The organism is Nostoc sp. FACHB-152 (assembly GCF_014697475.1).
Classification (GTDB): Bacteria; Cyanobacteriota; Cyanobacteriia; order Cyanobacteriales; family Nostocaceae; genus Nostoc_B.
Genome location: NZ_JACJRV010000013.1, coordinates 57,672 through 115,342, shown reverse-complemented (window position 1 = coordinate 115,342; position 57,671 = coordinate 57,672). Strand labels below are relative to the sequence as shown.

Genomic DNA, 57,671 nt, shown 5'->3' with positions numbered 1-57,671 from the left:
CCTATCAAGCGGCGCAGGAATATGCCGCAGTGGGATTGTCTTTGTTGGGAGAACAAGCTTGGCAACAAAAGTATGAAATGACTCTCGCCTGGCATGAATTAGCGGCAGAAGTGGCAATGCTAAATGGCGACTTTCAGGTGATGGAACAGTTGATTGATATTGTTACCGAACAGGCACATTCGTTACTAGAACAGGTCAATGTTTACCGCATTAGGATTCAAGCCAAGACTTCCCAACGTCAACTTAGTGAAGTGCTGGAGATCGGCATTCAGATTCTGCAACAGTTGGGTGCAACTATAACCGCATCACCTACACCCGCAGATATTCAAAAGTCAATCCAAGAAATTAGCGAACTAATTGGCGATCGCCAAATTGCAGATTTTCTCCACCTACCTGTAATGACGGATGTCAACAAAATCGCCATTACCCAGATTGCCGGCAGCATCATGGCAGCCGCTTACACCTGTGGATCTCTTTTGTATCCATTACTAGCTACTTTGTTAGTCAAATTATTTTTGCAGCACGGTAATATATCTATTTCTGCTACTAACTATACTTGCTATAGCTTGGTTCTCTGTAATATGCAGAATATAGATTTAGCTGCTGAATTTGGGCAGTTGGCATTGAATTTGACTGCAAAATTCGATGATAAAGCAACTAAACTGGAAGTATTTTTCCTATTAGGAAGTTATATCCTCCACCGCAAATCTCACCTCAAAGAAATGTTACCCCTTTTGAGTGAGAGTTATACCCTTGGGCTAGAAGTTGGAAACCTAGAATACGCTGGATATGCCGTTCACAATTTCTGTTGGATTTCTTCTTGGGGTGGTCAACCCCTTGCTAACTTGGAGCAAGATACACACACTTACTACAATGCTTTAGTACAACTGAAGCAATTGGGAACAGCTAATTACTGTCTCATCTATCGGCAAGTGATTTTAAATTTACTAGGTTTTGCAGAGCATCCTACTATTTTATCTGGAGTAGCTCTCCAAGAAACAGAATTTCTCCCTCAGCTGCGGTCTACAAATGATATATGTGGACTATATATTTTTTACTCATATAAGTTGACACTTTGCTTTTTATTTGGAGAAATTGAGCCAGCTAATAATAATGCCCTTGAATGCAGAAACTATTTCATGGCAGGTGCAGGAACAGTTGCCGAACCTGCATTTTATTTTTATGATTCTTTAATAGCTCTAGCACAATTGACTCAACTATCAGGCGAAGTATCAACCGCATTAGAAAGGGTGGCAAAAAACCAAACTCAGTTGCAACACTGGGCGCATTATGCACCGATGAATCATCAGCATAAGTTCGATTTGGTAGCAGCAGAAAAATGTCGAGTCTTAGGAAACAAAGTCGAAGCCAGTGAACTATACGATCGGGCAATATCTGGAGCTAAAGCCAACGAATATATCCAAGAAGAAGCACTTGCTAACGAACTGGCAGCAAAGTTCTACCTAGATTGGGGTAAACAGCGTATTGCCGGGGAGTACATGATTGAAGCTTATTATGGTTATGCGCGTTGGGGAGCAAAAGCCAAAGTCACTGACTTAGAAAAATGCTATCCCCAATTACTCGCCCCCATATTACAGCAAAGCCGTTCTGTTATTTCAACTAACGAAACTATCTTCGCCTTGGGGACTGTCACAAAAAGCAGTTCTTCGGCTTCTAGCAGCAGTGTCTCAGAGACTCTAGATTTAAAAGCAATTCTCAAAGTATCTCAGACGATATCTGGTGAAATCGAACTAGAAAAACTACTTTCATCGTTACTTTTGATCGTCATCGAAAATGCTGGGGCTGATAAATGTGTCTTAATGCTGTTGCGAGACTCGCGCTTGCTAATTAAAGGCTCAATTACCCAGGGAACAAACCCAGTGCTATTGCAAAGAATTCCTGTTGAAGAGAGTCAAGAAATTCCCCACAAGCTCATTTACAAAGTCAAGCACAGTCAACAGACTGTTGTTTTATTAGATGCAACCGCAGATACCACCTTAGCCAACGACCCATACATTATCCATCAACAGCCTCAAAGTATTTTGTGCAGCCCGATTTTGCATCAAGGTAAGTTGTTGGGGATTTTATATTTAGAAAATAGTTTAATCACAGGGGCATTCACAAGCGATCGCATCGAAATACTGAATTTAATTTGCGCTCAAGCTGCCATTTCTTTAGAAAATGCCCGACTTTATGAATCTGCTCAGGAATATGCCCAAAAGTTAGAGCAATCTTTTGTCGAATTGAGTACCAGTAATTCTCGCTTTCATAACTTGGTAGATAATGTTCCTGGGGTTGTTTATCAATTTACTGTGTCTGCTGATGGTGAAATATCTCTATCGTATATCAGTGCAGATTGTTATAAATTATACGAAGTTACAGCCGAGCAAGCGATCGCCAATGTGCAGACTATTCTTGATTTAGTGCATCCAGAAGATGCAGCAGATAGCCAGCAGTCGATTGCCCACTCAATGCAAACTTTGACTCCTTGGCAATGGACAGGTCGAATTGTTACACCTTCGGGAATTGTTAAATGGATTCATGGCGAAGCGCGCATTCAAAAACTTGTTGATGGCACAATTTTGTGGGACGGCTTATTGTTAGATATTAGCGAACGCAAACGAGCAGAACAAGAACTACAACAAGCCCAGTTACAAATTATCCAAAGTGAAAAAATGTCAGCTTTGGGTAATTTAGTCGCTGGCGTTGCCCATGAAATGAATAATCCTCTTGGTTTTATTGCTGCTACTCTCAAACAAACTAAACCCAATTTAGCTGACCTGAGTGAACATCTCAAACTCTATCAAGCAGTTCTTGAAAATCCTGGTGATGAAATTCAAGACCATGCGGAGGAAATTGACTTAGAGTATCTTTTGGCAGACTTACCTAAAACAATCGATGCAATGGTCATGGCGTGCGACAGGTTGAAAAATATTAGCACTAGCTTGCGGACATTTTCTCGCGCTGACAAAGATTACAAAGTACAATTTAATCTCCATGAAGGAATTGATAGTACAATTTTAATTCTCAAGCATCGCCTCAAAGCCAACGAACAACACCCAGCAATTGAAGTAATTACTAACTATGGTGATTTACCTTTAGTCAATTGTTTTCCTGGGCAATTAAATCAGGTGTTTATGAATATTCTTGCCAATGCTATTGATGCGTTAGAAGAAGCAAATATTGGTAAGAGTTTTGCAGAGATTAAAGCTTATCCTAACTGCATCATAATCACAACATCAATCATAGAGCATCAATACGTAAAAATATCAATTGCTGATAACGGCAAAGGCATGAGTGCAGAAGTCCAAGAAAAAATATTTGACCATTTATTTACTACCAAGGGAGTCGGTAAAGGTACGGGATTAGGATTGGCGATCGCCCGTCAAATTGTCGAAGAAAAACACGGTGGTAAAATCACATTTAATTCTGTTCTGGGCGAAGGGACAGAGTTTATAATTTCTCTTCCCATATAGAGAGATTGTTCGTAAAGGCTCACAACAGTGCGCTTTTGAACCAATTAGTCATTATGGGGTTTAAAGGCTATGAAGCAATACGGTTCGGTTAAAGGGGAAAGGCGAAGAAAAAACCTTTAACTCTTACCCTTTAATCTTTTCCCCAGATCCCCGACTTCTTTAATAAGTCGGGGAGCTTGTAATTTTTTAACGAACCGCAAAGGGCGCGAAGGACGCGAAGGAGAGAAAGATTTTAACAGGACGGTTTGAGTTCTAAAGGTGTAGATGGAATGATATACATGAATTCTGCACTTTCAGGTTTTACTTCTGTTGAAGGTGTTAGTTTCAGCCATTCGTGGAAGCTAATCCCTAATTGAGATATTGCTTGTACTTCTGTTTGATACGCTTCAAATCTACGGCTGGTTTCAATCATTGATTCTATCTTTTCAAAAGTTTTGGGAAGACGTGCATAAATAGTTGGTTTAGGATCATCCCAAAATGCTTTACCAGCCCAATCTAAATTAGGCTCCCAAATTAAAGCTGGCAATGTTTCTACCCATTTATTTGGGTCTTGATTCCACTTAAATAAATTATCACGTTGCATTTCAAAGACTTTATTTTCATTCAATGTTGGGTCAATCCATTGGTAAATTTGAGTAAGTCTCTGTAAATCAATTTGACCTTGAAATTGAGGTTGTAAATATGCTGCTGGGTTTGAAGTCAGCATGATGTCAACATATTTTTGAATCCGAGTACGAATAACTTTTGTTCCTTCTTGAAAGCGACGAATTGCTGTGTCGTGTTCTTCTAATTCTAGATAGCAGCGAGCTTCAGATAGGTAAGCCAGTGTTAAAGTCAAAATATACTCCTCAGCAATTTGACTTTTTTTATCTATTTCAATATCTATAAATTCAGTATAAATATGTTCTGCTTCTAAAAATCGATTAATAGCTTGTAAGGCACTACTTCTACGATTTTCAGTTTTTGTCATTGTAAAAGCATTGATTGCTAGTTCAATGGCAGCACGAAAATTAGCATAAAAACTTATATCAATTTTACGGTTAATTTTGTTTAACAATTCTTGTGTTTGTTGCAAACGCTGTTCTATTTCTTTTAGGCGTTGTGCGATTACAACAAAGCCCATCACTGAAACACCAAGATTAAGTATGCTAGCAGCAGTAGTTACCTGCAAAATTCCCTGAGCTATTTCTAGGGTTTGCTCTATTCCTCCTAAATGATTTTCAACACTGTCTAAGCGTTGATTGACATCAGCAAAGCCTTTCCTTGTAATAGCCGCATTAGCAACTGTTGCAACTAAATTTACACCTGAAAGGGCAATATTTCCTAAACTGGCTTGGACAACTCCACCCAAAATTTGGTTAACATTAGCTAATCCCTGTTTTGTAACAACTGTATTGGTTCCTGAGGTTATAAGATTTGCCCCTGAAAAAATCAGGTTAAGTAAATTATTAGAAGTATTACCTTGAACAGACTGTCCAGCTATATCTTTTAAAGTATTAACTTGAGTAGTTTGTCCAGCTATTTCCCTTAACCAAGTGACAACCTGTTTTGTACCTACTTCCCGAATTACACCTCCAACCCTTTCCAAAGTTCCGTCTGCTAAACCTTTAATAATCCAATCAGCAAGCATAAAGGTTACGGTAACTGGTAAACTCACAATTTTCTCCTAGTTGTTCAACTAATAAGCACGCGCTTAACTCAGTATTCCCAATTACCAATCAGCATTTACACTCCTCTCTGCGTCTCTGCGCCTCTGCGCGAAAAAAAGACACCCTCGCCGCCTAACCGACAAAAGTGCCTTCATAAATTTATCTAAAACATCTAATCTAACTTACTCAAAATTGCACTCACATCAACAGCTAATTTCTGCCCCAACTTTAACAACTGCCGACATTGATTAGTATCTTCTTTGTTAATAAGGCTGGTCATACAATCAGGCACTATCTTACTGTTCAAACAGTTGAAATATAGTTCTTGAGAACGATACAAAGAAATACCCAAATTCAACTCATATCCGGCATCAATTAATCTTTCTAACAGTTGAATATCTTGAGCAAAATTACCATTGCTATCGTGTAATAATTGCCAGAGCGATCGCAAGATTATTTGCTCTAACATTTGCTTACCTTCAGGCACATTCAACCGACAACGCAGATGTTTAGCTTCTGTGGCGATCGCTTCTAATTCTACAATGTGATTCCAGCATAACTGCGGTTCGATAATATCTTGCTCTAGCGATCGCAATGTTGTCATACAGCGATATCCTAAAGCAATCTCGGCTGCTACTTGCAATTCTTGCGGTGCTGCTAATTCATCTCGATGGAACGCCATGAGTACGCCATAGTTTTCCCGGTAGGTTTGCGTATATAGTTGATCCAAGCGTGTCAAGGTTTCTTGACTTAGTAGCCGCATAATCCGGTGGCGTTCTTCTGCAAACAAATTCTGCAAGCTAAAGGTATTTTTGCCAAATAGCTGCGTCATCACCAAGATAGTTTGCGCCGCACTTGCTTGTTGCAATGTGCCAAGCAGCTTTTCTTTACATTGGCTATATTCCCGCCGCCCAGCAAACTGTTGAATGCAGCAATGGAAATCCCAACCACCTAGATGCAACACTGCAAATACTAAATGTTCGCTTTCCCAAGTAATTTCAGAGACTAACTTTAATTGTCCTACTACCAATGTCAGCGATCCCATGCGTTGCAACTGGTAATCTAGTTCATTGACGGTGTAGCAGTAAATTCTCTTCTGGCAAGGATTATGCAGTTTACTAGTAGTTTCTTGCCCAGGTAAATTGCAAGTTTCTGGCGGTTTGTGATGATTAAACAGCGAAGTAATCGCATAATGGGCTGCAACTTGTTTAAAACTGACTTGCGCTGTTGTTACCAACTGGCGATAAATTTCTCCGCCATGTTTGAATTGTTCGACATTGCTGGGTGCTAAACCCAGGCGTTTGATAAAACCTTTTTCTAATTGCACCCCTGCAACATCTCCCGCCAATTCTAAAGCACGGGCGGCGTAACGTAGAATCTGGGTTCCTTCTGGACGAGACAGTTCTTCAAAAAACCAGCCGCAACTGGTGAACATTAATAAGCCGTGACGCTGCATTTCTAACAGGCGCAAAGCGTCTACTTGTTCGGCGGCGGTGAGTTTGTGGCTTTGATGACGAGATAAGAAACGGCTGACATTAGCAGGAGAGCGATCGCGGACTACTTTGATATACTCATCTCTAGCCCGCCAGGGATCTTGGAAAAATTGCGGCCCATATTCCTCATACACTTCAACTAACTGATCCCGCAGCCAGTTTAAAGCATTGCGTAAAGGCCGCCGCCATTTTTGATGCCAAACGCCGCCTTCACCACCACAACCACAGTCATCTTGCCATCTATCTACACCGTGGGCGCAACTCCAAGCGGTGATTGGCTTGAGTTCTACTTCCCAAGTCGGAGGATTGATACTGAGGTAATGTGCATAGTTTGTCACTATCCAATCGTGGCGGGGAAATTCTTCTGTAAAGGCGTAGGCTAAAGTTTTTTCAGTGCCTTTTTTATGATGTCCGAAAGTTTCGCCATCGGTAGCTACAGAAATCAATTGGGCTGGACGATGATCCCCACGCACAGCTGAACCAATACGTCCAGCCAAATGATTGGCACTATAAGTAACATCTGTAAAACCCATATCCCGTGATATTGGGCCATCGTAGAAGAAGATATCAATATAAGGTAGTCCTTCTACAGCGTCATTACCATCTTTGACGGAGACGCTGCTCAGAGGGGAAGCCGCAGTATTCAGAGTTGGCTTTAAATAGCAGCGATAGGGACGAGTGGGATCAATCTGACTACCACCAACTTCGTACCATTCTGGCTGGGGATCATTTTTATTTGGTAATGGACGGCAACGTTGTGCTTGCGATGGTGCCAAGATAATGAAACGAATACCTTCGGCAATTAAAGCTTCTATGGTTGCGTAGTCTACACCTGTTTCTGCTAACCACATTCCTTCGGGATCGCGGCCAAAGCGGGATTTGAAGTCTTCTTTGCCCCAGCGAATTTGAGTGTATTTATCGCGTTCGTTAGCCAGAGGCATGATGATGTGATTATATACTTGCGCGATCGCATTACCGTGGCCTTGCAGACGTTGTGCGCTTTTCGCATCTGCTTCTAAAATCCGTTGATAAACCTCTACATCGTAGCGTTCTAGCCACGACATCAAAGTAGGGCCGATGTTAAAGCTGAGATACTCGTAATTATTGACGATCCCCACGACTTCGCCTTTGTCGTTCAATATCCTGGCAAAGGCGTTAGGGCGATAGCATTCAAAATGAATTCGCTCATTCCAATCATGGAAAGGAGCCGCACCTGACTGACGCTCAATTGCGTCCAGATAAGGGTTTTCGCGTGGTGGTTGGTAAAAATGTCCATGCATCGTGACATACACACCATTAGCCGTACTCAGGGGATCGGGTTGGTGAGTGTCTTTGATGATGGGATTACGTGAAAATGTTGAGCCAGAGCTAGCTGGCCGTTCAGCAGCAGAAGTCATGTATATTTATCCAAAACAAAAAACTTGCATTGACGCATAAGGCGTTGTATTCAAACCTTATCTACACAGGCTTGAATACTAAATCCGGTATAGAGTAAAACTATGGTCTACGATACAGTTTAATTTCTGAGAAAGCATTCTGACTAAAGTATTAACTCTGGGCGATCGCACAGATGTTTCTCAGGTAGTACTAAGTTTAGTTTTTTCGTTAGTAGTCCCAACAAAAATTTAATTGTCTTTTAATACATTAAACTCGATTTTTGGTGTATTAACTCAAAACAAAATGGATACTTTTGCTACGAAAGTTTGCGAAAACTGTGTAAAACGCAATATTAGTTAACATATTAACTTTTTAACCTCAAACTGATCACAGTAGATTTTCTCAATGGGTTATCAGACTGTTGAGAGTATCCTATTGGAGTGTTGAGTTATGAGTACTCAGGGGGATGAGGGAGATAAAGCGGATGCGGAAGAATAATTCTTGGTTTGCTCCCCTAAGTTCCTTGACTCCTTTATCTTTCCCATTCCTCACTCAACGTTTTTGTCGGATACATTCAACTTAAAGTAACCAAATGTCAGGTAAAAACATTATTTTTTTCGTGTTGTTGCTGTTTATTCCAGTTTCTTTAGCAGCTCACTTTCTCGAATGGGGAGACTTGATAGTATTTGCCACAGCAGGTTTAGCCATTCTGCCTTTAGCGGCTTGGATGGGGACGGCTACTGAAGAAATTGCAGTGGTAGTTGGCCCGACCTTAGGAGGTCTTCTAAACGCCACCTTTGGCAATGCCACAGAATTGATTATTGCTTTAGTTGCTTTGAAAGCAGGGCTGGTAGATGTAGTGAAAGCTAGTGTCACCGGCTCGATTATCAGCAACTTGTTATTGGTAATGGGTCTTTCGATGTTTCTGGGGGGAATTCGTTATAAAGAACAGACATTTCAACCTATTGTAGCGCGAGTTAATGCCTCTTCGATGAATTTGGCGGTAATTGCCATTTTGCTGCCAACAGCTATGAACTATACATCCCAAGGCATTGGGGAAGAAACTTTACAACATCTTTCGCTGGCTGTGGCAGTAGTGTTAATTTTGGTCTACGCTTTAACCTTGTTGTTTTCGATGAAAACGCACACATATCTTTATGATGTAGGCGTTGCAGAGGTAGAAGGAGAGGAAATTGCTCACAAAAAGCCAAATCTTTGGTTATGGAGTGGAGTTTTACTAGTATGTACTCTCCTGGTAGCACTAGAGTCAGAAATGCTAGTTGATTCTTTAGAAGTAGCTACATCTCAACTAGGTTTGACAGCACTATTTACAGGTGTAATTTTAGTTCCTATTGTTGGTAACGCCGCAGAACACGCCACAGCAGTGACGGTAGCCATGAAAGATAAGATGGATCTTTCTGTATCTGTGGCTGTGGGTTCTAGTATGCAAATTGCCTTATTTGTTGCACCCGTGCTGGTAATTGCTGGCTGGATATGGGGTCAGCCAATGGATTTAGATTTTAATCCGTTTGAATTAGTGGCTGTAGCTGTAGCTGTTTTGATTGCTAATAGCATTAGTTCGGATGGCAAGTCTAATTGGTTAGAAGGTACACTGTTACTAGCTGCTTACACAGTTTTGGGTTTGGCTTTTTACTTCTATCCAGTTACGAACACCGTTGGGTAGTGAAAAATCAGATCCCCGATTTTTGAAGATATTGGGGATCTGAGGGCTAATCATTAATATAAGAGTGCCTTGAATAAACTTAGGTTGATTATTGAAATCTATATCTTTTACTGTTTAATTCGATTTTAGTTAGTAGTATTTACTATTCCTGTCCTTAAACATTGCTGTTTAAAATTAATCGACTTCATGAATAAGCTCTGGGCTTCTCCCGTCATGTTTACTCTTGCGAGTTGTATATCTTACTAAATGTATTACTAAATTCATATAAACTATTGAGCATCTATCTAAGGAGATATTTGTTAGATATTTAAAATATATCTCTCGAAAGTAGTATTTAAAAACTTTATATGTGAATAGGCAAAAATATTTTCTTCAGATAGGTTTTGATATATTCCAGACCTAAGGTAGAACGGGTAAGCAGTGTTAAAATATAGCTGAATTTGATGTCTTAACCTTTAAATCTGCTACTATCAGAATTACTTATACTCGTTTAAGCGCGTATTGTATAAATTAAACCGGACAGATAAGCAATTATACTTGTCATCTGTCCCAAAATGGTTAACACCACTGTTTAATTTACCCTGTTTAAGCAAATAAAATAAAGGTTAGGATTGATTGAAAATAACTCAAGAATTTTGGCAAAAATAATTATAAGTTGATACAAACATAACCGTATTTTTTATAAAAATTTAATACATATTTTTTAACCATATTTGTTGCACAGATGATGCATTACTTATCAAAAACTCTATAATCAGAGCAGCAGTTCAAAAAAGTAATCAAATATACTGTTTATTAAAATATTATTAAGTTACTTTCATGTGCTGCAACAATATGTATATATCGCCACGATATTAAGCCTTAAGTTCAATCAGCCGGAGTTGGGATTAAGGAGGTAAAAATCAGTGAAAAGATGATAAAGTAAGCTAACCATAAAGAATGCTAAATAAGCACCATTAGTCACTATAGTTTGGTTTAGAGGATGTTTTAAAAGGTCATTTGCTATGAAAACACAGCAAAGCATCGAAATTTATAACAGCAAAAATACATCTTCCGATACTTTTAAAACGACCTCTCAGATCCATAAAATCTTTTAAGACACAAAACTACTTAGCATCAGGGAATTTAGACTCAATTTAAAAGCGCATTTGTATTAAAAAGAGGAAAAATTGCTCATACTCCAAACTTACTCATAGTTTCTAAATCTGCAAATATTTCAAAATAATGAGCGTTGGCTTTGCCTCAAGATAGGCTGATAAGTTGCTGGTGATAACTTCAGTAGTCAGCAATTGCTCAATCTATCCCACTACTAGATACCCAAATTCATCTAAGGCTAGAGGAAATTTTTAAAGATGATTTAGTTCTGGTGATGAGGCATTTGGTGAGCGCAAGCTTTAGTATGGGTACTTGCTCCGAATAAAAGCAATCATCCGTCAAAGCGCGCCCTTTGGGGTGAAAACGCTCAAACGTCTATTTATTTACCTACAATATCCCTGATCCGGTGAAGCAGTGCATTGGGGAGACGGAGTGCTGCGCTGGTTACCCACGTTGAAGCCAGTGTCGTCGGTTGTCCTGAGTTGAGGAGCCAGTTGCGGGGGTTCCCCCCGTTCTAGCAAGTGGCGTGCAATTGCTGAACCTGAAGGGCTGGGCATTTGATTTTTTGGAACACCCGCAAGGCAAAAGTTATTATGTCGTACTATTCCAGCCAAGACGAGAGTTTTGATAATGCTTCTACGCATGAAAGCAAGTTTTTGACACCTTTTCAACGAAAGGTTTTACTCAAGAATTTGCAAGCAGAGTTACAGCCAGAATATCGTCGTCGTATTGAAATTATGTTGCTGGCAGATAAGGGTATACCCCAATCTCATATTTGCAAAATATTAAGTTGTTCTCAAGAGATGGCACGATACTGGATTGCGGTAGCAGAGGCTGGTCTAGCGCACAAATGGAATGAGCGGCCTATTGGTAGACCCAAGACTGTGAATCATCAATATCTTGAAAGGTTAAAAGAATTGGTGAGCCGTAGTCCACGTGATTATGGTTATGCATTTAGTAGCTGGACATCTCAATGGTTGAGCAAACATTTGGCTCAGGAATTGGGAATTGAAATTAGCGATCGCCATATTAATCGGCTACTCAAACAAATGGGGCTATCTACTAAACAAAAATCCACAAAACAACAAGCAACTGAATCTTTAAAGGATGCTGGCATTAGAATTTGTGACTTGCAATCTAACAATGGCCAGTCTAATTTCCTTTGGTCATTCAATTTGGCACAGACCAATCACTAATTCAGTCTTGGAGATAAGGAAATGCCATCAGTATTTTCACAAGCACAGCTTGGTGAACAGTTAAGCGTTGTCTTGGGTGAAAAGCTAGAAGATAGAGAACTGCAAAGTTGCTTGGGGGCGATGGAAATTGTGGAACCGCCGACAGCACAACTGTTTTGGCAAGCAACAGCAGCAAAAGCGGGAATTTATTTAGTGTTAGCGGGTAAAGTCCGATTGTTGGATAGTGAGCAGAACTTAATTACTACCCTCTCGCCAGGTGCGTCATTTGGTGAACTAACGTTGTTTCCCGAAGCAAATTTGCAACCATACTCAGCCAGATCTTCTCTGAACTTAAAGCTGAGTTATCTCTCACAAGAAACGTTGCAAACTTTGATGGGCAAATATCCCAGCATTCGCGATCGCCTTTTCGCCCGTGCAGAACTTTGGGATTTACTCATGTTGTGTCGTCAGAACTCAATCGGCAAAGGCAATACATCTGTTGAAGATATGCTCAAAGCTTTGGCTTATTTCTCACGACAGCATCTAGACATTGGTTCCCTACCACCCCAACTAGCCGCAGAAAGTCGGCTATGGATAGTGCGTCAAGGAGAATTACAGCATTCTGATGGTAGCAAACTAACCCCTGGTGACATCTCTGCTATGAAACCGGGCAATTGGCAGGTGTCACAACCCACCATCGCTTACAGTCTCAAGCATAGTGATTGGCAAAAAGCACTGCTACATTGGGGACAGTTGGCAGAATTGGTTGATTCACAAGCAACTCAAGCCCCCATAGCAGAAAAACCTGTAGTAGTAGTTACCAAAACCAACAGCAACATTATTTCCTTTCCTTCTCAAATTCAGCTACCACAACCACAAAAAAAACGACGTGCTTACTTTCCCAGCCCGAAAGTCAGATTAGGGCATTGGTGGGGACACATCAGCAAACGCTACCCTTTTTACCAACAACAAAGTGCTTCTGACTGTGGGGCTGCTTGTTTGGTGATGATTAGTCGCTATTGGGGTAAGCGATTGAGTGTCAACCGCTTGCGGGAGTTAGCTAACGTTAACCGCGATGGCTCGTCACTACGAGGTTTAACACTAGCCGCAGAAAGCGTTGGTTTTACTACTCGTCCGGTGAAAGCAAGTCTTGATAAATTAGCACAACAACCATTGCCAGCGATCGCTCACTGGGAAGGCAAACATTACGTCGTAGTCTACGAAATTAATAAAAAACAAGTGATTGTCGGCGATCCCGCCATTGGGCAACGCAACCTGAAGATTGCAGAATTTAAAGCAGGCTGGACTGGTTATGCTTTATTGTTACAACCTACCAGCCTCTTAAAAGAAGCCGAAGAAGCAAGTTCAGGATTTTGGCAATTTTTTGATTTAGTCAAACCGCACACTACAGTACTGCTAGAAGTATTTATAGCTTCTGTGGTGATTCAGATATTGGGGCTAGTAACGCCGCTATTCACACAATTACTTTTAGATAGAGTGATTGTCCAGGGTAGTACTCTGACTTTGAATACCGTTGGTTTCGGATTGCTAATTTTTGGCTTGTTCAGCGTTGCTGTAAACGGGCTAAGGCAATATTTATTGGATCATACTGCCAATCGCATTGGGGTATCACTGATGGTGGGTTTTATTAAACACACCTTCCGCTTGCCCTTGTCTTACTTTGAATCGCGTTATGTTGGCGATATTATTTCCCGTGTCCAAGAAAATCAAAAAATTCAACGCTTCCTTACGGGAGAATCACTGTCTATTGGCTTGGATTTGCTGACAGTATTTGTTTATGTAGGATTGATGTTTTGGTACAGTTGGCAAATGGCACTGCTATCCTTAACAATTGTGCCACCATACTTGTTACTAGCACTGATTGCAACGCCTTTTTTACGCCGAATTTCCCAAGAAGTATTTAATGCCTTAGCCCAAGAAAATAGTTATTTGATTCAGAGTCTGACAGGGATTAGCTCAATTCGTTCAATGGCCATTGAACAGACAGTACGCTGGCGTTGGGAAGAACTCTTAAATAATTTGATTAAAAAAACTTTTAAAGCTGAGGTAATTAGTAACCAACTACAAGTTTTTAGCTCTACTATCCAAACTTTGATAACTACAGGGTTGCTGTGGTTTGGTGCGTCGTTGGTGATTCAAAATCAACTGACAATTGGGCAATTAGTCGCTTTCAATATGTTGTTAGGTAACATCATTAATCCTTTCCAGCGACTAATAGTATTGTGGAATCAATTACAGGAAGTAATAGTTTCTATAGAACGAATTAATGATGTTTTAGAAGCCGAACCAGAAGAAGATTTGGAACATCAACCCCGACAATCATTGCCAAGGTTACGCGGTCATATTCGCTTTGAGCAAGTTACTTTTCGCTATCATCCTGAAAGCGATATTAATGTCCTCGAAAATCTCAGCTTTGAAATTAAGCCTGAGCAAACAGTGGCCGTTGTTGGACGTAGTGGTTCCGGTAAAACCACCCTCTCTAAATTAGTATTAGGTTTATACCCAGCAACAGATGGCAAAGTCTTAATTGATGGTCAAGATGTTACTAGTATTTCGCTGCGATCGCTCCGTAGCCAAATTGGTGTGGTGGATCAAGATACTTTTTTGTTTGGCGGTACGATTCGGGAAAATATCAGCATTGCTCACCCAGAAGCCACTTTAGCCGAAATTATGGAAGTGGCAGAATTGGCAGGAGCAGACGAATTTATCAAACAATTACCAAAGGGTTACGAAACTGAAATCGGTGAAGGTGGCGGGATGTTATCTGGTGGACAACGCCAAAGATTAGCTATAGCTCGTGCTTTGTTGGGTAATCCTCGTTTATTACTTTTAGATGAAGCTACCAGTCACCTAGACTCGGAATCTGAACGTATTATTCAGCAAAACCTCAAAACCATACTTAAAGGGCGTACCAGCCTGATTATTGCTCACCGACTCTCTACTGTACGTAATGCTGATCTAATTTTGGTTTTGGATCGTGGTGTATTGGTTGAAAGCGGTACTCACGATCAATTAATTGCTAAAAAAGGTCATTACTTCTACCTCAATCAGCAACAATTGGCACAAGTTCAGTCTTAAATAGCTTTGCCAAGAGCCAAAAGCCAGTTTTTTTGCTACTTCCTAGTCGCCCTTCCCTCTCTCCTCAATACGGGTAAAAAGCTATGCCTGATCCTTCTTGGAATTCTTCAACAGCCTTAACTACATCTGATGAAGATGCACTTAAAAACTACTATCAACCTGAAGCTGTAAAAGGTACTATAGAGGTTAAAAATCTAGAAACAGCAAATGATACTAATGATTGGTCGCACAGTACAGAAGAACTATTAGATGCTTTACCGAAGCGTTGGGCGCACTCTTTACTGTATTTTTTGATCGGCTTTGCGGTACTCGTTTTACCTTGGACTATGCTTTCTAAAGTTGATGAAACTGGAAATGCAAGAGGGCGTATAGAACCCAAAGGGGCAGCCCAAAGAATAGACAGTGCAGTTAGTGGTAATGTGACTGCGGTGAAAGTCAAAGAAGGCCAAACTGTAGCAGCAGGTCAGGTTTTAGTTGAACTGGAAACTGGTGTTTTGAAAACAGAACTCCAACAGGTGCAAGCGAAGTTAGAAGGGCAACAAAATCGCCTCATGCAACTGAATTTACTCAAAAACCAATTAGAACTTTCAATTCGTGTTCAAGAGCAACAAAACCAATCCCAAGAGTTAGAAAAGCTTGCCCAACTTAACCAAGCACAGCAAAATCTTGATGCAAAACAGAGTACTTATAATTTACAAAAATTAGAAAAACAGGCATTAGTCAATCAGGCCCAGCAGCAGATTAATAGCGCTCAAAATGATCAAAATTCGGCTCAAAGTCGTTTAACTATAGATTCCCGACAAGTCGAACGCTTTAACCAAATTGTTAAAGCTGGTGCGGTTTCTGAAAACCAAGTTGATCAACTCAAAAAAGAACAACAAGAAAGCAAACGACTTTATGAACAAGCCACATCTGATATTAAACAAGCAAAATTGCGTTTAGCTGAAGAACAAAACCGCTATCAAACCACAATTACTCAGCTTGAGTCTGAGATTCAACAAGCAAAACTCCGACTACAAGAGGTACAAAATAGTTATAAGAGTTTACAGCAAGCTGGAAAATTAACTATTCTCAAATCTCAGGAACAACTCAAAGATTTACAAACACAAATTGCTGTACTGCGCTCGGAAATCATGCAAAGTCGCAGTCAGATAATATCCCTAAAGCTTCAGTTAGGTCAAAGAATATTGCGATCGCCTGTTGATGGCACTGTTTTTACATTACCTATCTCTAAACCTGGGTCAGTGGTGCAGCCAGGTCAAATGATTGCTCAAATTGCACCGAAGAATACTGCCTACGTACTCAAAGCACAGATGCCCAGTCAAGAAAGCGGTTTTTTAAAGAAAGGAATGCCCGTAAAAATCAAGTTTGATGCTTATCCATTCCAAGATTATGGAGTTGTGAAAGGTCATGTTAACTGGATTTCACCTGATTCCAAAATTCAGGAAACTAACCAAGGAAAAATAGAGATTTATGAGTTAGAAATTACTCTAAATCATCCATATATAGAATCAGGAAATAAACGTATTGACTTATTACCAGGACAGACAGCAACAGCAGAAGTAATTGTTCGTCAACGTCGAGTTATTGATTTTGTTTTAGACCCATTTAAGAAGTTGCAGAAAGGTGGTTTAGAACTGTAATTTGTTTATAATTATTTAATTGCATTTTATTGAAAATCTGCAATAATTATTGTAGTCATAAATATTTGTTTTTGCCAATAAATACAGATTAATTAACATGGCAAAATAATTACAGCAGATTGCGAGTGAATGATGTAAAAAATTTAATAACAAATCTATATACTAAGAGACATTCACAATTGTTCCCTATTTTCTGTTTCCTGCTGTAAGTTAGGACGCAATCATTAAGGGTGTATTTACAAAAAAAGAGTATAAAAAATTCACTTTGTAGGAATTAATCAGAGGAATGTCACTGTGGCTAAAATATTAACATTTTCCAACGAAGATATCTTGCATCACATCAAAATTACGTGTCAAATTCCTAATTTGTTGGAAGCGATCGCAACTCACAAAATTATTGCCGATAAAGCCTTAGAAGCTGGAATTAAAATTAACCCAGAAGAACTTCAACAAGCAGCAGATAGCTTGCGTTTAGCCAACCAACTTCTCAAAGCAGAAGATACTTGGGCATGGCTAGAAAAATATTATCTGTCGGTTGATGACTTTGAAGAATTAGCCCAAATTAATTTGATTTCAAATAAATTAGCAACTCATCTATTTGGAGAAAAAGTAGAGCCGTTTTTTTATGACAACCAAATTAACTATACTAGTGCAGTCATTTATGAAGTAATTTTAGATGATGAAGGATTAGCTTTAGAACTGTTTTATGCCTTGCAAGAAGGCGAAATTAATTTTCAAGAAATTGCCCGTCAATATATCCAAAATCCGGAGATTCGTCGCGCCGGAGGATACCAAGGTATTAAACGCCGTCATGACTTCCATCCAGAAATCGCAGCAGCAGTATTTGCTGCTAATCCGCCACAACTTCTCAAGCCTATAATTACTGCCAAAGGAGCGCATTTAATTTCGGTAGAAGAAATTATCAAACCTCAATTAGATGAACAACTGCGCGGTACGATTTTAGGAGATTTATTTACGGCTTGGTTAAAACAACAACTTGAACAATTTGAAATTGTGGTGCAACTTGATGTAAATAGCAATCATTCAACAGAAAAGCTCAAGTCTCAATCATCACAAGCAGCGTGAAATCAACAGGACTTAAGCTTGTGAACAGGTACGGGCGTAAATCTTGTGCGCCTATACAAACCTCTTGAGGTTAAATTAAAACCCTAAATCGATTCCCAATGATCCTAAATCGGGCAATGAAAAATTACCACTAGAACCAGACACTACATTGTTATTACCAGTCAATACAAGGTCACCAGAGGAGAACTGCCTCAGATTAGCAAGATTTGTTTGATTGGTTAAATTGCCAAGAACGCTGATTGTACCGCCGTCACTGAGATCTTGGGAAAAGACAACTCTGGCAAAGCCTAAAGTAGTGTTGAAATAGACAAATAAACCGCGATCGCTAGTAATTGCATTATTATTGGCGATCGCTCTAGCAGCCGCAGCAGCATTTGGAAATGGGTTGAGCAGCACCAGTACATTATTATTACCAGATAAATTACTGCTATTTCCTTTTTGGAAGCTGAATTTATCAATATCTAACTGCTGCTTTTGAAACTCTAACTTATCTGTACCAATTTGGTAGTCGGTCAGAATATCAGGCTTATTCAAAACTGAAATACCGTTAGCGGCTCGCGTTGGAGAACCCCCAGAGAAAGGATCATCAGAGAACTGGAAAGTATCTCTCCCTCCTCCGCCAGTGAGCGTATCTACGCCACGACCACCTGTAAACACATCATTGCCAGAACCAGCATTAATACGGTCATTACCATCATTACCATCGATAACGTCACTACCTTCTAGACCTCTAATGATGTCGTTACCACCTAAAGCTTCGATGACATCGCTATTATTTGTACCGTTAATGGTGTCGTTACCATTAGTAGCCACTAAAATTAAGCTCATGATTTTCCCCTGATAATCTATGTTGATTGTTTCAACTTGCTACCCGTAAAACAGCAAGCAAGATGCAAGGAGGAGAAATGCGGTGAGAGGTTGTTTGAAAAGTATTATTGTTAACATCAAAATCTGAAAAACCTAACCCCCTAGCCCCCTTCCCTACGAGGGAATGGGGGTTTCAAAGCCTCTCTCCGCTTCGGGGAGAGGTTTGGAGAGGGGTTCTTTATATCCGTCGAACTCACGTTGTATTCAGCCTATTAGTTAGAATTCTGCAAATTTTGCAACCACTGTTGGAACAATGAGTCCATAATTTGCTCTCTCACGGCTTGATTTAATTCTATAGGGAACCACTTTTCCACTCTCAGAACGTGATACCCTATTTTTGATTGCACAGGGCCAACAATTTCGCCTTCTTTAGCTTCGGTCAGAGGTTCAGCAATTTCTGGTATCAGTTCTACTAAATACTGAATTCCGACAAAGCCGCCATTTTCTTGAGACTGCTTACCCTTGGAATGTTCCAAAGCCAACGCGCAGAAAGAAGCTTGTCCTTCGCGTAGCAATTGTACGATTTTCCAAGCAGTTGCAAGGTCAGTCACCAGAATTTGCGACAGTGCCACCCGTCTGTAGTTGTCACGGTTAGATACATAAGCACCATCCACAAGCGCACCAAATAGATGTTCTTTGAGCTTTTTCTCTAACAGTGCTACTTTAATACCTTCCGACCACTCTTCAACACTAATGCGCTGTTCCTCCAACCATGCAAGAGTTTCTGCATTTCCCCATAATTTGCGTTCTAAGCGAAAAGCATCTCCAGCAGCTTGCCATTCATCCTCAGATATTTCAATTCCCAACTGTTTACAGTTCGCTATAACGAATGCCTCACGTTCAGCAGCCACAGCGATTTCCGCAAACTTAGCAGAACGACGCAAATATTCCAAAATTTCTGCATCGGTTGCAGACTGGACATTTACGGGTTCATTGGGTGAAACTTTTGGAGGTAGAGTTTGTTCTAATTGTTCTGTCATAAATTACTGATATTAAGATTGTTATTTCTATCTGTTGACAAGCAAACGTTCGGTGGGAATTTCGTGAGGTTTCACTCGGTTGCGATGTAAATCGCCGTATAGGTTGAGGTAGTCGATTTCTTCAGGAGTAAGTTTGCCCTTCTGCACACCTTGAATTGCAGCATCGACCTCTTCACGAGTTCGCCAACCTGCTAAAGCAACATCAACAGAATTTTGGCTTAAAGAATAGCGATATAAATCTGGGACTGAAGGTTGCCAGCATCCATCTGGTAGACTAACAGGCGGTTCCCAAAGAGCATTTAACATACCTGATGACTTAAAAGTAACAATACCAGGCCGATAAGGATCGTTAACATCCAAATAAGGGAAAACCTTTCTTTGAGCTGTACGGTGTGCCACATTGTGCCTTACCATAACAACATCCAATAAAGGGCTATTTAACCACTGTTTTGCTAGGTCGTGGTCGTGAAAAGAAGCACCTATGTAGCGCACCGCACCCATTTTTTTCAGTTTTTCTGAAACACCAAACATTCTTTCTATATAGCGTTGACACAGTGTATTAGGGCCACGGATATCATCAGAGGCGCTAATACACTTCTCGAATGCAGGATGATTATGCTCGTCAATCCAACCCCAGAAAAACACATCAACGTAATCAATACCTAGGTCAATAAACTGATCGTATAGATAGGTAAAGACTGTGTCTGGAGTTCTAATCATGTAACTGACAGTTGCCAGAACCACCTTCTCACGCACTGAAGAGCCGCTTCCGCATAATTGGCGCAGTGCAGGACGCATGGAACTATAAAAATATTGATGTAAATCGCTAGAGTAGAAAAAAAAGTTAATGCCTTGGTCAAAAGCGTAAAGAGTATCTTCACTGGATATAGGGCCACCACCGCCCAGCCCTAAACAACTAACAGTTAAGTTAGTCCGCCCAAATTTGCGGTAAAAAGGCAGATCTGATTGAGGAAATCTACTATTAGCAATGGCTAGTTCATCTGCGGTAGTTAACTGAGGCTGAATATCAGGATTCGGAATATCAGGGGTAAGATTAGTAATTTTCATAACTTTATCTTTTTATAAATATCTTCAGATTTGGCATTGAGGTAAGGACGTTGCAAATCAATTTCTCTCAAAGAGAATTGTTGCAGAATCGATGCCATCCTTCCTTCTGGTGAATTGTCTTCTTGCTCCCAAGCTTCTATCAATCCATTGGCAACAATTTGACAGCGATTTGTACCAAAACTTTCTTTTTCTCCAAATTTTTGGTCTGGTTCTTCAGCTATGGCCAACCCTGGTGCTATAAATTTAGTAAATAAAGGTACTTCTGCCTGAAAATGGTATTGGTGTTCTGTATACACCCTTTCTAGTATTGGGTGGACAACTTCATAGCTGTTTTTGCCAAAGTAAAGCACTGCTGAGTCATGACGCTCATAATCTGAGGGGTTGTATAACGCTTTAAAGTCGAAAGGAAGATTGATAGCATTCAGTTGAGTAGTTAAGCTTTCCATGACTGCAACTGCACCATCTGTAGTTAAGTTGAAATAGACTCGTACTATATCTTCACCACTGTAAGAACCCGCATTGCTAACAGCCATGTAAAAGCCATTTTGCACCAAATTTTTGGGTAGTTTGATGGCTACTGAGTTACCCACAGTCACAGATTGGTCATATGGTTGTAAATGTTTATTGCGCTCAATATGCAGAGTCAAACCGCCCTGATGTACTGCTAAAGCTCCATCTGGTTCTTCTCTAACCACTAGCCAATCGGGGCTAAAATAGCCTTCACCTTTGTTGCTTTCATGGAGACGATTGTAAAACACCAAATCTACCCCTAGAAAGGTGTTATTTTCTAGATTTTGGTTAACTGCTAAATTTGTTGTTTCCTCATCTAGCGCTAAAACACGTTTTAGCGAGCCATTGTAATAAATGCCGTAGAGAAAACTATATAGTTGGGTGTTTAAGTACTTATTTTGTATATCTGAAGGCAATTGCTGAAAGCGTGAAATTGCCTCAGAGGGTAATTCTATAGGTTTGTAGTCAGGGTGGCTTATACAAAATTTGGATTCAATCTGAATTTTATTAACAATATCTTGTAATGAATACTGCAATGGCTCTGGAATAGCTGTTAGTTGTATTGGCTGCGGATCTAGTATTTGCATAGGTGCTTGCCTTTAACGATAGGGAGAAGAAGAATTTGATAAATATAGGTTTTTCGTAACAAAGTCAAAAACAGTTTATTCATCTGGGTTTAAGCGTTGGTATTACCCCACCCTAACCCTCCCCTTGGAAAGGGGAGGGAACTAGATTTTATGGTGTCCCCCCTTTCCAAGGGGGAATTAAGGGGGGTAATTCTACTTGTGTGTACCCTGTGTGTAACTTCTAAACAGGAGATAAGCTGGCGGATGTGAGTTCTGATGCTTGCATACCAAAAACTGTGGGAATTGATGCTTCTGGACGGCATAATAAAGATTTAGCCACTTGAAGCATACAGATACCCGTATTACCAAAAGTTTTTTGGTATTGCAGGGTTGATTGAATAGCGTTAATCAAATCCCAACCAGCACATTGGATGACTCGCCGTAAAAAGTCAGGACGATGTTCTGAGATTTCTGGAAAATGATTTAAATATGCAATTACTAAATTAGCAATAGAAGGTTGCATTACCTCCAATGGATTCGTCGCCATCCGCAAGGATTCGTCGATACTCATCGTTTTGTTGGTAATCATACTACTCAACCAAATGCGTAGATAGTTACCAATGAGCGTACCTAAATCAAAAGCAGGATCTCCCCAACTACACCTTTCCCAATCAATCAATCTTATGGTGTTTTTGCCAATACCTTGTTCCCAATCATTAGCCAAAAGGATATTATTCAATTTCAGATCATTGTGTGTTAAACAACTTGGTTTTAAAGAATTTTCCAGTTCGGCTATGGCTTGACCTAAACTATCATATCGTTGATATAGGGCAAAGAATTTTAAACCTTCAGCGGGAACAGAAGCAAATATTTCTGGGCTGATTCGTCCTAAATTGTTACTTAAATAGGGAAAATTTTCCGAGGATTCACTCTCCTGCTCTTGAATAAAAAAAGCCTGATAATCTGTCTGATGGAAAGTTAAGCTATGAATACTAGCTATAACCTTGCCTATAGCAGATGCTATTTCTGTGGGAAAAATTTTTTCCTTGCCATAGAAAGCTATCACATCACGATAGTTATCTAGGTAATTAAAAATAATAATGGAATCATCTGGGTTAAAATGAATTGCTTCTGATATCCAATCGCGTATCTGACTTAATTGTGAGAATTTCTGTCCAAATTCTTGAATTTTCCATTCCCACAGAAATTCTCCAAATGTTTTTCCTTGTTGATTGAGAGCTTCTTGTTTGATTAGAAGTTTACGATCATTTGGGAAAGTCAGTAATAAGTTAAAGTTTTTAGCTAATTTCGGTTCAATTTTTATATCAGCTTCGTTGTCTAATCCAATAATCCCACATGATTTTAGATATTTTACTACATTTCCCGAACTTAAAATCATAGTCATATATTCAAACAGTAGGTAATAAAAAAATCAGTTTATTTAAATTAAATGTTATTTTTACTATGCTATTTTATTAGATACTTTTTTGTTTTTATTAGTTTGAGCAAGCTTATTATTAGCAAGCATTAAGATATATTTTCATTAAATATATTTTTTAAACTATTACTTCTAGATATATAGTTTTATAAAAAAATACAAAGGTATAATCCTACTAAAGATGTCCATCGGCAGTGAAATATTAAAGAATAAATAAGTGTTAAAAAATGCATTTTATCTATATTTATTTATCTAAGCAAGTATTCATTATTGTAAACAAATATTAATCTAAATAAAATATTTTACCCTCTGCCTCATCTCAACAACAAATATTAACAACCAATTGACTTTAAAAGGTTAGAAAGTTAATTTGTGAAGAATGCCATAATCTATGCTAACAAAACGTAGGTAGCAATTTGTCAACAAGACCTATCTTTTGTTAGCATTGTATTATGGCTTTAATGAAACTAAATAGTATTAGTTACGAAAGGTATTATCTTCTGTTGCGTCGGGTAAATTGGTTACCGAAACTGTTACCAGCGGAGTTAGCAATGGAGTTAGCAATCGTGTTACCAATGGTATTGTTGTCATTGTCACGTGTAACACCTATAGAAGCATTAACATTAATATTAGTAAAACCGCCCATAACTTGATCCATTTCGCGATTTTCAGAGAGTTCGTTGAGGAAGCTTTCAGAATCTTGGAATAGTTCAGAACCGGCTGGACGTAGTTCAGAGATTTTGATGGAAGCCATGATTGTTCTCCTGAAATAAAATTAATTTGAGCAACGTTAGTCAGAGAATTAAACTTTGTTTTGTTTAATCCTTAATTACATTCTTGGGTAACAAACCTTGAAAATCAAGCTGTTTTAGTCAATTTAATGGACACAACTAAAGGTTTTATGTCTTGAGCTTAAAAGATGACCTTGTTAGTATTAAATTCATGTATTTGAGATAGATATAGACTACGCCTTTCATCTTTTTGATAGTTGCCCCTTGCATTGAAAAACTGATTATTTTATAACCACTTTTACAGACATTAGTACAGGAGTTTTGTCTTTTAGAGTTAGTTTGTAACGGGACTTAGACAAAAATTAAGCCCAAATATAACCCAATACGGTTCAGTTCACTTTCAACAAACACTAGGCGAACTCATACGTGAACCTCTAACGGAGGCGCAGTTGAGGGAAGCACGGAAGCAACAAAACCAAGTCAGGAGGATATTATTATCTGTATCCTCGCTTAACGCTTGAGGATGTTTTTTAGAAGCAGACCACTGGCAGCATTGCCACCCCCTACAAATAGAATCAACAAGTCCTCTTGACTGTTTCTGGAAAGAGGGATTAGTTTGTATAGCTGCGATGTCTAACCGTTAGGGCTAGGTGCTGGAAGGGTTGCTTAGGTGATGGGAAGGATTTTTGCTGTGATTGTTATCCCTTCTAGCTATCGCCTCAATTTTGTGCAAAGTTCCCAGGCTCAAAAGCCAGACAACCACGATAACGTAGAATTCGTTTTGATTTTTTAAGACACCCATTCCGGAACCACAATATTTTCTCTGTCAAAGGAAATATGGGTGTTAATAACATCAAAACAAAATGAGTGATATTGTCCTGCTGATGACGGGCGTGTTGATGGCAAAACAACCATCTCCGTCTTATTTATCCCAGCAGCCTGTAATTCAGCTAGACAATGGCGTGCATATAACACCACAGGGGCAGATATCTCAATCAAATCTAGATGCAAGTAACACGCCGCCTGAATTCATGCAGCTTAAAGAAAATTCCCCAGCTACCCTAGTAGCTTTTAATTCTGAACCTCAAAAAACTCTAGTAAACAATACAGAAAAAAAACCTACTAAAGATTTATATAGTGTATCTGAATTTAATAATCTTCAGCCTGTAAAATTGAAGTTTCCACGCTCACAAAGCCTCATAGCTCAACAAGTTAATGATGACCCTCTTCTTGTAGCAAGTTATCAAATATCCACTGGTCGAACTTTGCCAAGTTTACGTTTTGGTAATTCAGGTCTAGCTGTCAGAGTCTTGCAAAGATTACTAATAGTTAAAGGCTATCCTATTCGATTAGATGGAGTTTATGGGGCGGTAACAGAAAGTGCTGTTAAAGCATTTCAAAGCCGCCAAAATTTAACAGCAGATGGTGTAGTCGGCCCAAGAACTTGGCTTTATTTAACTAGGTAGTTGATAGTCCAGAGTCAAGGGTCAATGGTTCTGAGAAGAAGACTTGTAGATCCCCCTAAATCCCCCTTAAAAAGGGGGACTTTGAGAGGCTCTTAGCCACCCTTAAAAAGGGGTGTTGGGGGGATCAGAGAATTGGGAAACAGTCACTAGGGGCGATATTGTTACAGTCTGGTACTTTACAAACATTCTTTTACTATTGACTCTTGACCATTGACTATTAACTAATTACCGATATTTATGTTGCTCTAATAGTTGTTGCGCTCTGGGTTTATAGATTAAATAGAACAAACTTTCTAGATAGCGCAATAAATCCTCGCGGTTTTCTTGGGATGTAAAGTTCCAGAAGCCATAAATTCGTGCCAAAGTTAACAACTTATTGGTATGAATTTTCCAGGTATATGTACTGTAAACTCGGTCAATACCTTTCTGTGATATTGTCTCCCAATAATCGGGATTTTGCTCACATTTAGTGATAAAGTCTAGAATTTTTGTGGCTGTTTCGTCTAAATTTGTGGGGTTAATATAAAAGCCATTCACCCTATCTTGAATGATTTCTAGAGGGCCACCAAATTGAGTCGCAAAAGTGGGTAATCCAGTAATCATTGATTCTAAAATTGTTAAACCAAAGGCTTCAAATAAAGCAGGTTGGACAAAGATACCTTTATGGTCGGCAATTACGCGGTAGATTTCGCCAGAATCACTTTTTGAGAGGCGCACACCTAGCCAGCGAATTTTGCCATGTAAATTGTATTCATCAATGATGTGATAAAGTTTGATGATTTCGTCGCGTTCTTCGTTATCAGTAGTTTCTTCTGTACGTAATTTACCTGCTACTAAAATCAAGTTACAATGCTCTTGCAATTCTTTGCTTTGACCAAAGCATTCGGCTAAACCAGTTAAGTTTTTAATCCTGTCAAGACGCGCCATTGAAAAGAGAGGGCGTTTGCTGGGGTCGTCGAGTTTGCCAAAAATTTGGCTAGGATCTTCTAGTGTAAACAGTGTTTCGTCCAGGCGATCGCGATCGCTTGCTACTCGTTCTTCAGTCCGCGTGTAGGGGAAGTAATAATTCTCATTCACCCCAGGCGGTACAACGTTAAATTTAGGACTAAATAATTCAATGCCATTCACCACATGATACAACTCTGGCATGGTGAAGCATTTATAAGACTCATATTGCCCAACGCTATCGGGTGTACCCACAATTTCTTGGTAGGTGCTGCTGACGACAAAGTTAGCAGCATTCATGGCAATTAAGTCAGCTGTAAATTGTAATGAAAAATGATATTTATCTTCTAAATCTTGCCAGTAAAGGTTACTAAACAAGTATTTAGATTTTTCTAAAGCATGGGCGATGTTGCACTGGGTAACTTTCATCCGTCGCGCTAGTAGAAAGGCGACTAAATTACCATCTGTATAGTTACCTACTATTAAGTCGGGTTTACCGTGGAATTCTGCTAGCAGTTCTCTTTCTGAGTCAATGGAGAAGGTTTCTAAATAAGGCCAAAACTCAAATCGAGAAATCCAGTTTTGCGTCATGTTGGGATTAAATTCCCGCAGAGGTACGCGCAAAATCCAAGCATTATCTGTAGCGTGGACTTTTTCTAGCCTTTGGTTACACAGCGTACCATCGCTATTTGGAATTAAGCGCGAGAGAATAATTACTTTTGGTTTAACGTTCAGTCCTTCTAAACCAGCTAGCAATACATCTTCTTGTAGCTGCTTTTCTAAATTCCTGGCTTGGTCAAGCACATAAACTACCTGTCCACCTGTGTCTGGTCGTCCTAAAACTCCTTCTTGGCCAAACCAACCATGTGCTGATACTAAGACGATTCTAAAAATCATCGGCACACGAGAAATAAATGCTTCTAGTGTTTGCGGGTCGGGGGAGTCAATTAATTCATCTAAAATATTGAGGGTTTCTTGTACCCGATACGCTGTGTTTCCCCAACCAGGTTCAAAACCCATTGTTTGTAATTGGTGGCGAAATTCGTCGTAGGATTCATCATTGGGGCGATCGTTAACAAATGCGATCGCTTTTTTGACTTGTTGAGACAGTTGTTGCTGTGATTGAATACGATTGTTAATTAGTAGTTGAACGCCGTTGTATTGATGTAGACGCAAGAAGTTAAATAAGCTTTCTAACCATTGTTTGGGGTCTTGAAATAGTTTGCTGGATAGATAGCGGTTGAGATACTCTACCCCTTTACCAATATTTTTCGGGTCGCGGATGACTGGAGTGTAATCATAAAACGGCCCAAAGTCTAATTCTAGCAAGTCGCCTTCGTTGGGGTGAAATTTGTTGACAAGGCGATCGCGCAGATCCAGCAATTCCTGGGTAGTCATTGATTCAACGCTTAAGTCTGCTGTCAGCCGATAAACTTCCTGGCTAGCAATCTGAGGGCGAATAATAAAACAAAAATTTGAGTCTTCTAGAATGATTTCTTGGGTGTAGTAGATAAGTTTGCTTAAGTAAGAAAAACTGTGAGATTTTTCCGGCTTCTCTTGTTTAGTGCAAAATTCACTATATGCCAGCTGTATGTCATTTCGTAGTAAGTAGTTTTTTTCTTGCTGACGTAATTGACTAATGAAGGAACGTAAATCATTCTTTTCTTCACTCTCCAGGACGGCTTGGATCAATTCAGACATACTCACCTCAACTAAAATAACTACAAACACGAATAAACACAGATAAACTATCTTCTATCTGTGTTTCGCCTGTCGCTCTTAATTCGTGTTCTTCTTTACTTAAAGTAGCGATAACTCAGTACTATTCCCTCTAGCTAGAGGCGTACAATGTTCCTTACTTTTGGAAGATTAAATATATATAATGCTTACCCTACATGGGTTGTAAATTATTCGGATTTTATATTCATTCCTTCCTAGATTATAAGACTCATATTTGATTTTTGAAAAAAATCAGTACATTGTTACCTGCCTTCTTTGCTATTGCCTATTGCCTATTGCCTATTGCCTGACTACACAAGTATGTTCAGTAATCAAACCAGATTCCTATAAACATAACTTGTATTTTTATTAAAAGAGGAATATTTCACTGTTAAAATTTACATAAAAGTTCATATTCTTGTTGGTAAGGTAGGAATTAATTTGAACTTCAATCAAATAAAATGAACTTTTAATATTAGCTGGAATAATCTAATTTAAGGCTGTATATAATTGCACCACAAGTGATTAACACCGGGAAGGTGCATATGCAAGACCATCCACATAAGCTAGCAACTTCTGACCACAGCGTAGGCAACATGATGATTATTTCGTCACTTCTGTTCTGTGGCTTGACTGTGATTTTTCTTTTAGGACTTTTCTAACCTTTTATGGCAGGTGATAGGTAACAGGTGATAGGGTTAGAAGCCTTTTAACTCTAGTTTTATCATCTGCTAAGTTTACGCATAGCAGATTATGGTCTGTGACTCAATCGCCATCAGCACACAGACCATCAAAATTACTGTATAGGATGCGATCGCCATATAATGAGTTTTGAAATGATCGCTTAACCAACCGAATAAAGTAACGCTACTTGCTGCTAACGACAGTCCTAAGCTAGGCATCATATACAATAAAATCCCCGATTACTTGGCGAAGTTGGGGATTTTAGGATATTTATAGTTTAAATTTGCCCACTAGCCACAAAACTATCAAGTCAAAGTTTTGTGGCTACTTCAATTCCAGACTTTACAATAGTGTTTAATATTGTTGACCAGGAAATATCTCTATTCCGGTTCACACCACTGCTTTGAGTAATTTATATTATCCAGGGCGAACGATGGGACTCGAACCCACGAGTGGTGGAACCACAATCCACTGCCTTAACCTCTTGGCTACGCTCGCCATTAACTCATCGATTACTGATTATAGCACCTACCTAATGAATGACGCAAGAATTTTTTCGGAGGAACGGACTTTGTTACTTCGTAGTCCTGGGACTCTAATAAGTATCTGAGAATCACGGTGGAACGATTATGAAACTCTTGACTATTATGGCAGTTGCGATCGCTGCCGGACTAGCTGTATTTGGGGTAGCCATGAGCAAGACTAATCCGACTCAGGGCGCCTACGAAGAGTATGCTGTAAACCAACTGTCACAATACTTGAAAACAGATGTTTGTAAAAAAACATCTAAGCTAATCGAGAATTTATTAAACTCCAGTTGTGACAAAATGGTTGATTCAGCCAATCCCCAGATACGAGAAGTGCTTGCTAAAACGACAGACAGGCAAGACTTTATTTTATTTAGTGTGTATCGTACAGATTTCACAATTAATTCATGGCTACCTGGCTACAAATTTGAAACTGTAGGAGCGTTTAATAACTTTTACACCTACAAAGCCGAAGAGCAATAACGCTAGACAACTTTGAACTCCTCCACAATAAACCCCTGCTGTGCTAGTCCAAACGGACAAAAATTAGTCAGTAAAAATAAAAATAATTATTTTACAAAACTTAAAAATCATTCAAACTTTGACCAATGACCAATGACAAATAATATTAAGCTTAGTTAGCAAGAGTTACACCTTTACCAATGCCATCTGCGTATCTGCTGGTATCTCACGGAAGCCGCGACCCACGTCCAGAAATTGCTTTGCAGCAATTGATCGATTTGATAGCTAAAAAACAGCACAACTCACTAGACAACAGTGAGAAGCAGAACAAGCTGCTAGGTTTAGCCTATCTAGAAACACGACCTGAACCTTTGCACATCCAAATTAAAGAATTTGCCCACAGTGCTGTGGTGGCTGGATGCGACAGTTTGAAAATTATCCCTTTATTTTTGCTACCGGGAGTCCATGTCATGCAGGAAATTCCCGAAGAAGTAGAACTTGCACAACAAGCTATAGGTGAAGATATCAGCATTGAATTACTACCATATTTAGGTAGTCAGCCTAATTTGCCAACTTTGTTATCTAAGCAAATGGCTGATATCACTACCCAGGCATGGATTTTATTAGCTCATGGTAGTCGTCGTCCAGGTTCTCAACAACCAGTCGAAAATATAGCCGCAAATTTAGGCGCGGTAGCTGCTTATTGGTCTGTACCACCTAATTTAGCAGCGCGGGTAGAAGAGTTGGTGACTGCTGGCAAGATGCAAATTGCGATTTTGCCATACTTTTTATTCGCTGGTGGCATAACCGATGCGATCGCACAGGTAACAGAAGAGCTAAAATTAAAATTTCCTGCGGTGACTTTCCAATTAGCTCAACCTTTGGGAGCAAGTGCAGAATTAGCTGATTTAATCTGGGATTTGATGAACGAATGAACTGCACAGAAAAACAGGGTCAAGAGAATTTAGGAAAAGTTTATTTAGTAGGTGCAGGGCCGGGAGACCCCGGACTGATGACTCTCAAAGGCAAAAGTTTGTTGGAATGTGCCGATGTGGTTATCTATGATGCTTTAGTGAGTCCGGCGATTTTAGCCATGATTAATCCCCAAGCAGAACAAATCAACGCTGGTAAGCGGATGGGGAGACACTCGTTATTACAAGATGAAACAACACAACTACTAATTGATAAAGCTCAAAGTCATACCATTGTAGTGCGGCTAAAAGGCGGCGACCCGTTTATTTTTGGTCGCGGTGGCGAAGAAATGGCAGAGTTAGTTAAAGCGGGCATCTCTGTAGAAGTTGTGCCGGGAATTACATCGGGAATTGCGGCTCCAGCCTATGCTGGTATACCTTTAACCCATCGCTTGCATAGCTCATCAGTCACATTTGTAACTGGTCATGAGTCGGCTGGTAAGTATAGACCGAAAGTAAATTGGCAAGCGATCGCTCACGGTTCCGAGACAATTGTAATTTACATGGGTGTTCACAATCTATCGCACATTATCGAAGAGTTAGCAACGGCGGGTTTGAGTTTAGAAACACCGATTGCTTTAGTGCGTTGGGGTACAAGACCAGAGCAAGAAGAACTGATCGGTCAGTTAAGGACAATTGTAGAACAGGTTGAGAAAACTGGATTTGATGCTCCAGCGATCGCGGTTATTGGTTCTGTGGTAAATATGCACGATATTTTATCTGGTTGTCGTCCAGTTTGATATTTGATGCAAACTCTGTCCCAACATCAAAAAAACAAGCCTAAATATATCTCACCTGACTTTGCATTTCATCTGCTGTAACGTGATTCAAAATCACCAATAAACGTTGTGCAATTTCTTGCGGTGATGGCATCAAACCCTCTAGCTTTAAGCAAGCCTGCCACTAAAACATTGACATCTTCATCTAAATACAAACGGATAAAATAGCTGTTCACAAATCTCTAACTAATGGGTCGATTAATTCATCGGAAATTCGGTTACGTTCTATATAATTGTTAATTTCATCTTGGCGATCGCTGTAATAAGTCAATGCAGCGAACACTTGCGCCAAAGTTAGATGAGGCATTCCTATAGGAATTTCTTCAGGTGCAACACCCATACGCCAAGTTTCCAAAATTGCTCTGACAGGTGTACGCGTTCCCTGAATAATTGGTTCGCCACTCAAAATCTGATCATCTCTAACAATGTAAAGATATTCTGTTGCTTGAAGCATTGTTGCTTTTAGAAATAGTTATTAACAATTATATTGTCTTTTTCATCATCAATATGGACAACTTGTTCAATATAAATCCAGCACTTTGTTAAGCATTTTAGTTATTAACTGAACTAGAAGTATTATTAATACACAGTAATCAGGTTTTCATTATTAATCAAGATTGTCATCTTTAGCAAAATTTTAGCTTCTCATCACTTTATATCGCCCTGTCACCAATAGTAAAACAGCTAAAATATTTGTAAGAAGCTCAAGCAAATTTGATGAAATACGACAGCATTGATGATCTGCTTAGAAATAATCAGATTTGGGTTGCCGAAAAGTTGGCTCTACAACCAAACTACTTTGAAGAATTATCAACAGGACAAACACCACAATTTCTCTACATCGGGTGTTCTGATAGTCGTCTGCCTTTAACAAACTTTACCCGCACTGAACCTGGAGATTTATTTGTACATCGGAATATCGCTAATCAAGTTTCTCTAACGGACATTAATTTCTTAGCCGTTTTAGAATACGCAATTTTACATCTTCACGTGAAACATACTATCGTTTGTGGTCACTACGATTGCGGAGGAATTAAGGCAGCTTTAGAATGGCGAACCATTGGAATCATTGATAACTGGGTGAACCCAATTCGAGAGTTATATCTTCAGAAAAAATCTGAAATTGATGCCTTGCCAACTAGAGTTGAACGGCTGAATCGTTTAGCAGAAATTAATGTTGTGGCGCAAGTAAAGAATCTTTATCAAACCTCTGTCATGCGTCAAGCACTGTATGAACGAAAAGCACCTTTAGTTCATGGCTGGCTATTAGATATCCGGACAGGACTGATTAAAGATTTGAATGTTTCAACCATGCAATGGGAATTGTACCCATGTCCTTTACTTATAGAGTTGAGTTTATTTAGTCTAACTCAGGCTTAAATTACACAATATGTTGAAAGATAATTTTCATTAAATCTCCTTGGGTAAAAGGTTTAGCTAAATAACCAGAAGCTCTGACTATTTTAGCTCTAGCTCTATCTATGAAGCTAGGTTTTTCTGTCACCATAATTATAGGTGTATTCTTAAAGTATGTGTGTTTTCGTAATAAGGTGCATAGTTCATAACCATCTAAATCAGCCATATCGACATTTAATAAAATAATGTCCGGTTGAATACGGAGAATTTCTATTAAGGCTTTTAAAGAATCTGTTACTCCAAGGACAGAAAATATTTGTTCATCTAAAGCATCCTTAATAACGTTTAGTAAAGCGGGGCTGTTATCAATGCAAAATATTTTGTAAACTTTCTTTTCTGTGGAGGCAGAAGGATTTCCTTGATAATTATGGTTGCTAGAATTAGTAGGTTGTGATGGAAAGCGGTTGATTTTGGGTAATTGTGGTTCCGGTTTGGGTTGAGGTTTTGACCTGGAATACAAAAATGGCAATGGTAAATTTTGATAGTTAGTTGGAGACGAGCTAGTTTCTGTATATGTCGATGTCTCTTGATAAACCCCGTCTTTCCCTCGCTTTTGACACCGTTCAACTAACAAGCGAAGATTGAGATAGCAGAATTTGGGCATATCATCCAAGAAACTTTCTGGGATGAATTCATAACTTCCCTCTTCTAAGTTCAGGAATGTCTCTAGAACTTCTAGTGCCAATTTTTCTATTAATATTGCTGCTTCTGTGGAACTAATATATTTTTGATTAACTAACCAACAAATTGCTAAATAATCTGGGTTTGGAATAGCTTGGCTACCAGCACCAGTTTCAAATATTGCTTTTAATTGGTCGTCAATACCGTTAGGTAAAGTAGAAATTTGCTCACTCAAGCGTTGCAAATTCCTATAAAGGGGTTCAAACATCTTTTCTGAGTAGCAAGCATAAATTAACTTACCCTCATCTATATATAGTGACCAAGCACCAGATGTGCTAAATACCTGTAAACAACCAGTCACAGATTTACCTGTGATTTTCTTTAATAGAGATAACGGCTGGAGTTTTTGAAAGAATCTATATCTACTAATAGGGAGAGTTTTCATAAAGTTAACTATAAATATGAGTACATCTTGGCAAGTCAAATTAGTGAATACCTTGTTGGCATTCACATCACAATATTTTGAAAATAGTGTTCAGCTAAATATAGCTGTCAGATTAAAGTTAGTACAGAGATTCTTTACCCCTAACTCTAAAGTAGCCAATCTCTGATAAGCTATTGTTAACCTCACTACATCTCATCCGGTAAATAACAAACTAAGCTATTGCCCGATCGCAAAATAGCTTAATCGGTTGCCATTAATACAGTATTCAAAAGCTAAATCAGCTTTCTGAGCTTGCAATAATCTGGTCAATTTAACAATAACTCAAATTTTGCATTTAGCAGTATTGGCTCCAACCCATCAGTATCAAAATTACTACAATATTACTGATGTTTATTTGAATAAAATAGCTGTTGAACTAGAAAAACCTCAATTAAGTATATACCTACGCAAGGAGAAATTTTCTAGTTTTAAGTATATATAGTAACTAAGTAATCATTCCTACCTCAGCTAGAATAAAATTTTGGGCAGAGAAAAATATTAGCTTTATGATAAACAAACTAGAAGACGCAAATGTAATTCTTATTTAAAGATTTCCCTGGACAGAAATTAAATAGTTTATCCGGAGAATTTAAAGAGGTACAGTAACTAGTCATCTTTTTGAATCCTGTAGAAAAGTTAAGATATTTTCAAAATAGCAATCTATATTTGCCAACAAATAAACTAATTAACACCCAAAATATAGGTACAAAAGGTAGCAAAATTTGACGATTGAACTAATAAGCTAAAATTAACTATGCCACTTGTGTAATCTGGACTTACGCGTATGGTCACTCAGCTACCTTCTTCTACCAAAAAAGACATCATCTACCCGGAAACTGATGGACAGCCATTGGCAGAAAATACAAAACAGTCGGAATTGATTGTGTTGATTAAAAAGAACCTAGATTTATTATTTGCCAATGAACCAAATGTATTCGTAGCGGGTGATCTGTTTTGGTATCCAGTTGAGGGTGATAACGTAACTCGCAGAGCGCCTGATATCATGGTGGCATTTGGTAGACCAAAAGGCGATCGCGGTTCCTATTTCCAATGGCAAGAAGGTAATATTCCGCCACAAGTGGTGTTTGAAATTCTTTCACCTAGCAAAACTGCCAAAGAGATGATTGCAAAATACAAGTTTTACAATCGCTACGGGGTGGAAGAATATTATATATACGACCCAGAGACAACTGAATTAAGCGGTTGGTTGCGTTATGAGGATGAATTAGCGGAAATTCCGCAGATGATAAATTGGGTAAGTCCGCATCTAGGTATACGCTTCGAGTTATCAGATGGCGAACTTCAAATATATCGTCCCGATGGACAGAAGTTTCTCACCTGAAAGGCACTAAGAAAACGTGAAACGTCGTCAGGGCAGGGTGTTGGGGGTAGAGTGTGGGGTGTAGGGAAAATCAAGAACAATAAATATAAGTACGGACACAAATCAATCTCTGACTCACTACTCTTTTTTACTACATCCGACACCCAAAGCCTTATAGGTAGTGGGTTCGCCGTTAACTTAGTGCCATTCGTTTCTCATTTATCTATAACTAGCGAAACAACGCGAACAAGCAGAAATATTAGCCGCACAAGAACGTCAACGCGTAAATAAAGCACATACTTTAATCACTCTCAAGCTTATTATCAGAGTTTTTCATTTCATACTTCAGCCTTTCTTTACTACTCCCTAATTTCCAATGCAGACTGAAATTGATTTACAAGTACAAAATAATAGTGAACGCCTCGACCGTTATCTGGCGGAAGAATTACCAGATATTTCGCGTTCGCGCATTCAGCAGTTAATTGAACAAGGTAATGTCCAAGTTAACGGCAAAGTCTGCATATCTAAGAAGGTGAATGTGAAAGCAGGCGATCGCATCACTCTACAAATACCAGAAGCACAGCCCCTAGAGCTACAAGCAGAAGAGATTCCCTTAGATATTCTTTACGAAGACGACCAGTTACTCATCCTCAACAAACCCGCCGGGTTAGTTGTCCATCCCGCACCCGGACATTATGATGGCACATTAGTAAATGCCTTGTTGGCGCACTGTCCTAACCTTCCTGGTATTGGCGGAGTCCAACGTCCGGGAATTGTGCATCGATTGGATAAGGATACAACGGGAGCGATCGCGATCGCTAAAACTGACCTTGCTTATCAACACTTACAAGCACAACTCCAAGCAAAAACCGCACGCCGAGAATATTTAGGCGTAGTTTATGGTGCGCCAAAAACTGAAAGTGGTACGATAGATTTTCCTATTGGTCGCCATCCCCAAGACCGCAAGAAAATGGCCGTTGTCCCTGTAGAACAAGGTGGACGTACAGCCATCACTCATTGGCGAGTATTAGAACGCTTAGGTAATTACACATTAATCCTCTTTCAATTAGAAACAGGACGTACTCATCAAATTCGCGTTCATAGTGCCAAAATCGGCCATCCCATTGTTGGCGATCCTGTTTATAGTTCTGGTCGTTCTGTAGGCGTAAATCTTCCAGGTCAAGCACTACACGCTTGGCGACTCAAGTTAAAACATCCCATTTCTGAAGATTGGATAGAGGTGACAGCACCACTTCCGCACACTTTGACAACTCTGTTAGAAGTGCTGCGGCGAAGAGTAGCAATATCTTTTTGAAAAAAGAATATCAAGAATTTTCAGATTAGCCTTTACTTTGCTTTACAAAAGCTTACACATCAATTTTGTCTAAAAATTGCAGTCAGCAGTAACAATGCTGTATGAAAGGCTTGTAAACAAAAAGTTATAAGTAAATTAAGAATCTATCTGATATTAAAGTGCAAAACAATTTTTATTTAGCTAACGAAAACTAAACATTGTCGCATAAGTCACAAAATTTCTCTAACGATTTGTTAACAAACTACTAACGCTACATAGCAGTCAAATGACAAAAGCTAAAAGTTAAAAAGGCTTGAATTTTCAACTTTTAGCTTGTATTGAACAGTAGCTTGATTCCTGCTGTGTTATACCACCTCAATAAAACTTACTGTCAGCAAAGCATCATATATAAGTTCTATTTGCTACTCAACCAAAAAAAGCTGAGAGACTATGTGTAGTAAGATTGCGAAAGATGTTCAATTGTAAAGCAAATATTTGCTTGGGATCAGTAAAAGCTTTGCAAAGCAACCCTTTAGGGAAAAAGCTGTATAGAGTAAAACTATTTTACAAAACTTAAGAATAAACGAACTCAACCAATATATAAAATACGAACAAGGTTTTAAAAGCAAGTAAAAAACCAGCCAATTTAGCTAGTTTTTGAAATAGTTGATTGGGGCAAAATATTGTTATTTCAAATAATTATTTGAAATAGCTATTGTGTCATGCAATAAATTTTGCTCGATAGATTAATTGCTATAAACCTGATAAACATCTGCAATGAATGACCTTTAGGAGTAATACAAAATGCGCGACGCTTTTTCCAAAGTAGTTGACCAAGCAGATAGAAAAGGTTCATATCTAAGTGGTGATGAAATCAATGCTTTATCAGCAGTAGTTGCTGATAGCAATAAGCGGTTAGATATCGTTAACAGACTAACCAGTAATGCTTCCTCTATTGTGGCTAATTCCTATCGGGCTTTAGTTGCTGAACGTCCTCAAATTTTTAATGCAGGTGGTGCTTGTTTCCACAACCGTAATCAAGCTGCTTGTATCCGTGACTTAGGATTTATTCTGCGTTATGTCACCTATTCCGTATTAGCAGGTGATGCCAGCATCATGGACGATCGCTGCTTAAATGGACTACGTGAAACCTATCAAGCACTTGGTACTCCTGGTGATGCTGTAGCTTCCGGTATTCAAAAGATGAAAGATGCCGCAGTTTCTATTGCTAATGACCCCAATGGTATTAGTAAAGGTGATTGTAGCCAATTAATTTCTGAATTAGCCAGCTATTTTGACCGCGCTGCTAGTGCGGTTGTTTAATAAATTTTTTGTGCAAACTTTTCTCAAATTGGTTGTTAGTAATTAGTCAGAAATCGAGGAGATTAGGAGAATTATGAAAACACCTTTAACTGAAGCGATCTCTGCTGCTGATCTACGCGGTTCTTATCTCAGCAATACCGAAATGCAAGCAGTATTTGGTCGGTTCAGCCGCGCTCGTGCAGGTTTAGAAGCTGCTCAAGCATTTACAAATAATGGCAAAAAATGGGCAGAAGCAGCTGCAAATCATGTTTATCAAAAATTCCCCTATACTACTCAAATGAGTGGCCCTCAATATGCCTCTACTCCTGAAGGTAAATCCAAATGTGTACGGGATATTGACCACTACCTCCGCACCATCAGCTATTGCTGTGTTGTTGGCGGTACAGGGCCTTTAGATGAATATGTAGTTGCTGGTTTAAGTGAACTCAATAGTGCTTTGGGTTTGTCTCCTAGTTGGTATGTAGCTGCACTCGAATTTGTTCGTGATAATCATGGTTTAAATGGTGATGCTGCTGGTGAAGCTAACACCTATCTCAACTATGCAATTAACGCACTAAGCTAAGACAAAACTGTGGGTCTTTGGAAATAGATAATTGCTCAATAAAGTGATTCTAGATGATTTGTGAAATATTTTTCTGTTGGTTGTCATTAGTCATTTGCCCTTTGTAATTACTAATTGACAATAACGACCATAAAGATAATTTTTACACTTCAAACAGGATTGCTATAAGTAGAATAAATTTCTACTTTGATTGCTGCATTTTTCTACTGCCAAAGACCCAAATTTATTACAAGCAAAAATTTAAACAGGAGCGATTGTCAAAATGAGTAGTTCAGTCGCAGAACGGCTAGGCATTAGAGATGAAATCGGCATTAAAGTCGAATTACGCCAAAATTGGAGCGAAGACGAATTACAAAAAGTATTTTATGCTGCTTATCAACAAATTTTTGGTCGTCAAGGACTATATGCTAGCGAAAAATTTGTTAGTGCGGAAGCTTTATTGCGTAACGGCAAAATTAGTGTGCGGCAATTTGTGGAGATTTTAGCCAAATCTGATTTTTACAAAGAATGCTTTTTTTATAAAAACTCCCAAGTGCGTTTTATCGAATTAAACTATAAGCACTTATTGGGACGTGCGCCTTACGACCAATCAGAGATTGCTTTCCATGTAGATTTATATGCGGCTCGTGGCTACGATGCAGATATTGAATCTTACATTTATAGCCCAGAATACGAGAATGCTTTTGGGAATTCTGTAGTTCCTTACCACCGGGGATTTCAATCAATTCCAGGAATGAAAACGGTAGGATTTAATCGCATATTTGAGCTTTATCGCGGTAGCGGTAACAGTGATAACGCTCAGATGGGACGTAAAAATTCTCGCTTGCGGACGAAGGTTGCATTAAATTTACCCAACGGTATTATGCCACCAACTTCTGCTGGTACTAGCTTTGCCTCAGCCGCACCAACTTTGGTTAGTTCGGCTCTTCGGGGAGATAGTCGGATGTTCGTTATTCAAGCGATCGCTGGTACAATCGGCTCCAAAGCTTCAGTACGTCGTAGCATCCAAACTTACACTGTGCCTTATGAACGCCTCTCAACCATATACCAAGAAATTCACAAGCGCGGCGGTAAGATAGTCAAAATTTCGCCAGTTTAAATCTTAGGAGAAGTCAGAAATTCTTCCTTAGACAGGGTGTGCGGGTGTGGGGGGAAAGGCTTCGCCTTGGGAAAGGGGAAAAGGGCAAGGGGCAAAAGTTGGTTCTTACCCTTTTCCCTTTCACCTTTATCCTTTTCCCTTCTTCTTTCCTTACACCCTTATTTAGCAATGACTACCACTAATTCTGCTGAACCAATTCTTTCGCCAGAAACCGCGATCGCGGCATTATCTGGTGACGATAACCAAATTCGTTATTATGCCGCTTGGTGGTTAGGTAAACATCAAGTACAAGCTGGTTGTATGGCTTTATGTGATGCTTTGTTTGATGAACGTTATCGCATTCCATCGGGGGGATATCCCTTACGCCGTCAAGCTGCACGCGCTTTAGGACAATTGAAAAATCCCCAAGCTGTAACAGCGTTAATAAAAGCGTTAGAGTGCGACGAGGATTTGCGACTAAAAGAAGCGGCGATCGCCGCTTTAGCTGCTATCGGTGACAAAAGCGCAATTACTCCTTTACTAAATCTTCTGCACACCAGTCAAGAGCAACCCTATGAATCTTTGATTGAAGCGTTAGCTACTCTAAAAGTTTGGTCAGCACGTCCGCAAATTGAACCGTTTTTGAAACATCCTTCTGAACGAGTGCAATGTGCAGCCGCTCGATATATGTATCTTTTAACTCAGGAACCCCAATACATCGAACGTATTGTTAAAAACCTCAACCATGACAATATGTATTTACGTTGGGCAGCAGTTTTTGACTTAGGTGCAGTTGGACATCAACAAGCGATACAGTCAATCTTGACAGCGCAAGTTCCTAATAGTTTGAAGCTGTTAAACTTAAAACGCATTTTAGAGACATTATTAGAAAATAATCATTCAGAAAAAGAAACAATATTGTTAATTTTCCGAGCGATTGATGAGTTATTAATTCAACTGTAAAATTAAAAATTCAGTTTTCAAAATTAGAATTTGTCAATAAAAAGTAAAAGGGCAAAACATAAGTTTTTGTCTTTTTACTTTTGTTTTTTCCATTTTGTCAGGATATTTTGCCAGGTTTTTTTAGAAATATTTTTGGTTGGTCAGTGCAGGCGAAATTTGCCTGTATAGTAGCGAATTATATTCACCCAAAACTTTTCCAACTTCAGTGCATAAATCTATTTTTTCTGAATGAGCAAAACTATGAATACATATAGTGATATTGAGCAATTAATTTCAAAAATAAATCATGCCTCCACACCAGAAGAGGTGATTACAGCAATTACAGAGATAAGTTCTAGCGACACACAAGAACTAGCCGTGATCAATTCTGTAATTAAAGTTCTTAGTCATCATCATCCAGCTGTTAGGGCTGCGGCTGTAGAGTCATTGGTCAAGTTAAAAAATCCGACAGTTCAGCCATTAATTAGTGCTTATGAAGCTTCTCAAGATCAGGGGTTGCAAGCTCACATTATCCAAGCTTTAGCCCAAATTGGTTCTCCAGATGCGTTGGATTTATTAGCGGAAGTTGTGGGTACAACAGTAGCCAATCATTGTCAGGGAAATGTACGCCGCATCGCTGCTAGAGGATTAGGAAAAATTGCTAGCAATTCTCAAGATGCAGAAGTGATTCGCTTTGTTCAAGAAAAGTTGATTTGGGCTGTGCTTTCACCTGAAGATTGGGGACTGCGCTATGCGGCTGCGGTGTCTTTGCAAGAAATAGCCACGCCTGAAGCTAAGACTGCTTTAAAAAATGCGATCGCGGGGGAGGCAGATTTAGTGGTGCGATCGCGTATGACTTTAGCTTTGGCTTAAGAAATCAAGAGGCCTAGTAGTTCGCCAAGTTTTCTTGGCGGGGTAAAGGGCAAGGGGTAAAGGGAAAAGATGTTTACTCCTTTAACCTTTAACCTTTCCCCTTTCCCCAGCCCTCACCTAACAATTTTGGGTTGGCAGACTACTAGAGATGAGTGTTAATACTCACCCTATCCCCCTTTTCTCTTCCCTCGCTTCTAAAACAAGCACTCACAAAAATGTTGCGAAATATTTATTTTATGTTTCTTCACAATAACCTTCCGGAAGCAAAATCTAATGTAAAACGGCAATATCTTGCTAGGTAAGGGTTACAGAAAAATTAAGAAAATATTAAACCCACTGGAATTTGCTGAAAAATTTGTGCAATATGAAGTTATGTAACAAAAAATCTCTTCTTATCTCAGTTAAAGCCCTTGTATGTAAAGGATTTGAGGTGGTTCTTATTCCTGCAACTTATTTATTCATAATTTGTAACAAATAAAGGATCTATAGCGTTGTATAAACATAAGCTGTAGGGGTCAATAACAGACAGAACATAAACAAGACAATCAATTCGTAAAGTTTGCTAGTCTCTCATAAATCAAACCCTGGTTCTCATAATTTTCTTCATGAAGTAACAGGCGAATCTGAGAGCGGCGAAAATACAAATCGGTACTTGGTCTGTTATAAACCATCCTGAATTGATAAAACATTACCAGTTTTAATCGAGACATCTCTCAACTAAGGAATTAGGAGATTAGAGTCCATGACATTAGATGTATTCACCAAGGTAACTTCTCAAGCCGACGCTAGAGGCGAATTCTTGAGCAACGAACAATTGGATGCTCTTTCTAACGTTGTTAAAGAAGGCAGCAAGCGCTTAGATGTTGTTAACCGCATCACCAGCAACGCTTCTGCTATCGTTACCAACGCTGCGCGTTCTTTGTTTGAAGAGCAACCCCAATTGATCGCTCCTGGTGGTAACGCTTACACCAACCGTCGTATGGCTGCTTGCTTGCGCGACATGGAAATCATTTTGCGCTATGTAACCTACGCTATTTTGGCTGGTGATGCAAGTGTCCTGGACGATCGCTGCTTGAACGGCTTGCGTGAAACTTACCAAGCTCTAGGTACACCTGGTTCTTCCGTAGCTGTTGGTGTTCAAAAGATGAAAGATGCAGCTATTGCGATCGCTAACGATCCTAACGGTATCACCAAAGGTGATTGCAGCCAATTGATCTCTGAAGTAGCTAGCTACTTTGATCGCGCTGCTGCTGCTGTTGGTTAATAGCAGTCAAAAAGTCTCAATACGAAAGTATTTGGCTACCAGGTAAAAAAGACTAAAAATACCAAGGAGATTTGAAAAGATGGTTAAAACACCAATTACCGAAGCTATCGCAGCTGCTGATACCCAAGGACGTTTCTTAGGCAACACCGAATTACAAGCTGTTAACGGTCGTTATGTACGTGCTGCTGCAAGCTTGGAAGCTGCTCGTGGTTTGACCTCCAACGCTCAACGCTTGATTGATGGTGCAACCCAAGCTGTTTACCAAAAATTCCCTTACACCACCCAAACCCCTGGCCCTCAGTTTGCTGCTGACAGCCGTGGTAAATCCAAGTGCGCTCGTGACGTTGGTCACTACCTGCGGATCATCACCTACAGCTTGGTAGCTGGTGGTACTGGCCCCTTGGATGAATACCTGATTGCTGGTTTGGCTGAAATCAACAGCTCCTTTGATTTGTCTCCTAGCTGGTATGTAGAAGCTCTGAAGCACATCAAAGCTAATCATGGCTTATCTGGTCAAGCTGCTAACGAAGCTAACACCTACATCGACTACGCTATCAACGCTCTAAGCTAGATAGTTTTTCTGCCCGGAGAGGGATGCAAGTGCTGGATGGAATCACCTAGCAGTTGGATCTGGCTCCGGGCATAGTTTTATCTAGGGATAAATAGAAGGCTTATTTGAGCAAGCAGTCGGCACTAGCAGCCGAACATCAATAGGGGGATAAAAAATGGCAATTACAGCAGCAGCATCTAGGCTAGGAACAGAGCCTTACAGCGAAGCACGTCGAGTTGAACTGCGCCCCAACGCCAGCAGAGAAGAAGTCGAAGCCGTGATTCGTGCCGTATATCGGCAAGTCTTGGGTAATGATTACATCATGGCATCGGAACGCCTAAAGAGCGCAGAATCACTCCTGCGGGATGGAAACCTGACAGTGCGGGAGTTTGTGCGTAGCGTTGCCAAATCAGAACTCTACAAAAGCAAGTTTTTCTATAACAGCTTCCAAACTCGTTTGATCGAACTCAACTACAAACATTTGTTGGGTCGCGCTCCTTACGACGAGTCAGAAGTTGTTTATCACCTCGACTTGTATCAAGAAAAAGGCTACGACGCAGAAATTGATTCTTATATTGATTCTGTAGAGTACCAAAACAACTTTGGCGATAGCATCGTACCTTACTATCGTGGTTTTGAAACTCAACCAGGGCAGAAAACAGTAGGTTTTAACCGCATCTTCCGGTTATACCGAGGCTATGCAAATAGCGATCGCGCCCAAGTTGAAGGTAAAAAATCACGCCTAGCACAAGAATTAGCTAGCAACAAAGCTTCCTCAATTGTTGGGCCTTCGGGTTCAAATGATAACTGGGGCTATCGTGCGACAAACGATGTCGCTCCTAAACGGACTTTAGGCAACGCCGTAGGAGAAGAAGATCGTGTTTATCGCATCGAAGTTACCGGAATTCGCTCTCCCGGCTACCCCAGCGTGAGAAGAAGCAGTACAGCCTTTATCGTACCTTACGAGCGGCTTTCTGACAAAATCCAACAAATTCATCGGCAAGGCGGCAAAATCGTCAGCATTACATCAGCATAAAAGAGCTTGGTGGCAGCAAAGCCGACAATAGGGATTTTTCAACCAAACAGGAGATATAGAAGTAATGTTCGGTCAAACCACACTTGGTGCTAGTAGCGTTTCTTCATCTGCTAGCCGGGTATTCCGTTACGAAGTTGTAGGCTTGCGGCAAAACTCCGAAACTGACAAAAATAAATACAATATTCGCAATAGCGGTAGTGTATTTATTACAGTGCCATACAGCCGGATGAACGAAGAATACCAAAGAATTACCCGTCTGGGTGGCAAAATCGTCAAGATTGAGCCTTTAACTGCTGAAGAGGAATAATTCTCTGGCAATGATAGAACCCAGTGGGGAAGAATTTCCCGCAGAGAACGGGCCACAGCTCACACCAGAGCTAGCTATTGCTAACCTGCAATCTCCAGATTTAAGTCTCCGCTATTATGCAGCTTGGTGGCTGGGCAAGTTCCGGGTTAAAAAAGCAGACGCTGTAGATGCGTTGATTGCAGCATTACAAGATGAAGCTGATAGAACAGAACTCGGAGGTTATCCTCTGCGGCGGAATGCAGCTAGAGCATTAGGTAAGTTAGGTGATACCAGAGCAGTACCGAGCTTAATTGAATGCCTAGAATGTTCTGATTTCTATGTGCGTGAAGCAGCCGCCCAATCTTTGGAAATGTTACGCGATCGCTCTGCCGCATCCGCACTCATCAAAATGTTAGATGGGGGTGTAGCCGAGGCCGTGCAAGTACCGGGACTCCCTCATCTAACCCAGCCCTACGAAGCAGTCATCGAAGCCTTAGGAGCTATTAACGCAACTGAGGCAATTGGACTCATAGAACCTTTCCTAGAGCATCCATTACCACGAGTACAATGCGCCACAGCCAGAGCTATGTACCAACTCACACAAAACCCCATCTACGGAGAAAGGTTAGTGCAAATGTTGTTGGTAACAGACGATCTGAAATTACGCCGCGTTGTCTTAGGGGATTTGGGTGCAATTGGGTATTTGGCAGCAGCAGAAGCGATCGCTCAAGCTAAAGTCGAAAATAGCTTCAAACTTATTGCCCTCAAAGGATTGCTAGAGCATCAGCTTACAGATGAGTTAGATAGTTTATCTATATCTGATGACGCAATTCGGGTAATGAATTTGATGGATTCACTCTTATAGTCAATAGTCCATAGTTCATAGTCAAAAGTAATGGCTGTTGACTATTGACTATTGACTAACTGATTATTCACAAATGACTGATGAACTAATTCGTGCCGTCGCCCTAGCAGACACACCAGCAAAAATGGTGACAGCAGTGCAGAACTTGGCAGCAACAAAAGATATAGCTGCAATTCCTACCTTAATTGCTGTGTTTGGTTATAACAACCCAGCCGCCGCAACGGTAGCGGCAACTGCCCTCACAGAAATGGGAGAAGTGGCAGTACCGCAGCTGATATCACAAATTGATGATTACAACTATGGCGCGCGGGCTTATTCGATTCGCACATTAGCGGCGATCGCTGACCCTCGTGCTTTGGATTTATTAATCAGTGCAGCTGCTACAGACTTTGCCCCTAGTGTCCGCCGTGCTGCTGCCAAAGGTTTAGGAAACTTGCACTGGCATAAGCTAGATTTTCCTGAAAGCCATACAGCCCCCAAAAGAGCCTTAGAAACACTTGTATTTATTTCTCAAGACTCTGAGTGGTCAATTCGGTATGCTGCTGTTGTTGGGCTACAAGCCTTGGCACAAAATAGCGATTTGCAACAGCCTATTTCCGCCAGACTGGGAGAAATGCTCACAACCGATACCGAAAAAGCAGTCCGCGCTCGTGTGCAACTAGCTTATGGTTAACAGTCCAGGTTAAATACCATAAAACAAGGTAAAAGTAAATATGTCAATACCACTTTTAGAATATTCACCAAGTTCACAAAACCAACGGGTAGAAGGTTACGAAGTACCCAACGAAGATACCCCAACTATTTATCGCTTATCGGCTGCTATTGATGATCAAGATATTGATGCGATTATCTGGGCAGGATATCGGCAAATTTTCAGCGAACATTTAATTATCAAAAGCAATCGCCAAACCTTCTTAGAATCGCAACTGCGAAATCGAGCAATTACAGTTCGGGACTTTATTCGGGGCTTGGGTAAATCTGAAGTTTTCCGGACACAGGTAGCAGACATTAACTCCAACTACCGTTTAGTTGACCTCATCTTAAAACGCTTCTTAGGACGCGCAGCTTATAATAAAGATGAGGAAATTGCCTGGTCAATCGTCATTGCCACCAAAGGTCTACATGGTTTTATCGACGCATTACTAGACAGCGACGAATATCAACAAAACTTTGGCGATGATATCGTACCTTACCAACGCCGTCGCTTCAAAGATAGACCCTTTAACTTAGTTAACCCACGCTACAACAATTACTGGCGCGATCGCCAGACCATGAACTTCTTAGGTGGTCGTTCCTTCTACAGCGCACGTACCACAGGTTATGCCTCTAAAGAAGAAATTCGTCGCGTCATTCCCACCAACTTCTTAGCAATGGCTGGGAACATGATTACCGGCGAACGTAATTATCAACGCATAACCGCTTCGGTTGTCTCCCAAATCAAAGACATCAAAATTCCCGACAACAGCCGTGAAGTTGGTACTCCGCAACCAACAGTTAAACCAACAGCCGTTGCACTGCCTTACCGTTATCTTCCCGGTAACCGCACAACCTAAAGAGTCAGTAGTTAACAGTCAGCTATTGACCAATGACCAATGACCAATGACCAAACCTTAAAATTATGGCAATACCTTTACTAGAATACAAACCCAGTTCCCAAAACCAGCGCGTCCCTGGTTACGAAATTCCCAACGAAAATACCCCTAGACCCTACCGTATAGAAGACTGCGCTGACAGTGGTGACGTTCAAGAATTAATTTGGGCAGCCTACCGTCAAGTCTTCAGCGAACACGAAATCCTGAAATTCTTCCGCCAAAGCAACTTAGAATCTCAGGTCAAAAATCGTGCTATTACTGTGCGTGACTTTATTAGAGGTTTAGCTAAATCTGAATCTTTTCGCACATTAGTAATCGAGACTAATTCTAACTACCGTTTAGTAGAAATTGCCCTGAAACGGTTTTTAGGTCGTGCGCCTTATAATAAAGACGAAGAGATTTCTTGGTCAATCAAAATAGCAACTGTTGGTTGGGATGGTTTTGTTGATGCCTTGATTGATTCTGACGAATATATCACCAACTTTGGCGAAAACATAGTTCCTTTCCAACGCCGTCGTTATAAAGATAGACCTTTTAACCTAGTTACCCCTCGCTACAACAATTATTGGCGCGACAAGCTAGAAGACGCTCGTTATATAGAAGGCGACATCAAAAACTTCTTGGCGTTGGCTAATTCCCTCAGCATTAGAACAGTTAGCTACACACCAGTTAATATTGCCAATATCAAAATTCCCGACACCACCAGAGAAACCGTACCCAAAGGTATTGCGGTGTCCATCAATTCCAGTGCTAATTTCCCCGTGCGGTAAGGGCGTTTTTTTCAGTGGTTTGATAAAGGTATAAGAAGGAAACAAAGTTTGCAAAAGCCAACTGACAACCTTCTAAATGTTTTACCGCTTAAATACTCATCATGAAAAATGATCAGTAATTAAGACGGACTGGGTATAAGATGCCAACCTTATTATGAAGGCGGTCTTTAGTATGGCATTACCTTTACTGGAATACAAACCCACAACTCAAAATCAAAGAGTTAGTAGCTTTGGTACGGCAGATGTAAACGAAGATACACCTTATATCTACCGTTTAGAAACAGCTAACTCTCCTAGTGAAATTGAAAGACTGATTTGGGCAGCTTATCGCCAAGTCTTCAATGAGCAGGAAATTCTTAAATTTAACCGCCAAATAGCCCTAGAAACCCAACTCAAAAATCGGTCAATCACGGTTAGAGATTTTATCCGAGGTTTGGCTAAATCACAGCGATTTTATCAGTTAGTTGTTACACCAAATAATAACTATCGGCTGGTAGAAATGTGTCTGAAACGTTTGTTGGGTCGCGCTCCTTATAATCGGGAAGAAGAAATAGCCTGGTCTATTCAAATCGCCACTCGCGGTTGGAATGGATTTGTCGATGCTCTGATTGACAGTGAAGAATACACTCAAGCCTTTGGTGACTACACTGTACCCTATCAGCGCAAACGCATGACTGTAGACCGACCATTCAGCTTTACTCCCCGCTATGGTGCTGACTATCGAGACAGAGCAGGTATTGTTAACATTGGGCGTTATCGCTCCTTGTCATATATATCTAACCAAAACCTTGATGGCGCGGCACTGTTAGGCGTATTACTAGTAATGTCCGCAGGAATAACTTTCTTGCTGGTACTAAATTGGTTAGGAATCAATACTGGCTTCTAACCTATATGCGGGAGAATAGATAAAGCATGAGTGAGGATTTGAGCGATCAGCCTCCTCATTTGTAACCAGCTAAATCTCTGCGTAATCTGTTAATAAGAGGAAAAAAGTAGCATGGCACTGCCATTACTTCAATACAAACCAAGCAGTCAAAATCACCGGGTTAAAAGCTTTGGTATCGCTGACCAAAATGAAAATACACCTTATATCTATCGTATAGAAGATGTCAGTTCTTATACTGATATCCAAAACATTATTTGGGCAGCTTACCGCCAAGTTTTTAGCGAACATGAAATTCTGAAGTTCAACCGCCAAGTAACTTTAGAATCTCAACTCAAAACTGGCGCAATCTCCGTGCGTGACTTTATCCGTGGTTTAGCCAAATCTGAAGCCTTTTATCGTTTGGTGGTTTCAGTTAACAACAACTACCGTTTAGTTGACATTACACTCAAACGTCTATTAGGTCGTTCTGCTTACAACAAAGAAGAAGAAATCGCTTGGTCAATTGTAATTGGAACCAAAGGTTTTGGTGGCTTTGTTGATGCTTTATTAGACAGCGAAGAATACAGCCAAAGCTTTGGCGAAAATACCGTACCTTACCAACGTAAACGCTTAGAAGGTCGTCCTCACAACTTGGTTACACCTCGCTACGGCGAAGACTTCCAAGAAAAAGCAGGTACAGTTCAAACCGACTGGCGTTTTACTTTGGACAAATTCTACACCCGCAAGTTCCAAGAAAAACGGCTTGCAGAAGGCGATCCACGCAAATTTGCAGATTTGGCAGCAGCCATCAATCCAAGTGGTAACTACGGCCAAAAACTCTCTGCATTTGATATTGATTATATGAGTGCAGTGCCTTACCGTGGCGGTAGCCGACGCTAAGATTGAAAATCTAGTTGGCTAAAATTTTATACTGGGTCTAGTTTTTGCGTTGATGTAATAACCAGCAGCTTATTTGTTAGTTGGATATTGCGTTGAGTGAAGACTAGACCCAGTTGTTTTTAATTTTTTCTTATAAACTGAACTAATACCAATTTGAAAAAAGAATGCGACACATAAATAAGACCCCTCCCCAACCCTCCCCTTGCCAAGGGGAGGGTGCCGTCAGGCGGGTGGGGTATCTGTTGCAAACATTATTTGAATTGGTATAACTTTCTCAGGTTAGACAAAGTATATTTACTGTTTTTCTGCACAAAGGAGTTAAGTCAATGTATGGTTTAGTTAACAAAGCAATTCAAGACATGGTTTGCAAGTACCACGGTGAAGATACTTGGGAAACTATCAAGCGAAAGGCCGAACTTGAAGATATTGACTTTTTTATTGGTATGGATAGCTATGCTGACGATGTTACCTATCGTTTAGTTGAAGCTGCTTGTGAGGTATTGAATACACCTGCACACGAAATTCTGAAAGCCTTTGGAGAATACTGGGTTAATTATACTGCCGAAGAAGGCTATGGAGAGCTTTTAGCCAGTGCCGGAACCTCGTTACCCCAGTTTATAGAAAATCTTGACAACCTTCATGCCAGAGTGGGTTTGAGTTTTTCCGAACTTTGCCCTCCATCTTTTGAGTGTGAGCATCAAAACGATCACTCTATGAAACTCCACTATCAATCTAATCGAAAAGGATTAGCCCCAATGGTAATTGGTTTACTGCACGGATTGGGAAAACGCTTTCACACAAATGTGGATGTTATCCAAACTAATTTTCGTGAGCAAGGAGATCCTCACGATATCTTCTCTATTAAATACTCAGATTCCCAGTCCAATGACCAATAATCATGCTATTGGTTTAAATCAATTCAGTCTTAGTGCTGATCAATTTGCGGCGTTGTTTCCCTTCCATCTGGTAATTGATCGGCAGATGAAGATTGTTCAGGTAGGTGAAGTACTGGGGCGCATTTTAGAACCGATTTCAATCCTCAACAGTTCCCTAGACGAACATTTCAAAATCAATCGTCCCAACTGTCCAGTTAGCTTTGAAGCTATTTGCCAACAAACGCGATCGCTTTTTCTCCTGCAATCTCTCCACAAAGAAATGCAGCTGAAAGGACAAATAGTATATGCGGAAGATAGCAATTATCTGATATTTCTTGGCTCTCCCTGGATGACAGAAATTACTGCTCTCAAAAAGCTAGAACTGAGCATCGATGATTTTCCTTTATATGACTCAGTTTCTGATTATTTATTTCTGTTACAAGCCAAAAATTCCGCGCTGACAGATGCCAAAAAACTCACCACGAAACTCACAGAACAACGAGCAGAATTAAGAGCCACAGCTTATAGGCTCAGAACTCTGATTGAAAGTTTACAAATTGGTGTTTTGCTAGAAGACGAAAACCGAAATGTTGTGCTGGCAAATCAAGAGTTTTGTAATTTATTTAATATTCCAGTGGCTCCCGAAGCTTTAAACGGCATAGATTGTCGGCAAGCATCTGAAGCGAGCAAGCAGCTTTTTGTTGAGCCGGAAAGATTTATTCAACGCTTAGATGAAATCCTGAGCGTTGGCGGAATAGTTACCCATCAAGAATGGCAACTCAAAGATGGGCGAATCTTGGAACAAGACTATGCACCCATTGTGGTTGATAACAAATTTTATGGTCATTTATGGAAATATCGTGATATTACCCTCAGAAAGCAATCAGAAAATAACCTGAGATCAAGTGAAGAACAGTTAAAGTTAGCACTCGACGCAGTAGAAGAAGGGCTTTGGGACTGGAACTTAGCAACTGGAGAAATTTATCGTAGCCCACGCTGGTACACGATGCTGGGCTATCATCCAGACGAACTAGAAGACGATATTAAAGTTATCAATAGGTTGGTTCATCCAGAAGACCGACGCTTGATGCGACAGCGAATGATAGATCACATCAAGGGTATTACACCTTTTTATGAGGCAGAAGCGCGCTTTTTAACGAAATCAGGAAAATGGAAGTGGATTCTTGATCGGGGTAAGTTGGTAAACCGCGATTTCTCAGGAAAATTCCTGAGAATGGTGGGAACCCACTTAGATATTACTGAACGCAAAAAGGCAGAAGAAGAGCTACAGCATCAGTACCAACGCGCTCTGCTACTAAAGCAAATTACTGAAGAAATTCGTCAATCTTTGCAACTAGAAAAAATTCTCCAGACAACAGTAACGGAAGTTCAGCGTATTTTGCAGGCTGATCGCGTTTTAATCTTCCAAATTAACTCTAATGGTTCTGGCAAAGTTGTGCAGGAGGCGGTAATTTCAGGATGGTCAGCTACCTTAGAACAGGATATTTACGATCCTTGTTTTTATAAATATCTAGACTTGTATCGTCAAGGACGAATTAGTGTCATTCCCAATGTAGAGCAAGCAGGATTACAACCTTGCCATGTAGAATTTTTAAAGCAATTTCAGGTGAAAGCCAATTTGGTCGTACCGATTTTGGTCAGGGAAGATTTGTGGGGGCTATTGATTGCTCATCAGTGCGATCGCCCTAGACAATGGACTGAATTAGAACTGGATCTTCTCAAACATCTAGCTGATCAAATGGGTATTGCCCTCACCCAAGCCCAATTTCTAGCACAGGAAACCCTGCAAGCCAATCTGTTAGCACAGCAAAACAAAGAACTCAGTGTTGCTAAACAAGCAGCTGAGGCTGCCAATATGGCTAAGAGTAATTTCCTCGCCACCATGAGCCATGAAATTCGCACTCCCATGAATGCGATCATTGGTATGACTGGATTACTTTTAGATACTCGCCTCAAGCCTGAGCAAATCGACTATGTAGAAACTATCCGTAACAGTGGCGATGCATTATTAACTATTATCAATGACATTCTCGACTTTTCTAAGATTGAATCTGGCAATTTAGAGTTAGAAGAACAGCCCTTTGATTTGCAAGTTTGTGTCGAAGAAGCCTTAGATTTGCTGGCTCCGCAAGCAGCCTTAAAAGGCATCGAACTGATGTATCAATTGCAGCCACAAACACCAACTCTCATTATTGGTGATATTACCCGCTTGCGCCAGATTCTCTGGAATTTAGTCAGCAATGCTGTCAAGTTCACCCATGTTGGAGAAGTCGCTGTCAAAATCTCTGTGCAGCCGGTGCTTCCACAAGCAGCCACAGATGGCGATCATGTATATTATGAATTTCTGTTTGCAGTTAGCGATACAGGTATTGGCATAGCTAGCGATCTCTTAGATCGACTATTTAAACCCTTTAGCCAAGTCGATGCTTCCATGACTCGGCGTTATGGCGGTACTGGTTTAGGATTAGCGATTAGCAAGCGTCTCAGCGAGATTATGGGGGGCAGAATGTGGGTGGAAAGTGAAACTGGCAAAGGTTCTACTTTTTACTTCACCCTCATGCTGCAAGTTGATCCTTCTACCATTGACAGTTCTAGCAACATATATCCCGAACTTGTCGGTAAGCGATTACTGCTGGTAGGCGATAACGCCCATTTAAACATATGCTTAACTTGGCAACTTCAGAGCTTGGGAATCAGTGTCCAACCTGTAAAATTAAGTGCTGCTTTGGATTTGATGCAACAGCAGGGGTTTGACCTGGCTATATTGGACATCGATAGTCCTCACCTGAATATCCTTGATTTGACGGCTCAAATCCGGGCTATACCAGGACAGCAGGATTTATCCTTGGTGATGTTAAGTTTTAAAGGCAAGCAAACTTTAGATGTTAAGCAAGTAGCTTCTGAGTTTACGGCCTTTTTGCATAAGCCTGTACGACAGTATCAACTACACAATACGCTCTTACAAATTGTGCGTGGTAGCTGGTCTACTCGAAGAGTCGATACTCAAATTACCATTCCTTCGTACTCCCGCTTACCGACATCAAATTTCCCAACAATTGATGACCAGCTTGCCCAAAGTTTGCCACTGAAGATTCTTTTGGTTGAAGATGTGTTAGTCAATCAGAAAATTGCTCTGAAGATGCTAGAGCGGTTGGGTTTTCGGGCGGATGTCGCCAATAATGGGTGTGAAGCCCTAGAAGCCTTGCAACGCCAAATCTATGATGTTGTGTTAATGGATATCCAAATGCCAGAAATGGATGGCTGGGAAACAACTATCCGAATTCGTCAGGAATTCTCTCCTCATGCTCAACCTTGGATAATTGCCATGACTGCCCATGCGCGTGTTGAAGACCGTCAAGAATGCTTAAGGGTCGGGATGAATGATTATGTCAGTAAGCCGATTCGTCTTGAGGCACTCGAAGCAGTGCTGAAAAAGCAGCAACATCAAAATTCAGAGCCTTCTGAGCCAATACATATAGCTGAAGTTGCATTACCCTATACATCTTTAGAATCTGATTTAGAAGAGGTAATTGACCCTACTTTTCTGCAAGAACTAAAAAACATGGCAGGTAGCGAAGGTAAGCATTTAGTAACTGAATTGATTCAGGTTTACTTTGAAGATACTCCAATGCGAATGCAGATAATTCAAGATGCCATTGCTGTGGGAGACAGAATAAAATTACAAAAAGCGGCTCATGCTTTGCGATCGCCTAGTGTGAGTATTGGTGCTGTTAACCTGGGAAACCTCTGTGAAACCTTAGAAAATGCAGCCCCAAACCAATCTTTAGAGCAAGTTTCTATCCTGATTTCTCAGCTAGAGAGCGAATATAAAAAAGTGATTACGGCTCTGCATAATCTTTATTAACTATAAAATTCCATTTATAAATATCTTAATATCTGTGAGAAATGTCTGAAATATCGCATTCCCAATTCAAAATTTTAGTAATTGATGATGACCGCATTATCCAAATAGTTTTAAAACAAGCTCTGCAATCTCAGGGATATGAAGTAATTCTGGCATCCAGTGGAAAACAAGGATTAGAACAAGCTTATAAGCATCATCCGGCACTCATCATTTCTGATTGGCAAATGGATGAAATGGATGGCTTAGAATTATGCCGCAAAATTAAATCTGAACCATCCCTATCAACGACTTTTTTCATCCTGCTAACCTCACGCAAAGCTGTGGAAGACAGAGTTGAGGACTTAGATACAGGTGCAGATGATTTTTTGAGCAAACCTATTGAAGTAAGTGAGTTAAAAGCACGCGTCAGAGCCGGACTCAGGTTATATCAAACAAATCAAAACTTACGCTAGTGCAGGTCATCCTCCAGCTTCCTAACAAACAAGCAATTGTAAATTTAGCCAATTGGTAAGTGGATGATAAATTCGGTTCCTTGTCCGATTATGGAATTAACCTCAATTTGACCACGATGTTTTTCGATGATAATTTGGCGAGTAATAGCTAATCCTAAGCCTGTTCCTTTACCTACAGGTTTAGTTGTAAATAAATGGTCAAAAATCTTTTCTTTAACTTCTTCAGTCATACCCAAACCATTATCTTTAATGGCTATGGTTACAAATTCTGGGTTATCCTCTATTTTAGTAGTGACTGTAATACAGTTCGGATTTGCCACAATTTTATCGTAAGTCTTCTCAATATTTGATTCTTCCAATGCATCAATTGCATTAGCAAGTATATTCATAAATACCTGATTAAGTTGTCCCGGAAGACAAGATATAAGTGGTAGTTTTCCGTAATCCTTAATTACTTCAATCGCTGGACGTGTTTCTGAAGCTTTCAAACGATGTTTAAGAATTAATAATGTACTATTTAAACCTTCATGAATGTCGTAAGAAATTCGTTTTTCTGTATCTGAACGCGAAAAAGAACGTAAACTAACACTAATTTCATAAATACAATCTATCCCTTTTCGCATTGAAGTAATTAATTTTGGCAAGTCTTCGCGCACGTACTCAAAATCAATAGCTTTGATTTTTTTAGTAATTTCCTCAGCCGGTTGGGAATAGTAACGTTGGTATAGATCAATTAGCGATAGTAAGTCATGCACATACTCATTTGCCGGTTGTAGATTACCTAAAATAAAACCAATTGGATTATTAATTTCATGAGCAATACCTGCAACTAAATTACCTAAAGCAGACATTTTTTCACTTTGTATTAGTTGTAGTTGTGCTGCCTGGAGTTCTGTTAAGGAATTTTCTAATTGTGTAGCATAATCGTGTGTTTGCTTATATAATCTAGAATTCTCCAGAGAAATTGCAGCTTGAGATATTATGAAGTTTAAAATCTTGACGCGCTCACGTGTAAATGTACTTTTAGCAAGGTTATTTTCTAAATATAAAATACCAATGAATTTACCTTGATGCAAAATAGGAGTACATAAAACTGATTTGCTTTTATGCTTTTGGATGTAAGGATCTGATTGATAAATCCTCATAGAAATAGCATCATCTAGTAATAAAGGCTCTTGAGTTCTGGCAACATAGTTAATTAAAGAGATAGGGATATCTTGGCTGGCTATGACTGGGGTTGATTGTAAAATAACAGTAGTATTTTCTTGAGTTCTAATTGCTTCTATAAAGAGTTCATTGTTTTTTGCTAACATTAAACAAACTTTTTGAGCAGAAGCATTTTCAATAATTATACTTAAAACTTTGTCTAATAACTTATCTAAAATTATTTCACTACTGATGGTTTGTGAAGCTTTGATGATTGTAGCCAAATCCAAAATATCATTGCTATTACTTGTAGTTTTTGCAGTACTTGTCCTGGTTTTTGAAATGGTGATATCTGTTTTTAGAATCTGAACATCTTCACTATGAATTATTAAATGTGGATAACGTTCATCTAAATCCTGTGCTTTTGCTATAGCTTCCCACCGGATGTAGCTATAGAAAGCTTTAGTCATGTATATTTTGGCAAAATCTTCTTTGCCCTTACTCAGCCAGAACTTGGCTGCTAATTCATTTCCTAAAGCTTGATTTTGGATAAATCCATGTTCTTCAGCCGAAGCGATCGCCCGATCATAATAATCCATCGCCTCTAGTTCATGACCAGTAATGCGGGCAATTTCAGCTTCCACTAACAGATACTTATGTAAGAAGTTCTCTGGGCAATGGTCAGCCCAGTTTTTCATCTTTGCCTGTAGCAAGGCTAATTTTTCTAAAAACTGACCTTGCTCTAACTTAGAAACGGAATCATACAGTGCTGTCAAACTCAGAGAATAGTAAAAATTATGAGCAAAAATCAGAAACTTCCCACCGCTAGCACCAAGATAGGGTTCGGTTTGGGCTGCATGGGTATGCGCCAGTTCATACTCACCAAAAAGATAGAAGAGCATCGATTGAGCGATGTTAGCATAGTTAACAGTATTGAAGTTATTGCTAGCCATCAGCTGTGGCAACATCGGTTCAATATTAAAGCGATCGCCTTTCAGTAGACTCTTGTGAGTAGATTTTCCAGTCAAGTTATGAATAACTTGAGTCCAGATATACAATTGGTTAATTACTTGCTCTTGCTTAAACTCTACAATTTGTTTGATAAATTTATCAAACTTTGTTTGTACCTTTTCTAAAGGTTGTCCTGCCAAAATAGAACAGAAATAGGCATTGACAATACAGTAGGCACTATATTCTGCATCACCATTATCTGCAAAACCGAGATAACCCTGAATTAGCGGTTTAATAGAACTTTTAACAGGTTTGTAGAAATTTCGGGCAAGCCCATAGTAAATATTAGAAAAAGCACTTTTATATTCAGAACTCTTTTGCTTTTGATCGATGAGTACTGCTAAATCTCCAAACTTAGTTCCTGTGGAAATATCCCCTATACCACTATTCAGCATGATGCTGAACATGGCAAAGGCATAGGCAGTTAAAGGCGATTCACCATACTGGATAGTGAGATCCACCAAACGACACACTATCAATCCCCACATCGCCGGTACTGCAAAGAAAGCTGGACTGAGGGCGCGATACAAAATCCTCATAGCATCCGCTTTGCTGGAATCACTTACCAACGGTAGTTTGTCGAGATTTTCAAAACCAACTTCTGCAATTAATTTTTGCGTATGGGTGAAGGCATCTATAAAGCTTTGTGTGTCGGGACTTTCGGGAAAATTCTCTCCTAGCAAGGCTAATGGTTGCAATGCTACTGAGACTGCTTCTTTGAACTGAGATTGAGTGTGGTGATAAAGAATTAACAGTTCATATATCTTAA

The 57,671-nt window shown here is 39.9% G+C and carries 43 protein-coding genes, 1 tRNA gene and 2 pseudogenes (2 of these 46 cut by a window edge); 31 read left to right on the top strand and 15 right to left on the bottom strand.

All coding sequences use genetic code 11. From position 1 onward, the window contains the following. Positions 1-3,476: the 3' portion of an ATP-binding sensor histidine kinase gene (locus tag H6G76_RS13575; protein ID WP_190701052.1), read on the top strand. Its footprint begins 2,311 nt before the window's first position; the window shows 3,476 of its 5,787 coding nt (coding positions 2,312-5,787); the start codon falls outside the window, past its left edge; it ends in the stop codon at positions 3,474-3,476. A gap of 232 nt (positions 3,477-3,708) precedes the next feature. On the opposite strand, the gene H6G76_RS13570 is transcribed toward H6G76_RS13575, so the two are convergent. Next, complete coding sequence (locus tag H6G76_RS13570) at positions 3,709-5,133, bottom strand: hypothetical protein (RefSeq protein WP_190701049.1); 1,425 nt, start codon at positions 5,131-5,133, stop codon at positions 3,709-3,711. Between the two features lie 164 nt (positions 5,134-5,297). Continuing rightward, entirely contained in the window at positions 5,298-8,015 is a 2,718-nt protein-coding gene (locus H6G76_RS13565) for a DUF3536 domain-containing protein (protein WP_190701046.1), read from the bottom strand. A 572-nt stretch (positions 8,016-8,587) separates the two neighbouring features. Here H6G76_RS13565 and cax point away from each other — a divergent pair. Then, positions 8,588-9,679 (top strand): calcium/proton exchanger, encoded by a 1,092-nt coding sequence (gene cax / locus H6G76_RS13560; protein WP_190701043.1) that lies wholly within the window; start codon positions 8,588-8,590, stop codon positions 9,677-9,679. A gap of 1,478 nt (positions 9,680-11,157) precedes the next feature. Here cax and H6G76_RS13555 read toward each other — a convergent pair. Continuing rightward, on the bottom strand, positions 11,158-11,331 hold the full coding sequence (locus H6G76_RS13555; RefSeq protein ID WP_190701039.1) for a hypothetical protein: 174 nt from the start codon (positions 11,329-11,331) through the stop codon (positions 11,158-11,160). 36 nt (positions 11,332-11,367) lie between these two features. On the opposite strand from H6G76_RS13555, the gene H6G76_RS13550 reads away from it, so the two are divergent. The 4 genes from H6G76_RS13550 (at position 11,368) to H6G76_RS13535 (ending at position 17,777) form a co-directional block, all read left to right on the top strand. After that, a complete protein-coding gene (locus tag H6G76_RS13550; protein ID WP_190701036.1) occupies positions 11,368-11,970 on the top strand; it encodes a helix-turn-helix domain-containing protein in 603 nt (200 codons plus the stop codon). A 21-nt stretch (positions 11,971-11,991) separates the two neighbouring features. Then, positions 11,992-15,048: a peptidase domain-containing ABC transporter gene (locus tag H6G76_RS13545; RefSeq protein WP_190701033.1), complete on the top strand. Its 3,057-nt coding sequence runs from the start codon at positions 11,992-11,994 to the stop codon at positions 15,046-15,048. Positions 15,049-15,131: 83 nt separating this feature from the next. Further along, entirely contained in the window at positions 15,132-16,691 is a 1,560-nt protein-coding gene (locus H6G76_RS13540; RefSeq protein WP_190701030.1) for an HlyD family efflux transporter periplasmic adaptor subunit, read from the top strand. 294 nt (positions 16,692-16,985) lie between these two features. Beyond that, positions 16,986-17,777, top strand: a complete 792-nt coding sequence (locus H6G76_RS13535; RefSeq protein WP_190701027.1) for a peptidylprolyl isomerase — start codon at positions 16,986-16,988, stop codon at positions 17,775-17,777. A 75-nt stretch (positions 17,778-17,852) separates the two neighbouring features. Here H6G76_RS13535 and H6G76_RS13530 read toward each other — a convergent pair whose 3' ends face one another. The 6 genes from H6G76_RS13530 to H6G76_RS13505 all read right to left on the bottom strand — a co-directional run bounded on the left by H6G76_RS13530 (position 17,853) and on the right by H6G76_RS13505 (position 23,960). Continuing rightward, positions 17,853-18,605, bottom strand: coding sequence for a hypothetical protein (locus tag H6G76_RS13530; RefSeq protein WP_190701025.1), 753 nt, complete (start codon positions 18,603-18,605; stop codon positions 17,853-17,855). Positions 18,606-18,856: 251 nt separating this feature from the next. Beyond that, complete coding sequence (locus H6G76_RS13525; RefSeq protein ID WP_190701023.1) at positions 18,857-19,624, bottom strand: peptidylprolyl isomerase; 768 nt, start codon at positions 19,622-19,624, stop codon at positions 18,857-18,859. 27 nt (positions 19,625-19,651) lie between these two features. Continuing rightward, complete coding sequence (locus tag H6G76_RS13520; RefSeq protein WP_190701021.1) at positions 19,652-20,692, bottom strand: aldo/keto reductase; 1,041 nt, start codon at positions 20,690-20,692, stop codon at positions 19,652-19,654. After that, complete coding sequence (locus H6G76_RS13515; RefSeq protein ID WP_190701019.1) at positions 20,689-21,789, bottom strand: T3SS effector HopA1 family protein; 1,101 nt, start codon at positions 21,787-21,789, stop codon at positions 20,689-20,691. The genes H6G76_RS13520 and H6G76_RS13515 overlap by 4 nt, the downstream gene beginning before the upstream one ends. 220 nt (positions 21,790-22,009) lie before the next feature. Further along, positions 22,010-23,173, bottom strand: a complete 1,164-nt coding sequence (locus H6G76_RS13510; RefSeq protein ID WP_190701017.1) for a phosphotransferase — start codon at positions 23,171-23,173, stop codon at positions 22,010-22,012. 526 nt (positions 23,174-23,699) lie between these two features. Beyond that, a complete protein-coding gene (locus H6G76_RS13505; protein ID WP_190701016.1) occupies positions 23,700-23,960 on the bottom strand; it encodes a hypothetical protein in 261 nt (86 codons plus the stop codon). An 840-nt stretch (positions 23,961-24,800) separates the two neighbouring features. Here H6G76_RS13505 and H6G76_RS13500 point away from each other — a divergent pair. Next, entirely contained in the window at positions 24,801-25,403 is a 603-nt protein-coding gene (locus tag H6G76_RS13500; protein ID WP_190701014.1) for a peptidoglycan-binding protein, read from the top strand. Positions 25,404-25,628: 225 nt separating this feature from the next. Here H6G76_RS13500 and H6G76_RS13495 read toward each other — a convergent pair whose 3' ends face one another. The 3 genes from H6G76_RS13495 to H6G76_RS13485 form a co-directional block, all read right to left on the bottom strand. Further along, a complete protein-coding gene (locus H6G76_RS13495) occupies positions 25,629-28,049 on the bottom strand; it encodes a sucrose synthase (protein WP_190701011.1) in 2,421 nt (806 codons plus the stop codon). 755 nt (positions 28,050-28,804) lie between these two features. Next, positions 28,805-28,972 carry a hypothetical protein gene (locus tag H6G76_RS13490; RefSeq protein WP_190701008.1) on the bottom strand — a complete coding sequence of 56 codons (168 nt, stop codon included), beginning with the start codon at positions 28,970-28,972 and terminating at the stop codon, positions 28,805-28,807. Positions 28,973-29,176: 204 nt separating this feature from the next. Then, a tRNA-His gene (locus H6G76_RS13485) sits at positions 29,177-29,249 on the bottom strand. Between the two features lie 131 nt (positions 29,250-29,380). Between H6G76_RS13485 and H6G76_RS13480 the strand changes: the two genes are divergently transcribed. The 3 genes from H6G76_RS13480 (at position 29,381) to cobA (ending at position 31,451) form a co-directional block, all read left to right on the top strand. Further along, on the top strand, positions 29,381-29,761 hold the full coding sequence (locus H6G76_RS13480) for a DUF4359 domain-containing protein (protein WP_190701005.1): 381 nt from the start codon (positions 29,381-29,383) through the stop codon (positions 29,759-29,761). Between the two features lie 179 nt (positions 29,762-29,940). Beyond that, a complete protein-coding gene (locus tag H6G76_RS13475) occupies positions 29,941-30,675 on the top strand; it encodes a sirohydrochlorin chelatase (protein WP_190701004.1) in 735 nt (244 codons plus the stop codon). After that, a complete protein-coding gene (gene cobA, locus H6G76_RS13470) occupies positions 30,672-31,451 on the top strand; it encodes a uroporphyrinogen-III C-methyltransferase (RefSeq protein WP_190701002.1) in 780 nt (259 codons plus the stop codon). Before H6G76_RS13475 ends, cobA begins: the two co-directional genes overlap by 4 nt. Before the next feature lie 211 nt (positions 31,452-31,662). On the opposite strand, the gene H6G76_RS13465 is transcribed toward cobA, so the two are convergent. After that, positions 31,663-31,944, bottom strand: a complete 282-nt coding sequence (locus tag H6G76_RS13465; RefSeq protein WP_190700999.1) for a DUF433 domain-containing protein — start codon at positions 31,942-31,944, stop codon at positions 31,663-31,665. A 263-nt stretch (positions 31,945-32,207) separates the two neighbouring features. Between H6G76_RS13465 and H6G76_RS13460 the strand changes: the two genes are divergently transcribed. Beyond that, positions 32,208-32,870 (top strand): carbonic anhydrase, encoded by a 663-nt coding sequence (locus H6G76_RS13460; protein WP_190700997.1) that lies wholly within the window; start codon positions 32,208-32,210, stop codon positions 32,868-32,870. Between the two features lies 1 nt (position 32,871). Here H6G76_RS13460 and H6G76_RS13455 read toward each other — a convergent pair whose 3' ends face one another. Continuing rightward, entirely contained in the window at positions 32,872-33,972 is a 1,101-nt protein-coding gene (locus tag H6G76_RS13455) for a response regulator (RefSeq protein WP_190700994.1), read from the bottom strand. Between the two features lie 823 nt (positions 33,973-34,795). Here H6G76_RS13455 and H6G76_RS13450 point away from each other — a divergent pair. The 20 genes and pseudogenes from H6G76_RS13450 to H6G76_RS13355 form a co-directional block, all read left to right on the top strand. Then, positions 34,796-35,350: pseudogene (locus H6G76_RS13450) on the top strand (Uma2 family endonuclease); the annotation flags it as partial. 358 nt (positions 35,351-35,708) lie between these two features. After that, entirely contained in the window at positions 35,709-36,647 is a 939-nt protein-coding gene (locus H6G76_RS13445; RefSeq protein ID WP_190700989.1) for an RluA family pseudouridine synthase, read from the top strand. Between the two features lie 783 nt (positions 36,648-37,430). After that, entirely contained in the window at positions 37,431-37,949 is a 519-nt protein-coding gene (locus H6G76_RS13440; RefSeq protein ID WP_190700987.1) for a phycocyanin subunit beta, read from the top strand. 73 nt (positions 37,950-38,022) lie between these two features. Beyond that, a complete protein-coding gene (locus tag H6G76_RS13435; protein WP_190700984.1) occupies positions 38,023-38,511 on the top strand; it encodes a phycocyanin alpha subunit in 489 nt (162 codons plus the stop codon). Between the two features lie 262 nt (positions 38,512-38,773). Next, complete coding sequence (locus H6G76_RS13430; RefSeq protein ID WP_190700981.1) at positions 38,774-39,610, top strand: phycobilisome linker polypeptide; 837 nt, start codon at positions 38,774-38,776, stop codon at positions 39,608-39,610. Between the two features lie 168 nt (positions 39,611-39,778). Further along, a complete protein-coding gene (locus H6G76_RS13425) occupies positions 39,779-40,552 on the top strand; it encodes a HEAT repeat domain-containing protein (RefSeq protein ID WP_190700978.1) in 774 nt (257 codons plus the stop codon). Positions 40,553-40,792: 240 nt separating this feature from the next. Continuing rightward, complete coding sequence (locus H6G76_RS13420; RefSeq protein ID WP_190700975.1) at positions 40,793-41,404, top strand: HEAT repeat domain-containing protein; 612 nt, start codon at positions 40,793-40,795, stop codon at positions 41,402-41,404. 742 nt (positions 41,405-42,146) lie between these two features. Next, positions 42,147-42,668 carry a phycocyanin subunit beta gene (locus tag H6G76_RS13415; RefSeq protein ID WP_190700972.1) on the top strand — a complete coding sequence of 174 codons (522 nt, stop codon included), beginning with the start codon at positions 42,147-42,149 and terminating at the stop codon, positions 42,666-42,668. Positions 42,669-42,747: 79 nt separating this feature from the next. After that, positions 42,748-43,239 (top strand): phycocyanin subunit alpha, encoded by a 492-nt coding sequence (gene cpcA, locus H6G76_RS13410; RefSeq protein WP_190700970.1) that lies wholly within the window; start codon positions 42,748-42,750, stop codon positions 43,237-43,239. 154 nt (positions 43,240-43,393) lie between these two features. Next, on the top strand, positions 43,394-44,254 hold the full coding sequence (locus tag H6G76_RS13405) for a phycobilisome linker polypeptide (protein WP_190700967.1): 861 nt from the start codon (positions 43,394-43,396) through the stop codon (positions 44,252-44,254). Positions 44,255-44,318: 64 nt separating this feature from the next. After that, positions 44,319-44,561, top strand: a complete 243-nt coding sequence (locus tag H6G76_RS13400; RefSeq protein WP_190700964.1) for a phycobilisome linker polypeptide — start codon at positions 44,319-44,321, stop codon at positions 44,559-44,561. A 10-nt stretch (positions 44,562-44,571) separates the two neighbouring features. Beyond that, the gene (locus tag H6G76_RS13395) at positions 44,572-45,405 is read left to right on the top strand and encodes a HEAT repeat domain-containing protein (protein ID WP_190700960.1); all 834 of its coding nucleotides are present in this window, start codon (positions 44,572-44,574) and stop codon (positions 45,403-45,405) included. A 73-nt stretch (positions 45,406-45,478) separates the two neighbouring features. Further along, complete coding sequence (locus H6G76_RS13390) at positions 45,479-46,078, top strand: HEAT repeat domain-containing protein (RefSeq protein ID WP_190700957.1); 600 nt, start codon at positions 45,479-45,481, stop codon at positions 46,076-46,078. 40 nt (positions 46,079-46,118) lie between these two features. Further along, entirely contained in the window at positions 46,119-46,958 is an 840-nt protein-coding gene (locus tag H6G76_RS13385) for a phycobilisome rod-core linker polypeptide (RefSeq protein ID WP_190700954.1), read from the top strand. A 65-nt stretch (positions 46,959-47,023) separates the two neighbouring features. Beyond that, complete coding sequence (locus tag H6G76_RS13380; protein WP_190700951.1) at positions 47,024-47,767, top strand: phycobilisome rod-core linker polypeptide; 744 nt, start codon at positions 47,024-47,026, stop codon at positions 47,765-47,767. 172 nt (positions 47,768-47,939) lie between these two features. Further along, a complete protein-coding gene (locus tag H6G76_RS13375) occupies positions 47,940-48,653 on the top strand; it encodes a phycobilisome rod-core linker polypeptide (RefSeq protein WP_190700948.1) in 714 nt (237 codons plus the stop codon). Between the two features lie 111 nt (positions 48,654-48,764). Further along, complete coding sequence (locus H6G76_RS13370; protein WP_190700946.1) at positions 48,765-49,532, top strand: phycobilisome rod-core linker polypeptide; 768 nt, start codon at positions 48,765-48,767, stop codon at positions 49,530-49,532. Between the two features lie 326 nt (positions 49,533-49,858). Continuing rightward, complete coding sequence (locus tag H6G76_RS13365) at positions 49,859-50,428, top strand: heme NO-binding domain-containing protein (RefSeq protein WP_190700943.1); 570 nt, start codon at positions 49,859-49,861, stop codon at positions 50,426-50,428. Continuing rightward, on the top strand, positions 50,418-54,293 hold the full coding sequence (locus H6G76_RS13360; protein WP_190700940.1) for a response regulator: 3,876 nt from the start codon (positions 50,418-50,420) through the stop codon (positions 54,291-54,293). The genes H6G76_RS13365 and H6G76_RS13360 overlap by 11 nt, the downstream gene beginning before the upstream one ends. Before the next feature lie 41 nt (positions 54,294-54,334). Then, positions 54,335-54,742: pseudogene (locus tag H6G76_RS13355) on the top strand (response regulator transcription factor); the annotation flags it as partial. Between the two features lie 47 nt (positions 54,743-54,789). On the opposite strand, the gene H6G76_RS13350 reads toward H6G76_RS13355, so the two are convergent. Beyond that, positions 54,790-57,671 carry the 3' portion of an ATP-binding sensor histidine kinase gene (locus tag H6G76_RS13350; protein WP_190700937.1) on the bottom strand. The gene runs 2,542 nt beyond the window's last position, so the window shows 2,882 of its 5,424 coding nt (coding positions 2,543-5,424); the start codon falls outside the window, past its right edge — the gene reads right to left on this strand; its stop codon occupies positions 54,790-54,792.

Bases quoted from the DNA above. Each gene is read 5' to 3' on its own strand.
- cobA (WP_190701002.1), top strand. From the start codon at position 30,672: ATGAACTGCACAGAAAAACAGGGTCAAGAGAATTTAGGAAAAGTTTAT.
- H6G76_RS13480 (WP_190701005.1), top strand. From the start codon at position 29,381: ATGAAACTCTTGACTATTATGGCAGTTGCGATCGCTGCCGGACTAGCT.
- cax (WP_190701043.1), top strand. From the start codon at position 8,588: ATGTCAGGTAAAAACATTATTTTTTTCGTGTTGTTGCTGTTTATTCCA.
- H6G76_RS13510 (WP_190701017.1), bottom strand. From the start codon at position 23,173: ATGACTATGATTTTAAGTTCGGGAAATGTAGTAAAATATCTAAAATCA.
- H6G76_RS13395 (WP_190700960.1), top strand. From the start codon at position 44,572: ATGATAGAACCCAGTGGGGAAGAATTTCCCGCAGAGAACGGGCCACAG.
- H6G76_RS13460 (WP_190700997.1), top strand. From the start codon at position 32,208: ATGAAATACGACAGCATTGATGATCTGCTTAGAAATAATCAGATTTGG.
- H6G76_RS13370 (WP_190700946.1), top strand. From the start codon at position 48,765: ATGGCACTGCCATTACTTCAATACAAACCAAGCAGTCAAAATCACCGG.
- H6G76_RS13505 (WP_190701016.1), bottom strand. From the start codon at position 23,960: ATGGCTTCCATCAAAATCTCTGAACTACGTCCAGCCGGTTCTGAACTA.
- H6G76_RS13420 (WP_190700975.1), top strand. From the start codon at position 40,793: ATGAATACATATAGTGATATTGAGCAATTAATTTCAAAAATAAATCAT.
- H6G76_RS13430 (WP_190700981.1), top strand. From the start codon at position 38,774: ATGAGTAGTTCAGTCGCAGAACGGCTAGGCATTAGAGATGAAATCGGC.
- H6G76_RS13365 (WP_190700943.1), top strand. From the start codon at position 49,859: ATGTATGGTTTAGTTAACAAAGCAATTCAAGACATGGTTTGCAAGTAC.
- H6G76_RS13475 (WP_190701004.1), top strand. From the start codon at position 29,941: ATGCCATCTGCGTATCTGCTGGTATCTCACGGAAGCCGCGACCCACGT.
- H6G76_RS13515 (WP_190701019.1), bottom strand. From the start codon at position 21,789: ATGCAAATACTAGATCCGCAGCCAATACAACTAACAGCTATTCCAGAG.
- H6G76_RS13425 (WP_190700978.1), top strand. From the start codon at position 39,779: ATGACTACCACTAATTCTGCTGAACCAATTCTTTCGCCAGAAACCGCG.
- H6G76_RS13520 (WP_190701021.1), bottom strand. From the start codon at position 20,692: ATGAAAATTACTAATCTTACCCCTGATATTCCGAATCCTGATATTCAG.
- H6G76_RS13405 (WP_190700967.1), top strand. From the start codon at position 43,394: ATGGCAATTACAGCAGCAGCATCTAGGCTAGGAACAGAGCCTTACAGC.
- H6G76_RS13545 (WP_190701033.1), top strand. From the start codon at position 11,992: ATGCCATCAGTATTTTCACAAGCACAGCTTGGTGAACAGTTAAGCGTT.
- H6G76_RS13400 (WP_190700964.1), top strand. From the start codon at position 44,319: ATGTTCGGTCAAACCACACTTGGTGCTAGTAGCGTTTCTTCATCTGCT.
- H6G76_RS13390 (WP_190700957.1), top strand. From the start codon at position 45,479: ATGACTGATGAACTAATTCGTGCCGTCGCCCTAGCAGACACACCAGCA.
- H6G76_RS13455 (WP_190700994.1), bottom strand. From the start codon at position 33,972: ATGAAAACTCTCCCTATTAGTAGATATAGATTCTTTCAAAAACTCCAG.
- H6G76_RS13490 (WP_190701008.1), bottom strand. From the start codon at position 28,972: ATGATGCCTAGCTTAGGACTGTCGTTAGCAGCAAGTAGCGTTACTTTA.
- H6G76_RS13375 (WP_190700948.1), top strand. From the start codon at position 47,940: ATGGCATTACCTTTACTGGAATACAAACCCACAACTCAAAATCAAAGA.
- cpcA (WP_190700970.1), top strand. From the start codon at position 42,748: ATGGTTAAAACACCAATTACCGAAGCTATCGCAGCTGCTGATACCCAA.
- H6G76_RS13415 (WP_190700972.1), top strand. From the start codon at position 42,147: ATGACATTAGATGTATTCACCAAGGTAACTTCTCAAGCCGACGCTAGA.
- H6G76_RS13360 (WP_190700940.1), top strand. From the start codon at position 50,418: ATGACCAATAATCATGCTATTGGTTTAAATCAATTCAGTCTTAGTGCT.
- H6G76_RS13565 (WP_190701046.1), bottom strand. From the start codon at position 8,015: ATGACTTCTGCTGCTGAACGGCCAGCTAGCTCTGGCTCAACATTTTCA.
- H6G76_RS13385 (WP_190700954.1), top strand. From the start codon at position 46,119: ATGTCAATACCACTTTTAGAATATTCACCAAGTTCACAAAACCAACGG.
- H6G76_RS13495 (WP_190701011.1), bottom strand. From the start codon at position 28,049: ATGTCTGAATTGATCCAAGCCGTCCTGGAGAGTGAAGAAAAGAATGAT.
- H6G76_RS13445 (WP_190700989.1), top strand. From the start codon at position 35,709: ATGCAGACTGAAATTGATTTACAAGTACAAAATAATAGTGAACGCCTC.
- H6G76_RS13525 (WP_190701023.1), bottom strand. From the start codon at position 19,624: ATGACAGAACAATTAGAACAAACTCTACCTCCAAAAGTTTCACCCAAT.
- H6G76_RS13440 (WP_190700987.1), top strand. From the start codon at position 37,431: ATGCGCGACGCTTTTTCCAAAGTAGTTGACCAAGCAGATAGAAAAGGT.
- H6G76_RS13530 (WP_190701025.1), bottom strand. From the start codon at position 18,605: ATGAGCTTAATTTTAGTGGCTACTAATGGTAACGACACCATTAACGGT.
- H6G76_RS13550 (WP_190701036.1), top strand. From the start codon at position 11,368: ATGTCGTACTATTCCAGCCAAGACGAGAGTTTTGATAATGCTTCTACG.
- H6G76_RS13555 (WP_190701039.1), bottom strand. From the start codon at position 11,331: ATGCCCAGCCCTTCAGGTTCAGCAATTGCACGCCACTTGCTAGAACGG.
- H6G76_RS13500 (WP_190701014.1), top strand. From the start codon at position 24,801: ATGAGTGATATTGTCCTGCTGATGACGGGCGTGTTGATGGCAAAACAA.
- H6G76_RS13435 (WP_190700984.1), top strand. From the start codon at position 38,023: ATGAAAACACCTTTAACTGAAGCGATCTCTGCTGCTGATCTACGCGGT.
- H6G76_RS13465 (WP_190700999.1), bottom strand. From the start codon at position 31,944: ATGCTTCAAGCAACAGAATATCTTTACATTGTTAGAGATGATCAGATT.
- H6G76_RS13380 (WP_190700951.1), top strand. From the start codon at position 47,024: ATGGCAATACCTTTACTAGAATACAAACCCAGTTCCCAAAACCAGCGC.
- H6G76_RS13540 (WP_190701030.1), top strand. From the start codon at position 15,132: ATGCCTGATCCTTCTTGGAATTCTTCAACAGCCTTAACTACATCTGAT.